Raw genomic sequence first — 56,121 nt, 5'->3', positions numbered from 1 at the left:
GAGCATTCCCTGCGTGGGCACGTAATCCTCCATCGAGCCTGGCGGAAGCACCTGCCCGCGTCCAGCGGGTGGTTGCTGCGGCGTCAAAGAGCCAGGTCTCTCGGCCGCTCGGGATGGCAACACGAGTACACCCGACCCGAGGCCGCAAACGCAAGCCCGAAAGGCCCACAATCTGGGATCGTTCGAGAAGTCACACTTCTGGACCAGCATCCACGCCTGAATCCGGTACCGAACCCACGGATCACCGGCCAATCGGCCTACTGGCCGATGATCAACCGGACCCCTTACGTCCGAACAGGTGAATCGGGTGAGCCACACCGCTCAACCCCTGGCCATTCCCGCTCAACCGGCCCACGCCGCGGAACAACCCCAGCGCGGCTCACGACAACCCACACCCTGGAACCGCACCACGCACGACCGGCCTTCGCCACCCCCTGGCCGAGACACCAACTCCTCGACCGCCAGGGCTCGGACGGCAACACCGGGCCACCGCCAGCCCTCGCCTCAAGCCAGCCGACCCCACCGCCGAGCCACCCCGCTCCCACGGACCACACCCGAGCAGCCGCCACACAGACCACATCCCGAGCAGGCCGGCTCCGACTCCACCCGAGGAAACCGGCACCCACCTCACCGACCTCACGCCGAACGAACCGGCCCCCGCCGACCCCGCCCGAACAAACCGGCACCACCTCACCCGAACAGCCAGCCCACCGACCTCACGCCCAACAAGCCAGCCCCCGCCGATCCCGCCGAACAAACCGGCACCACCTCACCGGAGCAGCCGCCCCACCGACCCCACCCCGAACAAGCCAACCCCGCGAACAAACCGGCCCCCACCTCACCCGAACAGCAGCCCCACCGACCTCAGCCCGAGCGAACCGGCCCACCAAGCCCTCGACCACCCGCGCCCCAGCCCCCGCGCCACACCCCGAGCACCCCGAACCCCTGGCTCCCGAACGCCCAGCCGCCGACCCCACCCGCCCCGAGCCGACCCCCGAAAAATGTCGGACCCCTCCCGTAGCGTGTGCGTCGGGGGGTCCTCACGACAGGAGCACCCCCGCCCCGCGCACCCCGAGCCGGCCGCCGGTCACACCGTCGCGGCGATGCGGGCGAAGTCCTCCACGCTCAACTGCTCCCCGCGGATACCGGGGTCCACACCGGCCGCGACGAGCCGCCGCTCAGCCTCCACAGCGGACCCTGCCCACCCGGACAGCGCGGCCCGCATGGTCTTCCGCCGCTGCGCGAAAGCCGCGTCCACCAACGTGAACAGCGCCCGCCGGTCCACAGTGGACATCAACTCCGGGCGACGCTTGAACGCCACCAGCGCCGAGTCCACGTTGGGCACGGGCCAGAACACCGACCGAGGCACGGGCCCCGCGCGCCGGGCGTCGGCGTACCAGGCGAGCTTCACGCTCGGCACCCCGTACACCTTGCTGCCGGGCCCGGCGGCCATCCGGTCGGCCACCTCGGCCTGCACCATCACGAGCCCCTTGGTCAACGACGGCAGCTCGGCCATCAGGTGCAGCACGACCGGCACGGCCACGTTGTACGGCAGGTTCGCGACGAGCGCGGTCGGGGCGACCGGCAGGTCGGCCGCCTGGACGCGCATGGCGTCGGCGAGCACCACGTGGAGCCGGTCGGCCAGCTCGGGTGCCCGTTCCAGCGCCGTCCGCGGCAGCCTGGCGGCCAGGACGGGGTCGATCTCCACGGCGACGAGGGCGCGGCACGCGGGCAGCAGCGCGAGCGTCAGGGAGCCGAGGCCGGGACCGACCTCCAGCACGACGTCGTCCGGGGTCAGCTCCGCCACCGTCACGATGCGCCGAACCGTGTTCGGGTCGTGCACGAAGTTCTGACCGAGCTTCTTGGTGGGGCGGATGTCCAGTTCGGCCGCTAGGCGCCGAACGTCGGCCGGGCCGAGGAGCATGCTCCCCGGCCCGGTCGACGACGGTTGTTCAGTCACGCGGCAATTGTTACGCCAAGCCCAACTTGGCGCGGCAACCGGGCCACGCGGTGTACTTGCCGCCCGCGGCGTCGCGGACCTTGGTCGCGACGGCGATCTGCTGCTCGCGGGTCGCCTGGTGGGCCATCGGGGCGTACTGGCCGCCGCCGTTGGCCGTCCACGTGGACGGGCTGAACTGGAGGCCGCCGTAGTAGCCGTTGCCGGTGTTGATGGCCCAGTTGCCGCCGGCCTCGCAGCCCGCGAGCCGGTCCCAGTCGCTGCCGTCGGAGATGACGGGGTTGGGAGCGGCCTTGGTGCCCTTGCGGACCTTCTTGGCGACGGCTTCCTTGGTGACCTTGGAGCCGATCTTCTCCCGGCCGACCTCCTGGCCGTTCTTGAGCGTGACGCGGTAGGAGTTGATCTCCTCGCCCGCGACGCCCTCCTGCTCGACCTTGGTCTCGCCCTTGGGCATCTCGGCGTCGAGGATCTCCTCGACGGGAGCCTTGATGGGCTCGGTCACGTTGATGACGGAGACGCCGGTGCGGCTGATGTGGATCTCGGCGCCGTTGGCGATCTTGAGGTCCGCTCCGCCCTCGACGGTGTCCTCGGCGCCCAGCGGCGTCATGTTCTCGGCCTGCATCAGCTCGCCGACCGTCAGCGCGGTCGTCTTGAGCTGGCGCGGCTCGTTGCCGCCGTCGTAGACGGTGACGTTCTTGAGGCTCTTGACCTGGAGCGCCATGCCGCCGAGCGGCACGTCCTTGCCGCGGTCGTCGGAGACCCAGGCGCCGTCGTCGTTGATGCCGAGCTGGTCGAGCGCCTCGCCGACGCTGACGGAGCGGACCCAGCCCTCCTTCTGCTCGCCGTCGACGGTCGCCTTCACCAGTCGGCCGCGGTCGAGGGTGATCTTGCCGCCGTCGCCGACCTTGGCGTTGGGCGACGGGCTCAGCGCGTCGTGCTCGCCGACCGCGATGCCCTCGTCGGCGAGGATGTCACCGACGGTCGAGTCGAACGTGCGGACGGTCTTCTCCTGGCCGTCCACGTCGACCGTGATCGACTTGTCCATCGCGATGGCGGTCGCGCCGCCGCCCGTGATGGTCACCAGCAGCGCGAGCACGGTCGCCTTGAGGAACTTGCGCTTCCACGTGCTCACGGCCTCCACGAGGGCCGGGGGCGGGCCGTCGGGCTGCTCGGGGGCGAACTTCGCCGCCAGGACGTCCTCGGGCAGCTCGTCGGGGATGACGATGGCCGGGAGGAGCGTGGTCTCGGCGTTGATGAGCCGGATCAGCTCGTCGACGTCGACGTTGGCCGTGGCGAGCAGTTCGTCGGCGTCAGAGCCGAGGACCTCGTACACGTCGGCCGGCGTGACGCCCAGCCCGGTGAAGCCGGGGGAGCTCGGGTGGTCGACGAGGGCCGGGGGTTCCATGACACCCGTCGCGGTGGCGGTGCCGGTCACCGGGGTGAACCAGTCGGTGTCGTCGTTGAACGAGTACACCGAGCCGTCCTCGCGGGGTCTGCCGCGTTCCATCACAGGGTCGATACCTCCTGAAGGCGGGAGCCAGCGCTCCTCGCACCATGGGTGCTACCTGACGTGCAGCGGAGAAACTCGACTGCTCCTCGGCAACTCCCGTGCGTTCGCTCGACTACTCGCTTCTGGCAGTGGTACCCGCCCCGACAACGGGTGTGCTCCCCCTCGGCAGATTTCGCCGTTCGGGGGCACGGTCACGGGACCGTAACGGAGGTCGGGAAGTTCCGCAAACACCCTGTTCGGAGTTGTGATGTGGGACACCCCAATGGCGGAGCAAACGGCTGCTCCATTCGTCGTAGAGAGCATTACGACCACTCCACGTCACGAAGGCCGAACACGCGCTCGGCATTCCGGGTGACAGCGACTCCAAACTCCGCCAGATCAACACCACGGAGCGTAGCGATTGCCCGAAGGGTGTAATTCGCGGCGTACGGCTCGTTCGGGCGTCCCCGGAACGGGTGGGGGGTCAGGAAAGGAGCGTCCGTCTCGACCAGGATCCGGTCCTCCGGCACCCACCGCGCCACCTCGCGCAGCGCCGCCGAGTTCTTGAACGTCACCGGCCCCGCGAAGGAGAGGACGAACCCGCGCTCCACGCAGGACCGCGCGAAGTCGAGGTCGCCGGAGAAGCAGTGGAAGACCACAGTGGACGGAGCACCCTCGGCGTCCAAAGTGGCCAGGACGTCAGCGTGCGCGTCCCGGTCGTGGATCATCAGAGCTTTGCCGGTGTGCTTGGAAAGCTCGATGTGCCAACGGAAAGCTGCTTGCTGGGCCGCGGGCGGCGAGTAGTCCCAGTAGTAGTCGAGCCCGGTCTCGCCGATCGCGACCACGCGCGGGTGCTCGGCGAGCTTCGCCAGCTCGTCGCGCTCGGCGTCGCCGAAGGACGCCGTGCGGGTCGGGTGCAGCGCGACCGCGCCGAACACCCTCGGGTCCCAGGTGGACGCTTCCGCGACCCACCGGGCGGACGGCAGGTCGTCGGCGACCGTGACGACCCGGTCGATCCCCGCCGCTTCGGCCCGGTCGAGCACCTCGACCACGGCCTCGCGGGTCAGCGCGCCGCACGCGTCCAGGTGCGTGTGCGAGTCGACCACCGGCGCCGGGAGCTTCTCCGGAACCGGTGGTCGCTCACCGTGTCTCTTGGACGTCACTTGACGATCGGAGCCCACTCCGGCCCGGTCTCGCCCAGTTCGGGGTCGAGCTTCGCGAACAGCGGCGCGGGCTTCTCCAGCGGCCTGCCGACCTCGATCGGCGTCGAACCCCAGGTCGCCTGCTCACCCGCGTAGTCACCGGTCAGGATCGGGTACTTGCGGTCCGTCTCGTCCAGGTCGGTGACCTCGACCACCTGCGGCTGCGCGGCCCACACGCCCGTGCCGCCCAGCGCCTCGTGCACCTTCTGCGCCGAGTGCGGCAGGAACGGTGTGAGCAGCGTGTTCGCGTCCTGCACGACCTGGAGCGCGGTGTGCAGGATCGTGTCGCGGCGGTCCGGGTCGTCCTTGACCTTCCACGGCTCCTGCTCGGACAGGTACCGGTTCGCGGCCGTGACGACCCGCATGGCCTCGCTGGAGGCGAGCTTGAACCGGGAGCGGCGCAGGTTCGCGCCGACCGTCTCGAACGCCGCGCGCGAGAGCGCCTTCAGCTCCTCGTCCGCCGCCGTCGGGGCCGACGGGCGCGGGATGGCGCCGACGTTCTTGTGCGCCATCGAGACGGACCGGTTGACCAGGTTGCCCCACTCGTTGGCCAGCTCGAAGTTGGTGCGCCGGACGAACTCGTCCCAGGTGAAGTCGGTGTCCTGGTTCTCGGGACCCGCCACCGAGATGAAGTAGCGCAGCGCGTCCGGACCGAAGTCGCGGAGGAAGTCGCGCACGTAGATCACGGTGCCGCGGGAGGTGGAGAACTTGGAGCCGCTCATCGTGAGGAACTCGCTGGAGACGACCTCGGTCGGCAGGTTCAGGTTCCCGAAGGAGCCGGCCTGACCGCCCTTGTCGCCCGCGCCGTTCTGCCCCATCAGCAGCGACGGCCAGATCAGCGAGTGGAAGACGATGTTGTCCTTGCCCATGAAGTAGTAGCCCTGTGCCGAGGGGTCGGTCCAGAACTCCTTCCAGGCGTCGTCGTTCCCGCTGCGCCGCGCCCACTCGACGCTGGCCGACAGGTAGCCGATCACCGCGTCGAACCACACGTAGAACCGCTTCATCGGCTGGTCGCGCCAGCCGTCCAGCGGCACCGGGATGCCCCAGTCGAGGTCGCGGGTGATCGCGCGCGGACGCAGGTCGCCGAGCAGGTTCTGGCTGAACTTGAGGACGTTCGGCCGCCAGTCCGCGCGGCTCTGGAGGTACGTGCCGAGCGACTCGGAGAACGCGGGCAGGTCGAGGAACAGGTGCTCGGTCTCGATGAACTTCGGGACCTCGCCGTTGATCCGCGACCGCGGGTTCTTCAGGTCGGCGGGGTCGAGCTGGTTGCCGCAGTTGTCGCACTGGTCGCCGCGCGCGCCGTCGTACCCGCAGATCGGGCAGGTGCCCTCGATGTAGCGGTCGGGCAGCGTCCGGCCGGTGGACGGGCTGATCGCGCCCATCTGCGTCTTCGGGACGATGTAGCCGTTGCGCCACATGCCGAGGAACAGCTCCTGCACCACCCTGTAGTGGTTGCCGGTGGTGGTGCGGGTGAACAGGTCGTAGGAGAGGCCGAGGCCCTGGAGGTCCTCGGCGATCACGCGGTTGTACTTGTCGGCCAGCTCGCGGGTGGTCAGGCCCTCCTGGTCGGCCTGCACCGAGATCGGTGTGCCGTGCTCGTCGGTGCCGCTGACCATGAGCACCCGGTTGCCCGACATTCGCATGTAGCGGGAGAACACGTCGGAGGGGACACCGAAACCGGAAACGTGGCCGATGTGGCGGGGGCCGTTGGCGTATGGCCAGGCCACCGCCGTCAACACGGGGGCACTCATGCGGGTAAGCCTACGGATGACCACCGACAGCCCGTGCATCGGTCGGCCGACGAGGTCTCCTCAAGCGTGATTTACCTCACATAACCCCGGTCGCTACGCCCTGACCGCGTGAAAAGTTGCACCGGACAACGCTCAACTTCGCAGGCCGTCGCACCCATCGACCTGGACATGGGCGGAAACCGGTGGTGGCTCGGCGCCGTGGTGTTCGGCGCCGTCGCGGCGATGACGATGACGTTGGCGTTCCTCGGCACCGAGCGGACGGGGCGGGAGGTGCCGGTGCTCACGGTGACCCCGGCGGCCACGGCCTACTCGTCACCGCCGACCGTCGCGGAGCCGCCCCCTGCGATCCCCGAGCCCGTGCCCGACCCCCCACCGGCGCTGGACCCCGGCCCGCGCGAGCTCGACGGGCTCGCCGAACTGGCCGAGGGCATCGACCTCGGCGTGGTCGTGCGCGACCGGCAGACCGGCGAGGACCTGTACGCGCACAACCCGGACCAGCGGTTCGACTCCGCGTCGCTGGTCAAGATCCTCATCGCGCTCGACGCCCTGGAGAACCAGGGGGAACGGGAGGCGACCGTCGCCGAGATGCTCGCGACCAGCGACGACGAGGAGGCGAGCCGGATGTGGTCGGCGGGCGGCGGCGCACGGCTCGTGGCCACGTGGGCCGAGCGGATCGGCCTGGTGGACACGCTCCCGCCGAAGGACTCCAACCGCTGGGGCGACACCCCGACCACCGCGGCGGACCTGGTGCTGCTCTACCAGTACCTGTTCGAGGACCCCAACGGCTCCGCGGTGCTCGACGGGCTCGGCGGGATGACCGACTTCGGCTCGGACGGCTTCGACCAGCGCTTCGGCGTCCCGGCGGCGGCGGGCGACCGGCACCGGGCCGCCAAGCAGGGCTGGTCGTGCTGCACCGATCACCGGACCACGCACTCCACCGGCCTCGTCGGGCCGGGCAGCCGGTACGTGGTCGTCGTCCTCACCGGTCAGCCGGTGGAGACCTCCGCGCCCGCCGCGCGGGCCAGGGTCACCGACATCGCGGCGTTCCTGCTCAGCGGGCTCTGACCGCCGCGTCGTACAGCGCCTTCTTGCTCACGCCAGCCGCCTCGGCGACCTCGGCGGCGGCGGCCTTCATCCGCTCGCCGTCCGCGACCCGCTGCCGCACCTCGACGACCAGCGCGTCGAGGTCCGCGGGCGCCTCGGCGGGCTCGGCACCGGACAGCACGACGGTGATCTCGCCGCGCACCCCGTCGACGGCCCACTCGGCCAGCTCTCCGAGACCGCCGCGCCTGACCTCCTCGTAGGTCTTGGTCAGCTCGCGGCACACCGCGGCGGCCCGGTCCGGGCCCAGCACGAACGCGGCGTCGGCGAGCGTGTCTGCGATCCGGTGCGGCGACTCGAAGAACACGACGGTGCGCGGCTCGGTCTTGAGCGCCGCGAACCACTTCCGCCGCTCGCCCTGCTTGCGCGGCGGGAACCCGTCGAAGGCGAACCGGTCGCACGGCAGCCCAGACACGGCCAGCGCCGTCGTGACCGCGGAGGGCCCCGGCAGGCACGTCACGGGCAGGTCCTCGGCCACGCACGCGGCCACCAGCCGGTAGCCGGGGTCGGACACGCTGGGCATGCCCGCGTCGGTCACCAGCAGCACCGTCGACCCGGCGTGCATGGCCTCCACCAGGCCGGGGAGCCTGCTGACCTCCACCTGGTCGTAGAAGCTCACGACCCGCCCGGAGGGCTTCACGTCCAGCGCGGACGCCAGCCAGTGCAACCGGCGGGTGTCCTCCGCCGCCACGACGTCGGCGGTCTCCAACGCCTCCACCAAGCGGGGGGAGGCGTCGCGGACGTCGCCCAGCGGCGTGGCTGCCAGAACCAAACGGCCTGATCCAGATACGGGACTCACAGCCTTCACCCTACGATCGCACTCGTGAGCCTCCTCGTGCCGCAGTCAACAGACGACGTGGTCGACGTCGGAGACGTCCCCCCGACGTCCCGCCCGGCGGGCGCCGACCGCGAGGAACGCGTCGCGGCGCTGACCCCGCGCCTGCCGTCGAACCTGGTGCGCGGCTGGCTGATGACGCTGACCCTGGCGTTCGTCGGCGGGCTGGTGCGGTTCTGGAACCTCGGGTTCCCGACCGACAAGGGCACGCCGATCTTCGACGAGAAGCACTACGTGCCGCAGGCGGCCCAGGTGGTGCGCAACGGCGGCGTCGAGGACAACCCCGGCTACGAGCTGGTGGTGCACCCGCCGCTGGGCAAGCAGCTCATCGGGCTCGGCGAGTGGATGTTCGGCTACGACGGCGTCGGCTGGCGGTTCGCCTCGGCGGTGGCGGGCACGGTCAGCATCCTGCTGATCATCCGCATCGCCCGGCGCCTGACGGGCTCCGACCTGCTCGGGGCCGTCGCGGGCATCCTGCTGATCTGCGACGGCGTCTCGCACGTCCAGTCGCGGATGGGGATGCTGGACATCTTCCTGGCCGTGTTCGTGGTGGCGGCGTTCGGCTGCCTGGTGGCCGACCGCGACCAGGTGCGCTCCCGGCTCGCCGTGGCCGTCCGCGAGGGGTGGGCCGACAGGTCGCCGTACGGGCCGTGGCTCGGTTTCCGCTGGTGGCGGTTCGGCGCGGGCGTCAGCCTCGGCCTCGCGTGCGGCGTGAAGTGGTCGGGCCTCTGGTACGTGGCCGCGTTCGGCGTCCTGTCGGTCGTGTGGAGCGCGCTGGCCCGCCGCTCGGCGGGCGTGCGCAGGCCGTGGGTCGGGTCGATCGCCAAGGACCTGGTGCCGTCGCTGGGCGGGCTGCTGCTCATCCCCGTCCTGGTCTACCTGGGCACCTGGTGGGCGTGGTTCGCCAGCGAGACCGGCGTCGACCGGCACGTGGCGGGCGTGAAGATCGGCAAGGACTCGTTCGTGCCGGAAGCCCTGCGCGCGCTCTGGTACTACAGCGGCAACGTGCTCGAGTTCCACAGCAAGCTGGTCACGCCCACCTCGAACCCGCACCCGTGGGAGTCGAAGCCGTGGACGTGGCCCATGGGCCTGCGGCCGATGCTCTACTACTACGAGGGCGCGGTGCAGGGCTGCGGCCAGGCGAGCTGCGTCGGCGCGATCATGCTGATCGGCACGCCCGCCATGTGGTGGCTGGCGTTCCCGGCCATCGCGTGGGGCCTGTGGCGCTCGATCGCGCGCCTCGACTGGCGCTACGCGGCCGTCCTCGTGGCGTACCTGGCCGGTCTGCTGCCGTGGTTCCTGAACCTGGACCGGCAGATGTACTTCTTCTACGTGACGCCGATGGCGCCGTTCCTGGTCCTGCTGATCACGCTGGCGCTCGGGCACGTGCTCGGGCCCGTGGTGGCGGGCAAGGAGAGGCGCGGCACGGGGCTGCTCGCGGTGGCCCTGTACGTGGGGCTCGTGGTGGCGAACTTCGTGTGGCTGTGGCCGATCCTGAACGGGAACCCGATCACGCCGGAGATGTGGGAGATGCAGCGCTGGCTGCCCTCGTGGAGCTAGCTCCACCCGATCGAGTGACGGGCCGACCCCCGGTTCTTGTCGGGGGTCGCCTGTTCACTGAACCCCGTGACGCGACTACAGCAGACTGCCGCTCAACCGCACGGTGTCCGGCCCGTCCTGCGAGGACGGGGCGGTCGACACGAGCGCGACGGGCACGTCCTCCGGCGGCGTGAAGTCCTCTTCGGGCCGGATCCGCGGCGGCGTGGCGGCCCAGGGCTTGAGGGTCTGCACGACCTCCTCGTAGAAGCCCGTCACGGCCCCGAGCACGGAGTCGACGAAGGAGTTCCGCCCGCTGCCGCGCTTGGTGCCCATGGGGCCGGACTGCTCGATCCGGAAGCTCCGGATCTCCTTCCGCGGGTCGACGAGCAGCACACCGGGGTTGTCGCGGACGAACGTGAGCAGCTCGGAGGCGCCCGCACCGCGCCCGTGCAGCGCGAAGGCCTCCAGGCGCAGCGAGCCGGGGGCGTCCTTGAGCTGCCGGATCAGCCAGTTGACCCGCGTGGTCAGCCTGCCCTCCTTCGGCGCGTCCAGGTCCACGTGGCAGAGCACCCGCCCGGCCCGCAGGTCGGCGACGACCTGCACCGTGCCGACGGTGCCGGGGATCTGCACGCCGCCGGAGAGCCGTCCCTCGTCCACCAGTTGCGCGACCTGCTTGGTCACGCGGCCCTGCGGGTCCGCCAGTTCCTTGCGCGACAGCGCGGGCGTCACCTCGGTGCCCAACCGCCGTCCGAGCTGGAGGCAGGCGAACCGGACCAGCGCGTCGAACCGCAGCGCGATCTCCGAGGCGCTCTTGTCGGTGGGCCGCAGCGTCCCCGCGGCGACGGCTTCCCGCACGGGCACCCACGAGGGCCCCATGTCGTCGAACTCCATGGCCCCCGACCGGGGGTGCTCCAGGTACCGGATCAGCTCCCCGAGCACCCACGCCTGATCGGGGTCGGCGACCCCGCGGTGCTCCTTCTGCATGACGGCCTCACCGAGCACCTCGGTCCAGGACCAGTGGTGCAGGGCCACCTTCCGCAACTTCCGCCGGTCGACGGCGGTCGGGTGCTGCCCCGGCATGGCCGGGATCTCGTTGGAGATGGTGATCAGCGCGTCGAACCCGAACTCCCTGGCGACGTCCAGGTAGTTCTCCAACTGCTCCTTCTGCAACGCGTTGGTCCCGGTCTTCACCTCGACCAGAGCGGTCCAGGACCGCTGCCCCCGAACGACCCGGATGAGCCCGTCCGGGATCACCTTCCGCCCGTCCAGCTCGAAGGGCACCTCGATGAACGTCCGCACAGCAGCGGCGGGCGCCCCGAGCGGCTGCGTCAGGGCCCGCCCGAACTCGCGCACGGCCGACATCACCGCCAACAGCGCCGAGGTGGCCCGTCGTTCCTGCTCATCAGCACCGTTGATGCCCGAGGTGGGAATCAGCCGAGCGGCGTGCCAGCTCTCCTCAGACGACAACGTCCACCTCGCCACCAGTCGGTTCGGCCATCACCGCATTGGTCGCGAAGGATCAAATGTTCGTTACCGAGAACCAGCACAAACCCCACCCGCTCCAACACGAGGCACACAAACCCAGCCCACCACGACCTGCGGGGGACACCTCGCAAACCAGCGCAACAAACACACCGCCAGCACCTCAAACCAAGACGCCGCCCCCGCAGCCACAGCACACCGCACAACCCACCACCACCACCGCGACCCAAGCAAGGCACCAATACCCCACCTCAAGCGGAAGCACGCACCAGTGGCGACACCCAGACTCCCCCCGCCACCCCGATCCGAAGCGCCCTCAGCTTTGATCTTGGTTTGTCAAGGCATCTTTCCCGCCTTGACAAACCAAGATCAAAGCTAGAGACAATGACGCGAACGGGGTGACGCGCACGGCCCACCAACCCACCACCACCACCAAGCCACCAACCCCACAGCCAGCGACCCGCAACCAGCACTGACGACCAAGGCCGTCCCCCACCACCCCGTGACCCACGCCTGGGACCCCACACCCAGCAGCGGACGAGGGCCGTTGGTAAGCGCGGGGATGGCCAACCGGAACGTCATCCGGGAGCCGACGCAGTAGCCGACGACCCGACCGGGACAGACGTCCTTGACCGCGCACCGGCACAGCCGCCTTCAGCGGTGCGGTGCTCGGCGCTGTCGCCGGCCACCACCGGTGAGGCGCGGTGACGGTGAGGTCGCGGCGGACGAGGCCGTCGTGGACCGGCTGACCGGCCTTGCCCGTCGCGTGCGCGTTCCTTGCCGAACGCTCCACCAGCCCATGACCGAGCAGATCCGCCATCGACCGCCCGACCCCGCGCACTTCATCGACGAGGAACCGCTAGCCGAACCCCGGAACCCCCAGGGGGCAGGGCTTGGACACAGCCACGTCCTCCCAGCTCACCGCCACGGCAAGCCGACTCAGACGTCACCGATCCGTGCGGCGGCAGAACCCGCGACCAGACACCGCCCTACCCCACCGCCCTACCCACCGCCCAGCGAGCAACCCTCACCGAACAGGCCGGGTGGGCGGATCGGGCTTGGAGATCATCCGGGTGACCGGCCCCTCCTTGCTGATCCCAGCGTTGGCCAACCACCCGCTCAACTCCCCACGAATAGCCGCCAACGAAGGCCGACGCCCCGGATCCGCGTCCAACGCCGACACCAACAAGCGGTGGTGAGCACTCCGCACCGGCAGCTTCACGTTCGGCTCCCCCTGAGCCGCGGCCATCAGAGAGGAGATCGGATTGTCCCGAGTGCCCCGAGGCGGGTGCCCGGTCAGCGCGTAGCTGACCGTCGCGGCCAGCTGCCAGGCGTCGGAAGCCGGGCTGGCGGCGTCACCGCGGGCCGTCTCCGGGGCGAGGAAGTCGGGTGTCCCGACCATCATCCCGGCAGCGGTCAGCGTGCTGTCGCCCTTGGACCGGGCGATGCCGAAGTCGATCAGGTGGGCGGTGCCCTCCGTGTCGACGATGACGTTGGACGGCTTCACGTCGCGGTGCAGCACACCGCGGTCGTGGGCGGCGGCCAGCGCGTCGGCCATGTTGACCCACAGCCGCGCGGCGAGCGTGTCCGCGAGCAGGCCGCTGTTCAGGACCACGTCGGACAGCGGGTCACCGTCGATGTACTCCATGACGATGGCGAGCCCGTCCGGGTCCTGCACGATGTCGAACACCCGCACGCAGTTCGGGTGCCGCACGGCGGCCAGTGCCCGCGCTTCGCGGAGCATGCGCTGCTCGGTGTCCGAGTCGGGCGCGTGGGCGAGCTTCACCGCGACGGTGCGGTCGAGCTGGGTGTCGACCGCGAGCCAGACGGTGCCGAACCCACCCCGTCCGAGCTGCCGCACGCGGCGGAACCGGCCGCTGGCCGGGTTCCAGACCTTGTCCTGGCCCGCGGTGGCGGGGTTCGACGTCGAGGCGGCGGCAGCCGCCGCTCCCGGTCCGAACGGCAGCGGCCCCGGCGTGTCGGCGAGCTTCGACAGCGGCTGGGGCTGGGACTGCGGGTGCTCGACGCGCGTCGGCGGCGACACCTGGGGCGTCTCCACCCTGGTGGGCCGGGGCGGCTGGGGTGGCTGCGCCTGCGGCTGCTCGACCCGAGTGGGCGCGGGGTCCTTGCGCGGCACCTCGGCGACCCGCGTGGGCGGGTACTGGCGGGGTGGCGGCTTCTGGACGGGCTGCTGCACCGGCTGCGACTGCGGCGAGGGCGACTGGTGCGGCTGGTAGGGAGGCGGCGAGCCCGCCGGTCGGTACGGCGGGAGCTGGGCGGGCTGGTACGGCGGGGGCTTCTGCGGCCCCTTCTGCGGCCCCTGGTGAGGCGGCGGGGGCACGCGGTTGGCCGCGGCCTGCGGAGCCTCGTTGTTGCCGCGATCACGTCCGGGGCGGTTCAGCATGGCCGTAGTCAACCCGAAGATGCGCACGACGAATGAGCCGATCAGCGCAATCGGGAAGAATCCGAGGAGCAGATGGCCCACCAGCGTCACCGGCAGCAACGACGTGGCCACCAGGAGCACCAGGAACGGGGGCCAGAAGACCCGGCGGGGCCAGTTCGGGCCGAGCCGGAACGCCGACCCGGCCTGCATCATCACGAACAGCAGGCACAGCAGCGCGAGCACCGCCGTGATGCCGCCCGCGACCAGGAACGCGACCCGCGTGCCACCGGGGTCGCTGATGATCGTGCCGATCGACCGCGCGCCCACCAGGTAGTCGAACTGCGTGAACGCGCCGCACGGCGTGTCGTCCAGCGACTGCGTGCCGCTGACCGTGCGGCGGCGCAGCGCGCTGTCCGCACCGGAGAACAGCAGCCACGGCAGCACCAGCGTGCTGCTCACCCCGAGCGCCGCGAACAGCGCACCGGCCACCGGGCCGTAGGAGTTGCCCACGACCCGTCGCACGGTGATCGCCAGCAGCGCGGCGATCGTCGGCAGCAGGCCCGCGACGGCACCCAGCGCCGTGACGCTCCACGCCCAGTCGCCGGGGCAGAGCGGCAGTGCCCAGCCGTGCAGCCATTCGAGCAAGGACTCGGCCAGCCCCACGACCTCCACCACCCCTCTCGACAACCCCCACCCTATGCGGGCGGCGGTTCACCAGTGGCCGCTCGGTCGGAAATTCACCAGCGGGTCGTAACGAAAGATCCGACACCGAACAGGTCCTCAATGGACGCTGCGCACCTGATCAGGCAGGCCGCGACCAGGCGCCGCACCACCCGCACCCCGGCCGACCACCGGTTTCGCCACAGCGAGAAGGCCCACACCGTGCAACCTGCACGGCCGTCCCGCTATCGGAACATTCGAAGCCCGACCCGCCAACGGGCAAAAGTCCCCCAGGGTGAAACGGATCGAGCACGAATCGACCAAGCACGAAAAGTCCGTTTCCAAACACTCCGACGGACGACTCGAACCGCGACAGGGCACTCCCCCGACCAATGCCCCGCGCCCACGGCACCACGCACCCACCGGCATCCGGTGATCCCCACCGGCCAGATCCCGCTCCGCACGCCGATCGCCGAACCACAACATCACATAACAACGTTACAGAACTAACGCGCGGCCCCGCCGACACCAACCCACCCGTTCCCCACCACCTTCGACCGAACCCCGGCCGACCCCCCACAAGCGACGTCCTGTTAGGACAACCAGCGGGCGCCTCGAAACGCAAAAGGCCCAAACCGCGCGGGTTTGGGCCTTCTTTGCGTGGAGCTGCGGGGAATCGAACCCCGGACCTTCTCGATGCGAACGAGACGCGCTACCAACTGCGCTACAGCCCCTCGTTGTCGTGCGAGAGAAGCATATCAGTAGCGCGGGGGTGGTTTCGCCACCCCCCTCTATTCGCCCGCGGCCCGGCGATACCGCAGGTACTGGGGGCCTTCGAGCTCCACGAACACCGGGTCCTCGTCGTCCGCCTCGACCACGATGGTGCCGGGTCGGGTGCGGTGCTGGAACCGCGGTCGCGGGGCCAGTCCGGTCTCCTCGTGCTCCTCCTGCGCCTCGGCTTCGGGCGCGGTCGCCTGCTCGGCGGCCCGCGACTGCTCGGCCTGGGGCCGGGCAGCCGGGGTCGGGGCCGCGCGACGACGGGCCTGGGCGAGCCGGGCCTGGCGGCGGGCGCGGATGTCCTCCTCGATGCGGACCTGGCGGCGCAGGTACACGAGGTAGCCGACGAGGGCCAGGTCGACCGCGGCGTGACCCCACCAGACAACGGGGTAGAGGATGCCCGCGACCAGGCCGGTCACCACGGCGGCGATCAGCATGGACGCGACGACCCTGCGGCGGAACGCGTAGCGGGCCTGGGCCACGATGCGCGCGGTCTCGGCGTCGAAGCCGCCCCTGCCGGGTCGGTACGGGCGGTGCACGACGTCGTCGTCGAGGTACTCGTCGTAGTCGTCGTCGAAGTCGGCCTCGAACTCGTCGATGAGTTCGTCGTCGTCGGCGTCAGGCATGGCGTGCTCCTCTTCCATGCTGCCGCGCGTGCTCCCCGCTCGCGTGTTCCGGGCGTCCGAGTCCGCGGTGCGAGCAACTTCCGTGCGCTTGCGGGCGACCATCGGGACGAGGACGACCAGCCAGGCAACTACTAGCCCGACGATGATCAACGAACTGGGCATCCCCGTCACCTCCCCCTGCCAGCAAGCGGAACGCGTCGTGCGTTCGCCACGCTAGTCACAACAGTCACACCTGTGTCGGAGGCTCGCCGGGTGCGGTACGTACGAAGGTGTGCTTTATCACCCACTTTTGGGTGAGCCCTTTACGGCAGTTGGACGCTGTGCTCAGGGGATCTGGGCGCTGCCCCCGGCGACCAATCGGCGCACCAGGCCTTCCGGGGACGCCTCTTCGCTCGTCATCGCGAAGCAGCAGTGGTCGCGCCAGGCGTGCGCGACGTCGAGGTAGCGCTGGAACAGCCCCTCCTCGCGGAACCCGGCCTTGCCGAGGACGCGCAGGCTGGCGGCGTTCTCGGGCCGCACGGTGGCTTCCAGGCGGTGCAGTCCGGCCTCGCCGAAGCAGTGGTCGACGACGAGCGCGAGCGCGGCGGTGGCCACGCCTCCCCCGGCGCGGTCCGCGGCGACCCAGTAGCCGACCCACGCCGAGCGCAGCGAGCCGCGGACGATGTTGCCGACGGTGATCTGACCAGCCAGTTCGTCGTCAACGGTGATCACGAACGGCAGCGCTTGGCCGCGCCGGGCGAGCGCTCGGAGCGAGGACCACTGCGCGGGCCACGACAGCACCGAGTTGCGCTCGTGCCAGCCGTCGGCGGCGGTGGGTTCCCAGTTCTCCAGGTAGGAGCGGTCGCGGAGCCGGATGCGGCTCCACGCGCCGCCGTCGAACAGCTTGGGCGGTCGCAGGGCGACGACGCCCGCCCGCACCCGCAGCGGGCCGAGCTTCGCAGGCCAGCCGGGGTGCCTGCTGGACTCCAGGTGGAACGAGGCGCTCATCCGCGCTGGGCGAGGAAGCTGACGAACACTTCCTGGCCTACCGCGACATCGGTGACGTCCTCTTCGAGCATGATCAGGCAGTTCGCCTCGGCCAGCGACGCGAGCAGGTGCGAGCCGGACGTGCCGAGGGGCTGGACCAGGTACTCGCCGTTCTCGGCGTCGCGCAGGAGCTGGCCGCGCAGGAAGCCGCGGCGGCCCTTGGTGGACGTCAGCGGCGACAGCAGCCGGGCCGCGACCGCGCGGCGGTACGGGTTGCGCTTGCCGAGCGCGGCCCTGATCAGGGGCCTCACCAGCACCTCGAACACGACGAGCGCGCTCATCGGGTTCGCGGGCAGCAGGAACGTCGGCACGGCGTCGGGGCCGAGCCGCCCGAACCCCTGCGCGGAGCCGGGGTGCATGGCGACGCGCGTGACGTCCAGGTCGCCGAGGTCGGCCAGCGCGGCCCGCACCTCGTCGCCCACGACGCCGCCGACGCCACCGGCCACCACGACGATCTCGGACAGCAGCAGCCTGCCCTCGACGACCTCGCGCAGCCTGCGCGGGTCGGCGGACTGGATGCCGACCCTGCTGACCTCGGCGCCCGCGTCGCGGGCGGCGGCGGCCAGCGCGTAGGAGTTCACGTCGTAGACCTGGCCCTGGCCGGGCGTGCGGTCGACGTCGACCAGCTCCTCCCCGACCGAGATCACCGAGACCCTCGGCCGGGGGTGGACGAGCACCTTGTTGCGGCCGACGGCGGCCAGCAGTCCGACCTGGGCCGAGCCGATGGACGCGCCGCGGCGGACCGCGATGTCGCCGGTCTGCACGTCCTCGCCGGTCCGCCGGACGAACGCGGCGGACGGCACCGGGCGCTGCACGGTCACCTTGGCCTGGTGGCCGTCGGTGTACCCGAGCGGCACGACGGCGTCGGCCAGCGTGGGCAGCGGCGCACCGGTCGCGACCCGGACCGCCTGGCCCGGTTGCAGCCTGCGCGGCTGCCGCGACCCGGCCGGGATCTCGCCGACCACGGGGAGCTGCACCGACTGCTCACCGGCGCCCTGCACGTCCACGCTGCGCACCGCGTAGCCGTCGACGGCGGCCTGGTCGAAACCCGGCAACGCGCGTTCCGCGACGACTTCCTCGGCGCAGAGCAACCCCTGCGACTCGGAGATCGCGACCCGCACCGGGGCCGGCCGCACCGCGGCGGCGATCACCCTGGCGAGCTGCTCGTCCACTGACCTCATCGTTGAACCCCGCTCAAGAGTTGTCGAGGCGTTCCCGCAACCACTCCCCAAGCTCGGGCCCGTAGTCGGGATGCTCGAGTGCGAAGTCAACCGCAGCTCGGAGGAATCCTCCCGGATTGCCCAAGTCGTGTCGTCCGCCGCGGTGGACGACGACGTGGACCGGATGACCCTCGGAGATGAGCAGGGCAATGGCATCCGTGAGCTGGAGCTCGCCGCCCGCGCCCGGTTCGATGCGCTTCAACGCGTCGAAGATCGCCCGATCGAGCAAGTAGCGACCGGCCGCGGCGAACGTCGACGGCGCGTCCTCGGCCTTCGGCTTCTCGACCATGCCGACGACCTCCTTCACGTCGTCGTCGCCGGTGTCGCGGACGTCGAACACGCCGTAGGCGGAGATCTGCTCGCGCGGGATGTCGAACGCGCACAGCACCGTGCCGCCGTGCTCCTGGCGGACGGCGGCCATGCGGGCCAGCACGCCGGTCGGCAGCACGAGGTCGTCCGGCAGCAGCACGGCGACGGCCTCGTCCTCGCCGGTCAGGTTGCCCTCGGCGCAGCCGACGGCGTGGCCGAGGCCCAGCGCCCGCTCCTGGATCGCCGTCTCGACGGTCTCGAACAGCTGCTCGGCGCGGCGGACCTTGGCGGCCAGCTCGTGCTTGCCCCGGCCTTCGAGCGTGGCCTCCAGCTCGGGCTGCGGGCGGAAGTACTCGGCGACGGCGTCCTTGCCGGGCGACGTCACGATGATCAGCCTGGTGGCGCCCGCCTCGGCCGCCTCGCCCGCGACGTACTCGATGCCGGGGGTGTCGACGACGGGCAGCAGCTCCTTGGGCACCGCCTTCGTCGTGGGCAGGAAGCGGGTCCCGAGACCGGCTGCGGGCACGATTGCGGTGCGGAAGGCGCGAGTCGAGCTCATGGTGGACGAGCGTAGTGCCGTACCTAGGGTTACCTCCCATGACGTCCGATCAACTCGAACGGAAGACGGCAGAACGCGGTCGCCTGCTGGCGGCCCGCCGGGCCGTGCCCGCCGCCGAACGGGCGCTCGACGCCGCCGCGCTGGCGGCGGGGGTGCTCGACGTGGTCGCGGAGTTCGACGTCGCCGCTGGTGGGACGGTGTGCGCGTACCTCGCGGTCGGGTCGGAACCCGGTTCGGTCGAGCTGCTCGACGTGCTGCGGGCGGCCGGGTTCCGGGTGCTCCTGCCGATCGTGGTCGGCGCGGCACCACTCGAGTGGGCTGAGTACACGGGTGAACACGCTCTGCGACCGGGCCCGCACGGACTGCGCGAGCCGACCGGCGAGCCGCTGGGCCCGTCCGCGCTGGCGTCGGCGGCGTTGGTGCTGGTCCCGGCGTTGGCGGTGGACCGGCGCGGGACGCGGATCGGCAAGGGCGGCGGGCACTACGACCGGTCGCTGCCGGGGGTGGACGCGCCGCTGGTCGCCGTGGTCCGGGACGCCGAGGTGGTCGACGACCTGCCCGTCGAGCCGCACGACGTGCGGATGACCGCCGTCCTCACCCCGTCGGGCCTGCTCGTCGTGTGACGTTCAACCAACTTGTTTGCGCGCCACGACCCGACAGGCGCATGATGCAGTATTGGCACTCGTTGTGTCCGAGTGCCAACTCCGGATGAAGCTCGTGGAGGGCAAGTGCCGACCTACCAGTACGCCTGCACCGAGTGCGACCACCGCTTCGACGCGGTGCAGTCGTTCACCGACTCGGCCCTGTCCGAGTGCCCGGAGTGCCACGGCAGGCTGCGCAAGCTCTACGGCAACGTGGGCGTCGTGTTCAAGGGCAGCGGTTTCTACCGCACCGACAGCCGTTCGGGCGGCAGCGCGTCGACGCCCGCCGCGGCAGGCACGCCCGCGGCGACCGAGACGAAGCCGTCCACTCCCAGCACTCCCAGCACCACTCCGGCGAGCACGCCCGCGAAGGCCGCTTCCTGAGCTGAGTTGTCCACAGGCCCCCGAGTTGTCCACAGCTCGGGGGTTCGTGCTTTTCCAAGGCCGTCACCAGCCCTAACGTCGAAGTGTGCCCCTCCACCTCCTGTCCGGACTGCGCAAGGCGGCGGCCCTCGTGCTGGCGCTGCTCGCCGTCGGGTTCGCCCTCTGGCCCTCCCGGCCACCCGCCGCCGCGGTCGTCGCCGCGCACGACCTCGCGCCCGGTGTCGTGCTCACCTCGGCCGACCTGCGGCTCGCGCCGCTGGCGGAGAGACCGTCAGGGGTCGCGGAGTCGGTCGACGCCGTGGTCGGGCAGGCGCTCACGGGCGCGGCCAGGGCCGGTGAGCCGATCACCGACGTCAGGCTGACCTCGGCCGACCCGGACGCGACCTCCGTGGCCGTGCGGCTGGCCGACGCCGGGGTCGCCGAACTGCTGAGACCGGGCGGCCGGGTCGACGTGGTCGGCGCGGACGCCGAGGTCCTGGCGGAGGGCGCGACGGTGCTGGCGGTGCGGGAGGTGAAACCGGACCGACTCGTGGTGTTGGGCTTGAGCAGGAAGAATGCGACACGCGTAGCGGCGGTGTCACTGGAACGGCCATTGGCCGTTACCCTCCGCTAACCCCTGCTCGTCCCCACATCTTCTAGGAGTTGGCTGTGCTCAAGGGTTTCAAGGACTTCCTGATGCGCGGCAACGTCATCGACCTGGCCGTGGCCGTGGTCATCGGCGCTGCGTTCACGTCCATCGTCACGGCGTTCACGTCGAACTTCATCAACCCGATCGTCGCGGCCGTCGGCGGCAGCAACGTCAACGGCTTCGCGTACAAGCTGATCGAGGCGAACGAGAAGACGCTGATCGACTTCGGCGCGATCATCACCGCGATCATCAACTTCGCGATCGTCGCCGCGGTCGTCTACTTCATCCTGGTGCTGCCCATGAACAAGATCAAGGAGCGTCGCGAGCGCGGCAAGGAGGTCGGCCCGTCCGAGCCCACGGACACCGAGCTGCTGAAGGAGATCCGCGACCTGCTGGCGGCTCAGCAGCGCCGGGGCTGAGCCGGGTCCGGGGCGGTCCGCTCGCCGGGTTCGTGGCCGGCGCAGCCGACCCCGCCGGCCAGAGCGGCCGGGAGAGCGGGCCATCTCCGCGCGGTTCGTTCGAGCGGACCGGTGGGTGCTCGACCGCGTGACGGTCGATCATCGCGCGTGGCGCACGGACCAGGGCAGGTGTCCCCGTGAGGTCCTCAAGCCGCTGCCCCGCTCGGAGCGGGCTCGGGGTGCCGGTAGTCCGTCCTGGCGCTGGAGCCGCGGATGACCGGGGCGATCCCGGCACCGGTGGCCAGGTGCCAATCCGGAGGCGTCGCCGACTTCGAGCAGGATCCGGGCGGCGGTTCAGACCCGATGCCGAGCACGGAGATCAGGATCCCGGCACGGGGTGCGCGGCGCGTGTCCTCTCGACCTCGCCGGCGATCTGCGTGCGTTGTGCCGCAACGGTTGTCACGCTGTCCGCCGGGTTGGGCAGCACGGTGCCTGCCGTGCCCGGAACCGCGACGGTCCGCTCGGCGAGAGCCAGGGCCGCCCGGTGCACCCCGCGCCCGCACGGCTGAGGAGCGTCCGCCGCGCCGTGCGGCGTCAGCCCGGTGGAGGGCGTCCTCGGGCGGGGCGCGACGCCACCCGGCTGGACCGCGATCGCCAGGCGAACAACCCCGCGCAGCATCGTGCTGGTACGCCTTCGCCGGGACCAACGCACCGCCACCACGCCGAAGCCGTCCGGCGCCTCGAACGCCGCCCGGCCCGCAAGCCCTACCGATCCGAGGGAAGCACCACACCAGACCGCTGGGCGACCACCACGGCCATCGAGACCTGCTCGGAGGTCGTCGTGTCCCTACCGGCGGTACACCGGGTCCGGTGCCCCCGGACCACGGGTTCGACCGAGGGGGTCAGCCGCCGTGGTGCGGCGGGCGGTTCTCCCGGTACCAGGACTCGCGGTCGGCGTCGCCCTGGTCGGGGCCGCGTTCGTCGGACGTGGTGTCCGGCAGGACGTCGCCGAACACCTCGGCCAGGCGACGCCGCCGCGCCGCTTCCGCGGCGACGGCGTCGTCCTCCAGGTGGTCGGTCATGCCTCGTCGAGGCCCGAGAGCTGTTCGATGACGTACGGCACGAGGGTGGAGAGCGTGGCCATGCCGTCGCGGACCGCCGCCCGTGAACCCGCGAGGTTCACGACCAGGGTGCTGCCCGAGACGCCCACGAGGCCGCGGGAGATGCCCGCGTCCACGGCGCCCGCCGCCAGGCCCGAGCCGCGGAGCGCTTCGGCGATGCCGGGGATCGGGCGGTCGAGCACGCCCTGGGTGGCGTCGGGGGTGACGTCACGCGGGGACACGCCGGTGCCGCCCACCGTGACCACGAGGTCGACGCCGCCGATGACCGCGGTGTTGAGGGCGGCGCGGATGTCGACCACCTCGCCCTCGACCGCGACTGTCGCGTCGACGATGAAACCTGCCTCTTCGAGCAGTTCGGTGACCAGTGGTCCCGTGCTGTTGTCGTGCTCACCGTGCGCCACCCGGTCGTCCACGATCACGACGAGGGCGCGGCCGAGGCGCTGCGCGCTGCGTTCCATGCGGACAACCGTAGCCAATGGCCGGATCTGACGGTTCCATGACGTGTCGCTCCGGGACCGGGTGTCGCGGCCCCCGCGGTCCTAACGTCGTCCACGTGCGAGTTCTCCTCACCGGCGGCGCCGGTTTCATCGGGTCCCACGTCGCCGACGCGCTGGCCGACGGCGGTGACGAGCCCGTGCTGCTCGACGCCCTCCTCCCGCAGGCCCACAGCGGCCCGGCACCGTCCTGGACCGACCGCCACGAGGTCGTGGTCGGCGACGTGGCGGACCCGGCCGTCGTGGCGGGTCTGCTGCGGGGTGTGGACGCGGTCTGCCACCAGTCCGCCGTGGTCGGTCACGGCCTCGACCCGTCGGACGCGCCGCTGTACTCGTTCAACAACGACCACGGCACCGCCGTGCTGCTGGCGGCCATGCACGAGGCGGGGGTCGGCACGCTCGTGCTCGCGTCGTCGATGGTCGTCTACGGCGAGGGCCGCTACCGCTGCCCCGCGCACGACGTCGTCCGCGCCGCGCCGCGCAGGCGGGAGTCGATCGACGCGGGCGACTACGAACCGCCGTGCCCGCACTGCGGCGCACCCCTGGAACCCCTCCTGGTGCCCGAGGACGCCCCGCTGGACCCGCGCAGCACCTACGCGGCGAGCAAGCTGGCCCAGGAGCACTACGCGGCGGCGTGGGCCCGCCAGACCGGCGGCGCCGTCTGGGCGTTGCGCTACCACAACGTCTACGGCCCGAGGATGCCCAGGGACACCCCGTACGCGGGCGTCGCGTCCCTCTTCCGCTCGGCCCTGGAGGACGGCCGGGCCCCCACGGTCCTGGAGGACGGCGGGCAGCGCCGCGACTTCGTCCACGTCACCGACGTCGCGAGGGCGAACGTCCTGGCCCTGCACGCCGAGGCACCCCGCGGCACCCTGACCCCGCTGAACATCTGCTCGGGCGAACCCCGCACGGTCGGCGACCTGGCCACCGAACTGGCACTGGCCACCAACGGCCCGGCACCACGCATCGTCGGCGGCGCCCGCACCGCCGACGTCCGCCACGTCGTCGCCGACCCGACCGAGGCCACCCGCCGCCTCGGCTTCCACGCCCTGACCAGCTTCGCCACCGGGGTGAAGGCCTTCGCCACCGACCCGCTGCGCTGACGGGACGCGGCTCAGCCTGCCATCGCGGTGGCCAGGGGCAGGCGGACCTCGAAGCGGCAGCCGGGGCCGTGGTTCTGGGCGTCGATGGTGCCCTTGTGGGCTTCCACCAGGCCGCGGGCGATGGCCAGGCCCAGGCCCCCGCCCACCGGTTGGCGGCTCGGGGTGCCGCGGAAGGCCACCTCGAACACCCTGGACAGGTCGGGTTCGGGGATGCCGCCGCACGCGTCGTCCACCTGGAGCCTGGCCTCCTGGCCGTCGACGTCCACGTGGATGGCGACGGTGCCGTCCGGCGGGGTGTGGCGGATGGCGTTGGAGAGCAGGTTGCGGATCACCCGTGCGAGTTCCGGGTCGCTGCCCAGGACGACCGGCCACGTGTCGGCGCTGGCCTCCAGGCGGACGCCCTTCCGCTGGGCGACCGGGCCTTCGGCGGCCACGACCTCGCTGACGACGTCGGCGAGCGGGACGTCGGAGAGGGTCAGGCGGAGTGCGCCCGCGGTGATGCGGGACAGCTCGAACAGGTCGTCGACCATCGCGGAGAGCTTGTCGGCCTCGGTGCTGATGCGGCCCGCGTAGTCGGAGACGTCGCGGGGCTGGTGGACGACGCCGTCGGCCAGGGCCTCGGCCATGGCGCGGATGCCCGCCAGCGGGGTGCGGAGGTCGTGGCTGATCCACGCCACGAGTTCGCGGCGGGAGGCTTCGGCGGCGCGCTCGCGGGCCCTGGCCTCGTGCTCCCAGACGCTGCGGCGGGCGATGCTGCGGCCGAGCACGATCGCGATCGGGACGGTCACGACCGCGACGAGCGTGCAGACCAGCACGGTCGTCGTGATGATCGGCGTGAACATGAACTGGCTGACCGCGAGGACGCCGCCGATGGTCGCGAGGACCGGCACGATCGCCAGCACGGACAGGGCCGTCGCCAGCGAGCCGTGGACGAGCCTGCGGAGCAGCAGCCAGGCCCCGAGCAGCGCCAGCGGCAGGGAGAACAGGACCGCGAACGGGGCGATGTGGGAGATCTCGACGAGCATCAGCGACCACCTCCGGCAACCGGGTCGTAGCGGTAGCCGACGCCCCACACGGTGGCGATGCGCGTGGGCCGGGCCGAGTCGGTCTCGATCTTCTCGCGCAACCGTCGCACGTGGACGGTCACGGTGGACTGGTCGCCGAACTCCCAGCCCCACACGCGTTCCAGGAGTTCGGCGCGGTTGAACGCCCTGCCGGGGTTCGACAGCAGGAACGTCAGGAGGTCGAACTCCCTGGTGGTCAACGACAGCTCGACGCCGTCGAGACGGGCCGTGCGGGCGCCGAGGTCGACGCCGAGGCCGCCGTCGACCAGGGTCCGGACGGGTGGAGGGGCCTGGACGGCGCGGGAGCGGCGGAGCACGGACGTGACGCGCAGGGCCAGTTCGCGGGGGCTGAACGGCTTCGTCACGTAGTCGTCGGCGCCGAGCTGGAGCCCGGCGATCCGGTCCTCCTCCTCACCCAGCGCGGTCAGCATGACGACGGGGACGGAGCTGTGCCGCCGCAGCCGCCTGCACACCTCCAGGCCGTCGATGCCGGGCAGCATCAGGTCGAGCACGACCAGGTCCGGCGGGGTGGCGGCGAACAGTTCGAGCGCCGTCTCGCCGTCGCCCGCGAGCTGGACCTGGTGGCCGTTCAGCTCCAGGTAGCGGCGCACCACGTCGCGGACGGTCATGTCGTCGTCCACGACGAGCACGCGTCCGACAGCCGTGCCTTCGTTCGTCATCGCCTCACCAGTTCGTCAGCAGGAGGTGGTTGACCAGCAGCGCCGTGCCCGCCTGGACCGCCAGCCACCCCGTCCGGGAGCGGGCGGGCAGGAACGCGGTCGCCGCCGTCAGCCACGCGGTGAACGGTAGCCATATCCGCTCCACCTCCGCCTTGCTGAGGCCCGACGCGTCGGCGAGCAGGATCGCCGCGAGGGCCGCGCCGACCAGCAGGAGGGCGGGTGAGCGGCGCGCGCGGGCGAGTCCGGCGACCGGTGCGAACCCCGCGGCGAGCAGGGCGGCGGCGAGGTTCGCCCACACCCAGTAGTGGTAGACCCGCTCGGACGCGATGCCCTGGTAGTACCGGCGCACCACCAGGTGGTAGCCGTCGAGCCACCAGAACCCGGCGAGCGCGAACGCCGCCACGACGACCGAGGCCGCCAGCACGGCCAGCGCCAGTGCGCGCCACCGCCGCCACGTCACCACCAGCGCGACGACACCGACCAGGACCAGGCCGTAGGACAGGAAGACCCCCAGCCCCAGCAGCAGACCCGCGAGCACCGGCCTGCCCAGGGCCAGCAGGGCGATGCCGCACGCCGTCACGCCCGCGAACAGGCCGTCGGCCGACACGCCGATCCACACCGCTCCGGGGAACAGGGCGGCGAACGGCAGCACCGCGCGAGCGGCGGCCTCGTCCCCGCCCCACGCCCGCAGGGTGACCGGCACCGCGACCGCCGTGAGCGCGCCGACCAGCACGCACAGCAGCGCGGCCCACGCCCCGCCGGACAGCCCGATCCGGTCGAGCCCGACGAACGCGAGCAGCGCGCCCGGCGGGTGCCCGGACACGTGCGTGGTCCACGAGTCCGGCTGGTGGTCGAGGATCCGCGCGGAGAAGCCGCGCAGCGCCGCCCCGACGTCGGTGACGCCGGGGACCTCGTGCAGGTACTCGTCGGACGTGGTGAGCCTGCCCGCGAACCCGCGCTCCCAGCCGTCGACCAGCGCGAGCGACACCGTCCACGCCACCGCCGCCAGGTAACCGGCGCCCAGCGCCCGGCGCCACGGCAGCCGCACGGCCAGTTCCGGTCCCCTGGCGACGACGAGCACGGCGACCAGGAGCGCGAGGGGCGTGCCGACACCGATGTGCGGCAGCCACTCCGCGAAGAGCGGGGGGAACCCGGCGAACGTGCGGCGCGCGCCGAGCAGCGCCCCGACGACGACGGCGAGGACGACCAGAACCGCGGCCCCCAGGACCGTCCACCGGACACGTGACACGGGTGGACCGTAGGGCAGGACACCCCGCGCGATCGGCCGCGGAACCGATCCGTCAGACACCCGTAAGAACTCCTCGCACGTCATGATTCGGTAAGCGGCCAAAGGCTTTCGCGGACCGCGCGACGCGCCGACCCTGTCCGGTGTGGACGAGATCGATGTGGTGCTCCCCTGCTTGGACGAAGCCGCGGCCCTGCCCGGCGTGCTGCGCGCGCTGCCTCCGGGCTTCCGCGCGCTGGTGGTCGACAACGGCTCCCGCGACGGCTCCCCCGAGGTGGCCGCCGCCCTCGGCGCACGGGTGGTGCACGAGTCGCGCAGGGGTTACGGCGCGGCCGCGCACACCGGTGTGGAACTGGCCCGGTCGGAGATCGTCTGCGTGCTCGACGCGGACGGCTCGCTCGACCCCCGACAACTGCCCGAACTGGTGGCCCTGGTGCGGGCGGGCGCGCACCTGGCGGTGGGGCGGCGGGTGCCGACGACCAGCGGGAGCTGGCCGTGGCACGCGAGAGCGGGGAACGCGGTGCTCGCGACCCTGCTGCGCGCCAAGGGGCTCCCGGTGCGCGACATCGCGCCGATGAGGGCGTTCCGCCGCCGGGACCTGCTGGACCTGGGCATCCGGGACCGCGCGTTCGGCTACCCGCTCGAACTGCTGCTGCGCGCGGGCGAGGCGGGGTGGCGGGTCGAGGAGCGGGACGTCACCTACGGCCCGCGCGCCGCGGGCACGAGGTCGAAGGTCTCCGGGTCGGTGCGCGGCACGGTCCGCGCGGTCCGCGACATGGCGGGGGTGCTGCGGTGAGCGCCCGCGCCACGGTCCTGGTGGTGGCCAAGGCCCCCGTGCCCGGTCTGGCCAAGACCCGCCTCAGCCCGGCCGTGCCGCCCGCGCAGGCGGCCGACATCGCCGCGGCGTCGCTGCTGGACACGCTCGACGCCGTGCTCGCCACGCCCGGTGTGGTGCCGGTGGTGGCGCTGACGGGTGACCTCACGAAGGCCGAGCGGTCGCGGGAGATCCGTTCCCTGCTGCGGCACGTGGTCCTGCTGCCGCAGCGGGGAGCGGACTTCCCGGCCCGGCTGGCCAACGCCCACGCCGACGCGGCCCGCCTGAACGCGGGCCTGCCCGTCCTCCAGATCGGCATGGACACCCCGCAGGTCACCGCCGAGCTGCTGGACGAGTGCGTCGGGTCGCTGCGGTACGCCGACGGCGTGCTCGGCCCGGCCACCGACGGGGGCTGGTGGGCGCTCGGCCTGCGCGACGGCCACCGGGCGGACGTGCTGCGGACCGTCCCCACGTCCCGAGACGACACCGGCGCGCTGACGGCCGCCGCGCTGGAGCGGAGCGGCCTGCGGATCGGCCTGCTGCCCGAGCTGTCCGACGTGGACGACATGACCACCGCGCGGGAGGTGGCCGCCGTGCTGCCGGGCAGCCGGTTCGCCGAGGCGCTGCTCGTGGGCGTGTTCCGGTGACGGCGTTCGACGTGGGTCTGCGCGGCTCGCGGTGCTGGCTCGACCTGGGTGCCGGGCGGCGGGTCGACCTGCCGGTCGACCGGTGGCACACCGACGCCGACCCCGCGGACCGGGTGCTGGTGGACGCGTGCGCGGGACCGACGGTCGACCTGGGCTGCGGTCCCGGTCGGCTGGTCGCCGCGCTGGTGGAGCGCGGGATCGTCGCCCTCGGCGTCGACCACTCCGAGGTCGCGGTCTCGCTGACCCGCTCGCGCGGCGGACCGGCGCTGCACCGCGACCTGTTCACGCCGCTGCCCGGCGAGGGCCGCTGGTCGCACGTGCTGCTGGCCGACGGCAACATCGGCATCGGCGGCGACCCGACGGCGCTGCTGCGCCGCGTCCGGGGGCTCCTGCACGGCAGGGGCACCGTGCTCCTGGAGGTCGACCCTCCGGGGTGCGGGCTCCGGCGGGAACGCGCCCGCGTCGGCGGCGAGGACGCCGGTGGCGTGTGGTTCGACTGGGCGTGGCTCGACCCCGCCGCGCTGGAGACCGCCGCGCACGACGCCGGGTTCCGCGTCCGCTGGCTCGTCGAGCGCGCGGGCCGCTGGTTCGCCGAACTGGAGCAGCCATGAGGTTCCGCCCGCCGGGGGAAGCCGACTTCACCAGCCCGGCGCACGGCGCGCGCGTCTCCGCGCGCATCGGGCTGTGGCTGGGGGTCGCGTTCGGCCTGTGCTTCGCCACCGGCCTGATCAGCCACGGCATCCAGCACCCGCCCGCGTGGTTCACCTGGCCGTCGCGGCCGGTAGGCCTGTACCGGATCACCCAGGGCGTCCACGTCACGTCCGGCGTCGCGGCGGTCCCGCTGCTGCTGGCCAAGCTGTGGAGCGTCTACCCGAAGCTGTTCGGCAGGCCGCTGGTCCGGTCGGTGCCGCACGCGCTGGAGCGCGGCTCGATCCTCGTGCTGATCGGCGCGTCGTTCTTCGAGCTGCTGACCGGGGTGTTCAACGTCGCCCAGAACTACCCGTGGGCGTTCTTCTTCCCCACCGCCCACCACGCCGTCGCGTGGATCGCCGCGGGCGCGCTGCTGGTGCACGTCGCCGTGAAGCTGCCGGTGATCCGCGCGGCGCTCACCCGCGCGGATCACGAGGAACCCGCCACCGGGGTGTTGAGCCGACGGGGTTTCCTGCTCACCACGGGCGCGGCGACGGGCGCGGCGGTCCTCGCGACCGTCGGCGGCACCGTGCCGTGGCTGCGGACCGCGTCGGTGCTGGCCTCGCGGTCCGCGACGGGGGTGCCGGTCAACCGCCTCGCGTCGGCCGCGGGGGTGGTCGCGGCGGACTCGTCGTGGCGGCTGCGGGTCGGTGACGTCGAGTTCTCCCTCGACGAGCTGCGGGCCATGCCCCAGACGACCGCCGACCTGCCGATCGCGTGCGTCGAGGGCTGGAGCGCGGACGCGACGTGGACCGGTGTTCCGGTGCGCGACCTGCTGGCACGGGCGGGCCTGCCCGCCGGGAGCGACCTCCGGGTCGAGTCGCTGGAGGGGGGTGGCCCGTACCGGTCGTCCACGCTGCCCGGCACGCACTCGGCGGACCCGCTGACGCTGCTGGCGCTGCGGATGAACGGCGAGGAGCTGACGCTGGACCACGGCTTCCCGTGCAGGCTGATCGCGCCCAGCAGGCCGGGCGTGCTCCAGACCAAGTGGGTCTCGCGGCTGGAGGTGCGCTGATGCGGTGGGTGCTCGGGGCGGTCGGTGTCGTCCTGCTGGGGCGGGGCGTGGTGGAGCTGCTGCCGGTGGTGGCCGACAGCCCGCTGTCGCTGGGCGGCTGGCTGCTCGGCGGACCGGTCCTGCACGACGTGCTGCTCGCGCCGCTCGTCGGCCTCGGCGGCACGGTGCTCGCCCGCGTGCTGCCCGCGCCGTGGCGGGCACCGGTCGGCGCGGGCCTCGTGGTCAGCGGGGTCCTGGTGCTGCTGGCGGTCCCCTACCTGTGGCGGGCGTTCTCCGGTCCGGTCACGCCGGGCCTGCACGACCGCCCCTACCCGGCCGGTCTGCTGGTCGCGCTGACCGTCGTGTGGACCGCCGTCGTGGTCGCGGGACTGGCCAGGAGCAGGAACACCCGGCCACGCCGTGACGGGTGAGGGGGCCTGTCACGGCGTGGCCGGGGTGTTCTCGGGTTCCTGTCGCCGGGAAGCTTCGCTCTCCCTGCGTCACCTGCTCCCGCGCCGGGAACCCGCGCCCGGCGCGAGGGGCATTCGCGCCGGGAGTCCGGACTACTTCGGTTCGACGACCTGGCTGCCGAGGGTGACCTCGACCGACTTGTCCTCGCCGACGGTGAGCTTCACCTTGTCGTTGGGGGCCTTGGAGCGGACCGCCGCGACCAGCGCGTCGGAGGTGTCGATCTTGCGGCCGTCGAACCCGGTGATCACGTCACCGGCCTTGAGGCCGGCCTTCTCGGCCGCGCCGCCCGCGGTGACCTCGCTGACCAGCGCGCCGCCGTTCTCGCCGTCCTTCACCGACACGCCGAGCACGGTCTGGGTGGCCTTGCCGGTCTCGGTGATCTCCTTGGCCGTGCGCCGGGCCTGGTCGATCGGGATGGCGAAGCCGATGCCGACCGAACCGCCCTGCGACTGCGACGTGGTGTTCGGGCTGTAGATGGCGGAGTTGATGCCGACGACCTGGCCCTGCATGTTGACCAGGGGGCCGCCGGAGTTGCCGGGGTTGATCGCCGCGTCGGTCTGGATGGCGTCCAGCACGGACGACTGGCTGCCCTGCTCGCCACCCGCCCGGACGGGCCGGTTCAGCGAGCTGACGATGCCGGACGTGACGGTGCCCTGGAGGTCGAACGGCGACCCGACGGCCACCACCTGCTGGCCGACCCTCAGGTCGCCCGAGTTGCCCAGCTCCGCCGTCGGCAGGCCGGTGACGTTCGCCGCCTTCACCACCGCGAGGTCGGACGACGGGTCGCGCCCGACGATGGTGGCGGTCGCGGTCTTGCCGTCCTGGAACACGATCTGGATCTGGCCGCCCGCCGCCGCGCCCTCGACCACGTGGTTGTTGGTGAGGATGAAGCCGTCCGAGCTGATCACGATGCCGGAGCCCTCACCGCCGGAGAGCTGGAGCTTCACCACGGAGGGCAGCACCTTCTCGGCGACGCTCTCGATGGACCCGGCGGGGGCGTTGCTGCTCTGCTGCACGGGCTTCGGCGCGCTCAGCGCGTTGGTGACCGGCTGCGCGTCCACGGCGGCCTGGTAGCCGATGTAGCCGCCGATGCCGCCGGACAGCCCGCCGACCGCGAGCACCGCCGCGGCCACCCCGGCCACGACCCGGCCGCGGCCGGGCCTGCGCTGCTGCTGCGGAACGGGGTACGACACACCCGGCTGGGCGTAGAACGCCCCGGTCGAGGTCGGCGCCCCCTGGTGGGGAGCGGCCCCGAACTGGGGAGCAGGTGTCCCCGGCTGGCCAGGCGCCCCCTGCAAAGCGCCTGGCTGGCCGGGGTCCGGCTGTCCAGCACCCTGCTGCTGGAAACCGGGGTGGGCGGGACCGGAGGTCGGCTGCCACTCCTGCTGCGGGGCAGCGGAGGCGTTGGCGGCCCACGGGCTGGGCTGCTCGCTCGGCACGGCAGTGGGGGTCTGCTGCGGCGTCTGCGGCGCCTCGGGCTGAGGCTGGTCCTCGGCGGCACCGTGGTTGTTCTCGGTCATGCCCATACTGTGCGTTGCCCGCCTGAGAGGACCCTTAAACACACCTGGGCATCAGGTGTGAGTAATCAGGAACCACGGAGGCGCTCCGCGATCTGCTCCGGCGTGACGTCGTTGATCCACACGCCCATGCCCGACTCGGACCCCGCCAGGTACTTCAGCTTGTCCTTCGTGCGGAGCACGGAGAACACCTCCAGGTGCAGCCAGGAGAGGTCTCGGCCGGTCCGCACGGGCGCCTGGTGCCAGGCCGCGATGTAGGGCAGCGGCCGGTCGTACAGCGCGTCCATCATGTGCAGGACGCGCAGGTACAGGTGCGCGAAGTCGTCGCGCTCGGCGTCGGTGAGCGCGGGCAGGTCCGGCACCTGGCGGTGCGGCACCACGTGGACCTCGACGGGCCAGCGGGCCGCGGCGGGCACGAACGCCGTCCAGTGCTCGCCCTCGGCGATGATCCGGGTGCCCGCCGCGCGCTCGGCGGCCAGGACGTCGCCCATCACGTGCGTGCCGTGCTCGGCGAAGTACTCGCCCGCCACCGACAGCATCCGCTCGGTCTTGGGCGTCACGAACGGGTAGCCGTAGATCTGCCCGTGCGGGTGGTGCAGCGTCACGCCGATCTCTTCGCCGCGGTTCTCGAACGGGAACACCTGCGCCACACCGGGGACCTCCGCGAACGCCTCGGTCCGGTCGGCCCACACGTCGACGACGGTCCGCACCCGGTGCGGGGTCAGCTCGCCGAACGAGGTGTTGTGGTCGGAGGTGAAGCAGACGACCTCGCAGCGGCCGCGACCCGCCGCGCGGTGCACCATCGGCATGCCGTCCACAGTGGACGGGACGTCGGGGACGTGCTCGGCGAGCGACGGGAAGCGGTTCTCGAACACCGCCACGTCGTAGCTCGACTCGGGGATCTCAGTCGGCTTGCCCGGCGCCGTCGGGCACAGCGGGCACAGGTCGGCCGGGGGCTTGTAGGTGCGGGTCTGGCGGTGCGCCGCCATCGCCACCCACTCACCGGTCAGGGGGTCGCGGCGGACCTCCGAGTGCGGTTGCGACTCCGGCAGGTCCCTCGTGTCCACCGCCGTGCGCGGGGGCGCGTCCGGGGTGTCGTCGAAGTAGATGATCTCCCGACCATCAGCCAGTTTCGCCGCGGTCCGCCGCAACGCTTCCTTCACGCGAGTTCCTCTCCCCTTCCGGGCACGTGCGAGAGCACGAGTTCCCCGACCTGCTCCGCGAGGATCGCCTTGGCGTCGTCCGCCAGACCCTCGTCGGTCACCAGCACATCAGCTTCGTCGAGGTCGGCGATCGTGGAGATGCCGACCGTGCCCCACTTGGTGTGGTCGGCGACGACCACCACGCGGCCCGCCGCGTCGACGAGCGCGCGGTCCGTCTCGCTCTCGTTCAGGTTGGGCGTGGTGAACCCGGACCGCTCGGCCATGCCGTGCACGCCGAGGAACACCACGTCCAGGTGCAGCGACCGCAGCGCCTGGACGGCGACCGGCCCGACCAGCGCGTCCGACGGCGTCCGCACGCCACCGGTCAGCACCACCGTGCGGTCGGTGCGCCCGCCCTGCTGGAGCACGTCCGCGACCCGGATCGAGTTCGTCACGACCGTCAGGTCCGGGATGTCCTCCAGGAACCGCGCGAGCGTCCACGTCGTCGTGCCCGCGGACAGCCCGATGGCGGTGCCGGGGCGGACCAGCGCGGCGGCCTGCCGGGCGATGGCCTCCTTCTCCGGGAGCTGCCGCACGGACTTCGCCTCGAAGCCCGGCTCGTCCGTGCTGCGCCCGACCACGGAGGTCGCGCCGCCGTAGACCTTCTCGATGACCCCGCGCGCCGCCAGCACGTCCAGGTCGCGGCGAATCGTCATGTCCGAGACGCCGAGGCGCACCACCAGGTCGCTCACCCGGACCGCCCCGGTGCGGCGGATCTCCTCGAGGATCACCGCTTGTCGTTGCCGAGCCAGCACTTCACACCATCTCCCTCAGCACGGCGACCGCCCCGGCGGGAACCACCAGCCGGCCGTCGACCAGGGAGCCGGACAGCAGTTCGACGCCGGAGGCGGGCAGTGCGACGTCCTCCGCAGCGTGGTTGATCGCAACCAGCCACGATACGGGTTCGCCGTCGTGCCGACCCCGGCGGCGAACGATCTCCAGGCCGGGGGCGGCGGTCACGCCCGCGCGCTCCAACGCCGCGTCGACCACCCGTCGCAGTCCGTCGGCGACCAGGCCGCAGGCGAGGTACCAGGCGGTTCCCGCGCCGTGCTGGTGGCGGGTCACCGCGGGGACGCCGGGCAGCGGGCCGTCGGCGTAGGACGACACCACCTCCGCGCCCCGGACGTGCAGCAGTTCGGTCCACACGCCCGCGGCGCCCCCGTCGTCCAGCCGCACGACCTCGTCCGCGCGCAGCGGGAAGAACTCCTCGGTCCACACCCCGAGCAGGTCGCGGAACGCGCCGGGGTAGCCGCCGAGCCGCACGTGGCCGCGCTCGTCGGTGAGGCCGGACATGTACGTGACCAGCACGTGCCCGCCGCCGTCGACGTAGTCGGCGATCTTCGCGGCGTCGGCGTCGGTCACCGAGTACAGCGCGGGCACCACGACGAGCCGGTAGGACGAGAGGTCGGCCGACGGCGGGACGAAGTCGACCGTGACGCCCGCGTCCCACAGCTGCCGGTACAGCCCGAACACGGTCTCCTGGTAGGAGAAGTCCTCGGTGGGGTGCGTCGGCTGGCCGGAGATCCAGCGGGACCGCCAGTCGTAGACGATCGCCACGGAGGCGTCCACAGTGGACCCCACGAGTTCACCCAGCAGGCCGTACTCGGCGCCGACCTCGCACACCTCGCGGTAGACCTTGGTCTCGGTGCCCGCGTGCGGGACCATCGCGGAGTGGTAGCGCTCGGCGCCCGCCCGCGACTGCCGCCACTGGAAGAACAGCGTGCCGTCGGCACCGCGCGCGATGTGCGCGAACGAGTTCCGCCGCAGCTCACCAGGCTGTTTGGCGATGTTGCGCGGCTGCCAGTTGACCGCCGACGTCGAGTGCTCCATCAGCAGCCACGGCCGCCCACCCGCGAGTCCGCGGGTCAGGTCGGCGGCCATCGCCAGCTCGACGTGCCGGTCGTCGTCCTCCGAGCGGGTGTAGTGGTCGTTGGACACGAAGTCGACCTCGCGCGCCCACGCCCAGTAGTCCAGCGCGTCGAAGGTCCAGCCCACCATGAAGTTCGTGGTGATCGGCACGTCCGGGGTGAGCCCGCGCAGGGCGTCGCGCTCGGCCTTGTACAGCTCCAGCAGCGCGTCCGAGCAGAACCGGTCGAAGTCCAGCAGTTGGCCGGGGTTGCCGAACGTCGGCGTCACCCTCGGCGGCAGGACCTGGTCCCACAAGGAGTAGTGCTGGCTCCAGAACGCGGTCGCCCACGCCTCGTTCAGCGTGTCCAGGTCGCCGTGGCGGTGCTGGAGCCAGGTGCGGAACGCCTCGGCGCAGCGGTCGCAGCAGCAGCGGGCGACGTGGCAGCCGTACTCGTTGCCGACGTGCCACGCGGCCAGGGCGGGGTGCTCGCGGTACCGCTCCGCCAGCGCGGTCGCGAGCGCCACGGCCTTCGCGCGGTAGACCGGTGAGCTGGGGCAGTACTCCTGGCGCGACCCGTGGGTGAAGCGGACGCCGTCGGCGCGCACCGGGAGCACGTCCGGGTACGCCGTGGTCAGCCAGGGTGGCGGGGAGGCCGTCGCGGTCGCCAGGTCGACCCGGATCCCGCCCTCGTGCAGCAGGTCGAGCACCCGGTCGAGCCAGTCGAACTCGTACTTCCCCTCGGAGGTCTCGATCAGCGCCCACGAGAAGATGCCGACGCTGACCATCGTCACGCCCGCCCGGCGCATCAGCTCGACGTCCTCGGCCCACACGTCCTCGGGCCACTGCTCGGGGTTGTAGTCCGCACCCCAAGCCAGTCCTGCCATGCCCGTGGGCCAAGTGGTCATAGCCGCAAGGGTGGCTGAAACAGGCCCGCAACGTCAACACAGTCAAACAAGATCCCTCGTTCGGGTCTGTTTGAACTTCGGAGCACCACAGGCGGCGAGGCCGGCTCACTTTTACAACGTTGTAGCAGGTAGTCGCTCTATTTTTACAACGTTGTAGCGGGTTAACGGCTTCGTAACAGGGCTTGACACCCCGTGTGTTGGACGCAACATTATGCGCAACTTTGTTTGACTCAGTGTTCAGTTGGTTTGGTCGAGTGTCCTCAGGAGCAACGATGGTCCGGTACACGCCCAGTTCCCAGTCCACGCACCCCCTCCTCGGCCGCAGGGCCGTGCTCCGCGGACTGCTCATGACCGCCGGTATCGCGGCGGTGCCGGGGCTGGCCGCGTGCGGCGGCTCCGACTCGGGTTCGTCGAACGGCACGGTCACCTTCGGCAACAACCTGTCGGACCAGGTCCCGAAGGACGCGATCACCGCCGCCCTCAAGGGTTTCGACTCCGACGCCCTGAAGGTCTCGATCAACACCAAGCAGCACGAGCAGTACCAGGAGCAGATCAACAACTACCTCCAGGGCAAGCCCGACGACGTGCTCGCCTGGTTCGCCGGCTACCGGATGCGCTTCTTCGCGGAGAAGGGCCTCACCGGCGACCTCACCGACCTGTGGGGCGGGCTCGGCGACAACTACGCGCCCTCCCTCAAGGAGGCGTCGACCGCCAAGGACGGCAAGCAGTACTTCGTGCCGTTCACCCAGTACCCGTGGGGCGTCTTCTACCTCAAGAGCGTGTGGACGCAGCGCGGCTACGCGGTCCCGAAGACGCTCGACGAGTTCGTCGCGCTCTCCACGAAGATGAAGGCCGACGGCCTGACCCCGATCGCCTTCGCGCAGAAGCAGGGCTGGCCGGGCATGGGCATGTTCGACCAGCTGAACTTCCGCACCAACGGCTACCAGTTCCACGTCGACCTCATGGCGGGCAAGGAGGACTGGCAGGGCCCGAAGGTGCGCGCGGTGTTCGACACCTGGAAGCGCCTGCTGCCGTTCCACCAGGAGAACGCGCTCGGCCGCGACTGGCAGGAGGCCGCGCAGAGCGTCCAGCAGGGCAAGTCCGGCATGTACCTGCTCGGTACGTTCGTCGGCCAGCAGTTCAAGGGCCAGGAGGACGACCTCGACTTCTTCCCGTTCCCGGAGGTCAACCCCGAGCACGGGCAGGACACGGTCGAAGCGCCCATCGACGGCTACATGATGGCGAAGAAGCCCGCCAACCCCGAGGGCGCGAAGAAGCTGCTGGAGTACCTGTCCAAGCCCGAGACGCAGCTGACGTACCTGAAGTCCGACCCGTCGTCGATCGCCACCAGCAGCAAGGCCGACACCTCGGGCTACACGGCGCTCCAGAAGAAGGCCGTCGAGGTCATCAAGAGCGCCAAGCACATCACGCAGTTCCTCGACCGCGACACCGACCCGCGCTTCGCGAGCGACGCGGCCACCAACGGCCTGAACGCCTTCATCCAGAACCCGGACGACATCGACTCCGTGCTCAAGGGAATGGCCGACCAGGCCAAGACGATCTTCACGGGGTGACGAGTTGACCGCGTTGAGCGAGAAGACCGCTCACGGGGCGCCGGATTCCCCGGCGCCCCGTGAGCGGGCCCGCCGCAAGAGGGCCACCGCGCTGGCGGGCGGCGACAAGCTGGTGCTCGGCCTGATGCTGGGCATCCCCACCCTGATCCACCTGCTCCTGGTGTGGGTGCCGACCCTCGGATCGGTGGCGCTGTCCTTCGGTTCGTGGGACGGCATCGGCGGCTTCGAGGACATCGAGTGGGTCGGGTTCCAGAACTACGTCGACATCTTCACCAGCTACCCCAGGTTCTGGCCCGCGTTCCGGCACAACGTGATCTGGCTGGTGTTCCTGATGGTCCTGCCGACCGTGGCGGGCCTGTTCCTCGCGGTGCTCCTGGACCGCAAGCTGCGGTTCGGCCGGATCTACCAGAGCGCGCTGTACCTGCCGATGGTGCTGTCGCTCGCGCTGGTCGGCTTCATCTGGCAGCTGATCTACCAGCCCGAGCAGGGTCTGCTGAACAGCGTCCTCGGCACGACGGAAGACAACCCGACCAACTGGCTGGGCGACCCGGACATCAACCTGTACGCGGTGCTGGTCGCGGCGGCGTGGCGGCACACCGGCTACATCATGCTGCTGTACCTGGCGGGCTTGAAGTCCGTCGACCCGGCGCTCAAGGAGGCCGCGTCGCTCGACGGCGCCAACGCCTTCCAGACGTTCACGAAGGTGACGTTCCCGGTCCTCAAGCCGGTCAACATCGTCGTCTTCGTCGTGACCGTCATCGAATCGCTGCGCGCGTTCGACATCGTCTACATCATCAACAAGGGCCGCAACGGCCTCGAACTGCTGTCGGTCCTGGTCACCGACAACATCATCGGCGAGTCGAGCCGCATCGGCTGGGGCTCGGCGCTGGCGGTGGTCCTGCTGCTCATCTCGCTGAGCGTGATCATCACGTACCTGTACCAGGAGTTCAGCAAGGAGAACCGGGCGTGACGACCTCAGTGAAAACCCGCAGGGCGCCGCTGCGACCGGGCCGGGTCGTGCTGCACGTCTTCCTGGTGCTGACGTGCCTGATGACGCTGGCTCCCCTGCTGTGGGCCGTGTACGCGTCGCTGCGCACCTACGACGACACCGCCCGCAACGGCTACCTCTCGCTGCCGGAGAGCCTGACGCTGGACAACTTCAGCAACGCGTGGACGACCGGCGACCTCCCGCACTACTACCTCAACACGTTCCTCATCACGCTGCCCGCGGTGATCCTGACGCTGCTGTTCAGCTCCATGGTCGCGTTCGGCGTGTCCCGCTTCAGCTTCAGGTTCAACCTGGCCCTGCTGATGCTCTTCACCGCGGGCAACCTGCTGCCGCAGCAGGTCATCGTGACCCCGCTGTGGCGCCTGTACCGGTTGATCGAGGTACCGGAGTGGATCAGCGGGAGCGGCACGCTGATCGACAGCCAACTGGGCGTGGTGATGATCCACATCGCGTTCCAGATCGGCTTCTGCACGTTCGTGCTGAGCAACTACATGAAGACCATCCCGCACGAGCTGACCGAGGCGGCACGGGTGGACGGCGCCAGCGTGTTCCGCCAGTACTGGCAGGTCATCCTCCCGCTGTGCAGGCCCGCGCTGGCAGCGCTGGCCACACTGGAGTTCACCTGGATCTACAACGACTTCCTCTGGGCCCTGGTACTGATCCAGACCGGCGACAAGATGCCGATCACCTCGGCGCTGCAAAACCTGCGCGGCTCGTTCTTCACGGACAACAACCTGGTCGCCGCGGGCTCACTACTGGTGGCCCTGCCCACCCTGGTCGTCTTCTTCGCGCTACAACGCCAGTTCGTCAGCGGCCTGACCCTGGGCTCGACAAAAGGCTAGGCAGAACAACAACCAACAGAAAGCCACCGCCTTCCCGAAAGCGGTGGCCGGTGCTGCTCGAGGGATTCGACCCCTGCGATGGTGGATCGGGCAGGTAGCCACCACCTGCCCTTCAGCCCGATCACAGGGTCGCATCGAGGGGCCCCGAGTCACATCGGCCACCGCCGACGGGACCAGCAGCCACCCGTTCCACCAGAACCGGCAACCCCTCAAGGCCTCCCGGGCAACCGAATGGCGAACAGGGCCCCACCCTCGGGCGCCCGCCCCGCGTAAGCCATTCCCCCGTGCCTCTCAGCGGCCTGCTTCACGATCGCCAACCCCAACCCCGACCCCGGCAACGTCCGAGCCTCGGAAGACCGGTAGAACCGCTCGAAGACGTGCGGCATGTCGGCATCGGCGATCCCCGGCCCGGAATCCGCCACCTCCACCACAGCGCTCCCGTCGCCCACCTGCCGCAACTCCAACCGCACCACCCCGTCGTCGGGGCTGAACTTCACCGCGTTGTCCAGCAGGTTCAACACGGCCCGCTCCAGCGAGTTGGAGTCGCCCAGCAGGGACCACGGCTGCAACCGCACGTCGAACCGCACGTGCGTCACCGTCCGCCGCCGAGCCCGGTCGAGGGCGCGTTCCACCACCTCCACCAGGTCCACCGGCTCCTGCACGACCTGCGGCGCGTCCTCCCGAGCCAGCTCCACGAGGTCGCCGATCAACGTCGTCAGCTCGTCGAGCTGGGCCCGGACGTCGTCGTTGATCTCGGCCTTGTCCTCATCGGACAGCGTGGGGGCGTCGGGCCGCTCGGACGCCAGCAGCAGCTCCAGGTTCGTGCGCATGGACGTCAGCGGCGTCCGCAGCTCGTGCCCGGCGTCGGCCACCAGCCGGCGCTGCCTCTCCTGCGACTCCGCCACGGCCCCGAGCATGGCGTTGAACCTCTGCGTCAACCGGGCCAGCTCGTCGTCCCCGGTCACGGGTATCGGGCGCAGGTCGCCCGTCATGGCCACCCGCTCGGTCGCCTCGGACAGCCGCTGCACCGGTCTCAAGCCGGTGCGGGCCACGGCGGTCCCGGCGAGCGCCGCCACCAGCACGCCCAGCCCGCTGATCACGAACAGGACCACGTTGAGCTTGCCCAGCGTCGCCCGCAGCGGCTTCATGGACTGGCCGATCACCATCGCCTGCCCGTCGGTGTACTGCTTGGAGATCACCCGGAAGCCGGTGCGGTCGTCCGTCCAGATGTTCTCCCCCAGCTCCCCCTTCGCGACCTTCAGGTCGTTGCCGTTGGTGGGCGGCGGGGTGGCGCCCTTCGCGTAGAAGATCTGGCCGAACTCGTCCAGCAGGCCGATCCGGATGTCACCCGCGACCAGGAACGCGACGGGGAACGACTGGAGGTCCTGGCCGCCCTTCACCGACGGCGTCTGGATGGCGTCCGTGACGCGCTGGCGGAGGGTTTCGTCGAGCTGGGTGTAGAGGTTCTGGCTCACCGTCATGTACGCGCCCAGCGACACCACCGCCACCACGCCCGCGACGCAGAACGCCGCGAGCAGGGTGACGCGGGCCCGCAGCGAGACCCGCTGGAACCTGCCGGTGGCGATCGGGTCGTTCGACGACGCTGCGGTGATGATCACGGAGGCGTCTCCCGCAGCACGTAGCCGACGCCACGCACCGTGTGCAGCAACCGGGACTCGCCGTCCAGCTCGGTCTTGCGCCGCAGGTAGCCGACGTAGACCTCCAGCGCGTTGCCGGAGGTCGGGAAGTCGTAGCCCCACACGTCCTCCAGGATGCGACCGCGGGTCAGCACCTGCTTCGGGTGGGTGAGGAACAGCTCCAGCAGGGCGAACTCGGTGCGCGTGAGGCTGATCGCCCGCTCGCCGCGCCGCACGTCGCGCGTGCCGGGGTCCAGCTCCAGGTCGGCGAACTTCAGCGTGGCGCGGGCCCGTTCGGTGCCGTCCTGCTCGTTCGACGCCCGCCGCAGCAGCGCGCGGAGCCTGGCGAGCAGCTCCTCCAGCGCGAACGGCTTGGGCAGGTAGTCGTCGGCCCCCGCGTCCAGTCCGGACACGCGGTCGGACACCGCGTCGCGGGCCGTGAGGACGAGGATGGGCAGGTCGTCACCGGTGCTCCGCAGCCTGCGGCACACCTCCAGCCCGTCGAGCCGGGGCATCATGACGTCCAGGACCATCGCGTCCGGGCGCGCTGTCGTCACCGCTTCGAGCGCCTGCTGGCCATCGCCCGCGGTTTCCACCTGGTAGCCGTTGAACTGCAGTGAGCGGCGTAGCGACTCACGCACGGCCCGGTCGTCGTCGACAACGAGGATGCGCATGGGGGTAAGTGTTGCCCTTCGTCCTGAGAAGCGCCTGAGAGGGAGCCCAACAAACCGTGTGAACTACGCGTCAAGTCCGTGCGCCACCGGCGCGTTCCACCTCCGCCAGAGCGCGAGCACCCGCACCGCCACGACCAGGGCGGACCCGGCCAGCGCGACCGGCTCGTCCGGGAGGCCGAGCACGCTGCCGCCCGCGACCACCACGCCCCCGAGCAGCGCGGCGACGGCGTAGATCTCGCGGCGCAGGACCAGCGGGATCTCGCGCAGGAGCACGTCGCGCAGCGCGCCGCCGCCGATGCCGGTGGTCATGCCGATCAGGCACGCCGTGTACGGCGGGGCGCCCAGCGCGAGGGCGGTCGACGTGCCGCCGGTGACGAACAGCCCGAGGCCGATCGCGTCCAGCAGCAGCACGGCCCTGCGGAGCTTCGCGACCTGCGGGTGGAACCAGAACACCAGCAGGCCCGTGACGCCGGGGACCAGCAGGTACGGCCACTTCACCAGGCTGCTCGGCGGGTGCACGCCGAGCAGCACGTCCCGGATGACGCCGCCGCCCAGCGCGGTCGTCAGCGCCAGCACGATGACGCCGAACACGTCGAGCCTGGCTCGGACCGCGGCCAGCGCGCCGGACGCCGCGAACACCGCGATGCCGACCAGTTCCAGGACGATGAGCAACACGAGGGGCCAGGGTAGGTGCGCTAGAAGAAGTCGGCGAGGCGCGGGGTGCCGGGGGCCGCGACGAGCTGGTCCAGCAGCGGCGCCTCGCCGGTCAGGAGCCCGGCGCGGCGCAGCGCGGCGGTGCTCTGCGCGCCCGCGAACCACGGCCCGAGCGCCCTGGCCCGCACCCGGACGGCTCCGGTGCCGCCGGGCTCGACCCGCACCCCGCCGTCGTCCACGACGAGCCGCTGCCTGCCCGCGTGCCACGGCGCGTGCTCGTCGACCACGTCCAGGTCGACCGCGCCCGCCCTCAGGCCCGCGGCGTTCGGCCAGCCCCGCGCGGCGACGGCGGCGGGCAGGTCCACGACCCGCAGGAACCACTGGCTCACCGCGAGTTCGACGCGCATGGCCTGCGAGGTGAGCAGCCCGGTGAACGCGGGGTCGACCACGCGCACGTCGATCCGGTCGAGGACCCCGGCCCACGACGTGAGCTCGGCCAGCAGGGTGACCTGCGCGTCCAGGTCGACGCCCACGAGGTCGTGGACCTTGAGCCCCTCGGGGACGCGGTCGGCGGTCAGGTAGCCGCGCGGCGCGCCGTCGGCGTCGGTCACGAGCGTGGCCACGTCCAGGTCGAGCAGCTTCTCGGGCTCGAACGTCGGCGCGTGGCGGTCGAGCAGCCCGTCCACGGTGGCCGCCAGTCCGGTGTAGAGGGCGTGGACGTCGGCCAGGTCGGTCCCGGTGACCCGACGGGTGGCCAGCCGGTTCACGCCCACGGGTGACATGAGCAGCCGGTCCATCGGGAACACGAGCCGCTCGAACGCACCGGAGCGCTCCCAGCCGCGAGCGCGGTAGAGCGCGGGCACGGTCGGGTACAGCGCGGACACCGCCTGGCCCCGGTCGCGCATCGTGCGCAGCGCCGTGTCGACCAGCGCCGACGCGACGCCCCGGCGGCGGGCGTGCGGGTCGACCACGACACCGCCGATGCCGCCCATGGGCACGGCGCGACCGCCGAAGAACTGGGCGAAGTCGTTGATCAGCAGCGACCCGAGCGGGTGACCGCCCTCCTCGGCGAGCAGGCCGAGCCTGCCGGGCACGACCAGCTCCTCCGGCGGCGGCGCCGTGCCCGCGAACGCGAGCTTGCGCATCCGCAGCACGGTGTCGCGGTCGTCCTCGGTGTACTCCCTGATGTCCACGGGCACCTGCTTACCAGGTGAAGAACCCCTGGCCGGCCTTCCGCCCCAGCTCACCGCGGTCGACCTTGGCGCGCAGCAGGGCGGGCGGGGTGAACCGCGGCCCCAGCTCGGCGGCCAGGTGCTCGGCGATGGCCAGCCGCACGTCGAGGCCGACGAGGTCGGTCAGCCTCAGCGGTCCCATCGGCCAGCCGTAGCCGAGGCGCATCCCGGTGTCGATGTCCTCGGCGCCGGCGACGCCCTCCTCCAGCATCCGGATGGCCTCCATGCCGACCGCGACCCCCAGCCGCGAGGTGGCGAACCCCGGCGAGTCGCGGACCTCGATGACGGTCTTGCCCAGCGCTTCGGCCCAGGTCCGGACCCTCGTCACGACGTCGGGTCCCACGCCCGCGTGGTGGACGAGCTCGACCAGCTCCTGGACCGGGACGGGGTTGAAGAAGTGCATCCCGACGAGCCGCTCGCCGGGCAGGTCCTCGGCCAGCGCGGAGATCGAGAGCGAGGAGGTGTTGGACGCCAGCACGGCCTGTGGGCAAACGCTTGCGACCTGCTGGAGCACCCGCCGCTTGAGGTCGACGTCCTCCGGCACGGCCTCGACCACCAGCTCCGCGGCGGCGGGCAGCCCGGCGAGGTCGTCCACGACGGTCAGCCCGGCCAGCAGCTCCTCCGGGGCGACGGCCAGCTTCCCGCGCTCGGCGGCCTTCGCGAGCGACGCGGCCACGGCTCTCCGCGCCGCGTCGGAGCGTTCGGGCCCGGCTTCCGCGAGCGTGACGTCATGACCGCCCGCGAGCAGCAGGTGCGCGATGCCCGCGCCCATCGTGCCGCCGCCGACCACCCCGGTGATCATTCGGCGACCACCTCGGCGGTGAACATGGCCACCAGTTCGAGCCCGCCGATCTCCGACAGGTTCGCCCCGGCCGCGTGCCACTCGGGTGATTGGAACGCCGCGTTCATGACCTCGGGCGACTCGAAGTACATCTCGGCGACGACGTGCAGGTCCGTGTCGCCCAGGAAGCCGGGGACCAGCACGCGGTCGACCTTGGCCACCTCGGCACGGAGCAGACCTGGGGTTTTCCGGACGATCGGGAGGTGGGAGGAGAAGTACTTCTCGTCGAAGTCCGCCTGGTCCGCGGGCTTCCGGTAGAGCGCGATGTACTTGATCATGTGACACTCCCTGGAGGTTTTCGACTTGGACTGTAACAGCGGATTCGGATCCGGCGGTTGCTCCGGCAGGAGTCTCCCCCAAGATGGTGGGGTGCGGATCATCCTGCTGCGACACGGCCAGAGCCTCGGGAACGTCGACGAATCGGCCTACTGCCGGGTCCCGGACCACTCCCTCCCCCTCACGGCGCTGGGCGAATCGCAGGCCCGTTCGACCGGGCCCGCGATCCGCTCGCTGATCGGCGAGGGGCCGGTGGCGGTGTACGTCAGCCCCTACCTGCGGACCCGCAAGACGTTGGCCGGGCTGGAACTGGGCCCGCTGGTGGACCGGGTGGTCGCCGAACCCCGGTTGCGGGAGCAGGACTGGGGCAACCTCCAGGACCCGGTGCAGCAGGAGGTGCTGAAGCACCAGAGGCACGCCTTCGGGCACTTCTTCTTCCGGCTGCCCAACGGGGAGTCCGGGGCGGACGTGGACGACCGGCTGGCCGCGTTCCTCGGGGAGCTGGAACTGCACATGCGCAAGGACGCCGAGCACCCGCGGACCGTGCTCGTGGTGTCGCACGGGCTGACGATCCGGTTGCTGTGCAGGCGGTTGTTCTCGTGGAGCGTGGAACTCTTCGAATCGCTGTCCAACCTGGACACCTGCGGCTACCGGGTCCTGGACCACGACGGGGACGGCTGGAGGCTGGACCGGGCCTTCGAGCAGTGGCGGGAGTCGCCGGACGGCGAGACCCAGGCCCAGGTGGGGCCGCGCGGGTAGCGCCCGGCGACCCGCGCCGCCCACCTAGCCCAGCAGCCCGCGCCGGTACGCCGCCACCAACCGCCGGGGCACGCGGAGCCTCCTGCCGTCCAGGGCGGTCACCTCCACCAGGTCCGGCGCCTGCGCCTTCCACCGCGCCCGCCGGTGCCGGGTGTTGGAGCGCGAGGTCTTCCTCTTCGGGACCGCCATTACTTCTGCCGCTTTCCGTAGCGCTGGTTGAACTTCTCGATCCGACCGGCCGTGTCGATCATCCGCTGCGTGCCCGTCCAGAACGGGTGCGAGTCGGCCGTGATGTCGACGGTCAGCAGCGGGTAGGTGTTGCCGTCCTCCCACTCGACGGTCTTGTCCGACGTGGCCGTCGAGCGGGTGAGGAACTGCTTGCCCGTCGAGCTGTCCCGGAAGACGACCGGGTGGTAGTCGGGGTGGATGTTCGGTTTCACGATGCCTCTTCCCTCGGGTGGTGGGCGAACGGGTCGTCGCTGCAGACGAGCCCGCCCGCCAGTTCGTCGTCCGTGAGCAGTGCGGCCCGCAGGGTCGCCTCGATCTCCGCCGTCGACGCCTCGTGCACGATGACGACGAGGTCCTGCGCCCGGTCGCCGTAGTAGGGGTCCCACTCCAGCGAGGCCCTCGCCCGCCGTTCCGGCTCGACGTCGGACCAGTCGTCCACCGCGGCCAGCCACGGCCCGGCGTCCCCGATCCGCAGCCCGCCGCCCGCCGACTCCAGCCACAGGGCCATGTCCGGCCGCGAGGCGACCCAGAGCCGTCCCCGCGTCCGGACCACGCCGTCGAGCAGCACGTCCAGCGCCTCGTGGAGGCGTTCCGGGTGGAACGGGCGGCGGTCGGTGAAGTGCACGGTGCCCACCGAGCCGTCCGGCTCCAGCGGGAGACCGCGCAGGAGCGGCCCGAAGGCGTCGTACGGGCGGTTCTCGGGAGCGGCCAGCAGGGCCGTGACGTCCAATGAGGACAGTTCCTGGCGCGGTGCCAGCGGTGCGACGCGGTCGAGCACGGCTACGGTGCGGACGTCCCCCGGTTCCCCCACGAGCACCAGGGCGTCGGCGAACTCGGCGTGGCCCACCACGACCTGGGCGACCGTCCGCTCGTCGTCGTCCGCCGCGCCCAGTCCGCGCTCCGCGAGGCCCACCTCGCCGGTGGCGTCGGCCAGCCAGGTCTCCCGGTCGATCACCGAGACGACCGACAGCACGTGCACCGCGTCGGCGGGCAGGGCGATGCAGACGGCCTCCGGTTCCAGCGCGGGGTCCAGCCGGAGGACCACGGTGCTGCCCGCCAGCGAGGTCAGCAGCGGGACGAGGTCTTCGCGCAGGGTGCAGGAGACGCAGCCGTGGGCGAGGTCCAGCACCGTCAGGTGGCCGTCGACCCAGCGGCTGACGACGCCCTCGGCGATGCGGCTCAGGTCGTGGCGGACGAGGACCGAGCCCTCCAGTGCGCGCCACACCTCCTCGGCCACCGGGTGCTCCGCGACTCCGGCCACCATGACGACAACGGTTTTCATGTGGGTTACTGTAGATGGAAATGGATGTCATTTCAAAGGAGGTCGTGTGTCGTCACGCCACTGCCAGCTCACGGGGCGGAAACCGGGCTTCGGCAAGCAGGTCTCGCACTCCAACCGGCGCACGTCGCGGCGCTGGCTGCCCAACACCCAGCGCCGCCGCTACTGGCTGGCGTCCGAGGGCAGGTACGTCGTGCTGACCCTGTCCGTGAAGGGGATCAAGACCGTGGACCGCCGCGGCGTCGAAGCCGTCGTGGCGGCGCTGCGCGCCAACGGGGAGAAGGTCTGATGGCCAGGAGCACGGACGTCCGGCCGATCATCAAGATGCGGTCCACCGCGGGCACGGGCTACACGTACGTGACCCGCAAGAACCGGCGCAACGACCCGGACCGGCTGGTCCTGCGCAAGTTCGACCCGGTGGTGCGCAGGCACGTCGACTTCAAGGAGGAGCGCTGATGGCGAAGAAGTCGAAGATCGCCAGGGACCGGCAGCGCCGGGAGGTCGTGGCGCGGCACGCGGAGAGGCGGGCCTCGCTCAAGGAGCAGCTCCGGTCCCCGTCGTCCACCGACGAGCAGCGGTCCGCCGCGGTGCTCGGGCTCCAGCGGCTCCCGCGTGACGCCAGCCCCACCCGGCTGCGCAACCGCGACGTCGTGGACGGGCGCCCGAGGGCGTACTTCCGCGCGTTCGGGCTGTCGCGGATCAGGCTGCGCGAGATGGCGCACCGCGGCGAGCTGCCCGGCCTCAGCAAGTCGAGCTGGTGAGCGCGGTGGCCAAGGAGCGGCGCGCGGCGCCGAAGAAGCGCGTGAACGTGCTGAAGCGCGAGGGCGTGACCGAGGTCGACTGGAAGGACACGACGCTGCTGCGGAAGTTCGTGTCCGACCGCGGCAAGATCCGCTCGCGGCGGGTGACCGGGCTGACGCCGCAGGAGCAGCGGCAGGTGGCGACCGCGATCAAGAACGCCCGCGAGATGGCGCTGCTCCCCTATCCGTCGCAGGGGAGGTAGCCGTTCGGAGTGACCACCACCGCACCGGGTCGCGGTGGTGGTCGCCCCGCACGGCGGGCACGATCGCGGCATGAGCATCGAAGAACAGGTGGCGGGCCTCTACGAGGTGCTGCACCGGCGCCGCGACACCAGGCGCGAGTTCACCGGTGCGCCGATCCCGCCGGACGCGCTGCGCCGGGTGCTGACCGCCGCGCACGCCGCACCCAGCGTCGGACTGTCCCAGCCGTGGGACTTCATCCTCGTGCGGGACGAGACGACCCGGCGGGCGTTCCGCGACCACGTGCACGCCGAGCGCAGCATGTTCACCGCGCAGCTGGACGCCGAGCGGGCGGAGGTGTTCAGCCGGATCAAGGTCGAGGGGATCCTGGAGTCGACCCTCGGCGTGGTCGTCACGTACGACCCGGACCGGGGCTCGCCCGCCGTCCTCGGCCGCCACGCCATCGCGGACGCGGGCCTCTACTCCGTTTGCCTCGCCATCCAGAACCTGTGGCTCGCCGCTACCGCCGAAGGTCTGGGAGTGGGGTGGGTGAGCTTCTACCGCGAGGACGTCCTGCGTCGATTGCTGCACATTCCACCCAGGTTGCGGCCGGTCGCGTGGCTTTGCGTCGGACCCGTGGCAGGGTTGCCCGATCAACCCGATCTGGAACGCGCGGGGTGGCGGAACCGCATACCTGTCGAAGACGTCATGCACCACGAGCGGTACAGGGAGCGCTCCTCCCGGTAACCTGTTGGGGCCGTGCCGGCAGGGGCGGAACCTCAGTGTTCCCGCTCGGCGAGTCGGAATGGAGTGTCGAGCACGAGTGGAGCAGCGCGATCCGCTGACAGCGGGGCACGTGACGCACATGGACCTGAGGGTCCGCGTGCTGCTGAACGCTGGGCGTTTACCCGAGGCCAACGCCGTGTTCGACGAGGTGGTGACCAAGGCGCCTCCGAGCGCGGACCGCTGGGTGCGCTCGGCAGTCCTGGTCCACCGGGCCGTCATGGCGTGGCGGCTGGGCCGGATCCCCCTGGCGCTGGAACTGGCCGCCGAGGGGTGGCTAGACGTCGACTCGGAGACCACCGACAGCCCCGCCGCGGCGCAGACGATGGGCACGTTGGGCTACCTGCTCGAAGGCATCGGGCACCGGCACGCCGCGCTGGACATGGTGCGCAGGGCCGTGGAGGTCGCCCGCCGGGCCAACGGCCCGGACACGCTGGCGCAGTGCCTGCAACGGCTCGGCGGCACGCTGAACTTCCGCGCGGCCTCGGGTCCCCCCGGCGACGCGCACGCGATCTTCGAGGAGGCCAGGGGCTACCTCGCCGAGGGCCTGACGCTCGACACCGTGGACGGCCACGTGCACCGCGGTCTGCTCGGGGCGTACGGCCGCGCGCTGGCGGGCGTCGGGGAACTGGACGCCGCGGAGAAGGCCGGCCGCAAGACGCTGGAGCTCGCCTCCGACATCAGGGACCACTGGGGCATGTCCGTCGGCAACTGGGTGCTGTCCACGGTCCACCGCGCCCGCGGTGAGCTGGTGGAGGCCCGCACGCTGGCGAGCCGGTCCGTCGCGTCCGCCCAGTCCATCAACGACACGTCGCTGATGCTGCGGTTCTCGCTGGACCTCGCGAACATCTGCTCCGAGATGGACGACCCCGTGGGCGAGGCCGCCGCGCTGCGGTGCAGCGTCGCCGCGGGCCAGAAGGCGTCCGAGACGCTCCAGGAGGGCCTCGGGCAGGCGTTGGAGCACCGCCAGGCGGCGCTGCGCGCCCAGCAGCTCGCCGCGGCGGCCCAGGAGGCGGCGGCGCGCGACCCGTTGACGGGGCTGGCGAACCGGCTCGGGCTGGAAGCGGCGGCCGCGAGGCTGCTGGAGGGAACGGCGTCGCGCGGCCGGGTGCCGTGGCTGGTGCTGGTCGACGTCGACTGGTTCAAGGGCGTGAACGACGACGCGGGTCATGCCGCGGGCGACGCCGCCCTGCGGGAGATCGCCCAACTGCTGCGCCGGGAGTGCCGGACGGACGACCTCGTGGCCCGCTGGGCGGGTGACGAGTTCGTGGTGCTGCTGGGCGACAACGGCAACTCCGAGCACGAGGTCGGGCCGACCGTGGCCGAGCGCATCCGCGCCGCCGTCGACGGGCACGACTGGTCGATGGTGCTGGGCACGACGCGGCGCCCGACGGTCAGCATCGGCGTGGCGGCGGGCCCGGCGAAGCTGGACCAGCTGTTCGCGGCGGCGGACATGGCTCTGTACCGGGCGAAGCGGCACGGCCGCAACCGCGTGGAAGTCGAACCGACGGTGCACGAGACCGTGAACTAGGGCGGGGGCGCGGTGCCTCGGCGCCTGCCCCCGACCCCTCGTTCGCGTTCTAGGCGATCAACCCGCCGCGGAAGGCCACGAGCGCGGCCTGCACGCGGTTCACCGCACCGATCTTGCCGAGGACCGAGGACACGTAGCCCTTCACCGTGGCCTCGGACAGGTGCAGCGTGCCACCGATCTCGGCGTTGGACATGCCCTGGCCGATCAGCACGAGCACCTCGCGCTCCCGTTCGGACAGCATGGCCAGCAGCCGCCGCGCGGGCTCCGCGGCCCGTTCACCGTCGGCCACCGCCGCGAGGACCCGTGCCGCCACACCGGGATCGAGCACCGCGCCACCCCGTGCGAGGTCGCGCACCGCCTTCACCAGCTGCTCCGGCTCGGTGTCCTTCAGCAGGAAGCCGCTGGCGCCCAGGCGCAAGGCCTCGCTGACGTACTCGTCCACGTCGAACGTGGTGAGCATCGCGATCCGCGGCGGTTCGGGCAGCGTGCGCAGCCTGCGCAACGCCACCAGCCCGTCGTTGGACCGCATGCGGATGTCCAGCAGGACCACGTGCGGACGGTGCTGGCGGGCCAGGTCGGCCACCAGGTGTCCGTCGTCGCACTCGGCCACCACTTCGATGTCACCGGCGCTGCTGAGGATCATGCGAAGCCCGGACCGGACGAGGTCCTCGTCGTCGGCCAGCATCACCTTGATCACGACGCCTCCCCGAGTTGGCGTTTCGTGTTCATACAGGCCCAGCATCGCGCACCGGTGCGCAAGCTGGCGTTAATTCGACGTTATCTCACCATGTGGTAGGACGTTTGCCCAGCGTTCGGCGGCGTGGAAAGGCTCTCACCACAGCGTTCACAGTTGCCAGGAAGAAACACGGTCAGCCCAGGACGCGCGCGACTTCCTGCCGCAGTCGGGGGAGCATGGCGTAGAGCTTGTCGCCAGGGCACTGCGTGTCCGTGTAGTGGTCGCGGTGGCCGTCGATCGCCGTCGGCGCGATGCCGTACTGCTCGCAGGTGTAGACGCAGAACGAGACGAGCGAATCCCACTGCTCGCGCCGGGGTTCCTCGGCGGTGTAGAGCCCCTCGTTCTCGATGCCGATCGCGGTGGTGTTCTGGCCGGGGCAGTGGGCGCCCTCCACGACGCGGTCGCCCGCGTGGAGCGCGTCGAGGCTGCCGTGCCGCCCCTCCATGAGGAAACCGCCGCGGCTGTTGGTGAAGTGCTGGCCCGAGTCGAGCCAGCCGTTGTCGTCCATGTGGTGGTCCTGGATCCACCGGGCGTGCTCGAAGGCGTGCTCCACCGAGTAGTCGGTGACGTTCTCGGTCGCCGTGTGGTGCACCAGGATCCGCACCGGCCGTCGCTGGACGAGCGTGACCGGGCTCGACGGGGGACGCGCGCCCCAGTCGGCGCAGGAGCGGACGGGCAGCAGGGCCGCCCTCGCGGAGGCCGAACCCAGCCCGACGAGCAGCCCCGACGCGGCCACTCCGGCCAGCAGCGTTCGACGTCGCACCATGAACAAGTTTTTCCCAGTGTCGGCGCAGTTGGGCAATAGGCAACGGTGATTACCAGCCGATCGGGTAAAAGAACGTGAAACCCTTTCAGAAAAGTTGTGGAAAAAGTAACGTGCGCCACACCAGTCCTGCATGGAAGGAGCTTCGCGTCATGCGGAGAGCCGCCCTACCGGTCGTGGTGGTCGCCCTGCTCGCCACCGCCACCGTCATCACCGCACCAGCGCAGGCGGCCCCCGAGCCGCCCGTCACCACGGCCGCGTTCGCCCCGGACGACTACTGCCTCGGCCAGTGCTCGGACATCCTCCCGCCCGGCAACAACGGCAACGCGACCCTGGCCGAGATCCTGGGCCACAAGGTCTTCGGGACCCGGCCCGCGCACTCGGCCGACCAGCTCCCGAAGTACGACGCGCTGTCCTCGGGCTACCAGGGGCTGACCAACGAGCAGCTGAGCACGTTCTTCAACGACGCCTCCTTCGGCGTCGCCCCCGACCAGGTCGAGAGCACGATCAAGCCGCGCGCGGACGTGACGATCATCCGCGACAAGGCCATCGGGATGCCGCACGTCTACGGCACCACCCGGTCCGGCACCGAGTTCGGCGCGGGCTACGCCGCCGCCCAGGACCGGCTGTGGCTGATGGACGTGTTCCGCCACCTCGGCCGCAGCCAGCTCACCGGGTTCGCGGGCGGCGCCCAGGGCAACCGCGTGCTGGAGCAGAGCTTCTACGGCCAGATCGCCTACACCGAGGCCGACCTCCAGGCCCAGATCGACCGGGTCGCCGCGAGCGGACCCCGTGGCGCGCAGGCGAACCAGGACGTCAACGACTACATCGCGGGCATCAACGCCTACCTCTCGCAGTCCGTCGCCGCGCGGAACTTCCCCGGCGAGTACGTGCTCACCGGGCACGCGGACGCGATCACCAACTGGAACGACATCCAGCCGTTCAAGCCGACCGACATGGTCGCCATCGCGGCCGTCGTCGGCGGGCTGTTCGGCGCGGGCGGCGGCGGCGAGGTGCAGTCCGCGCTGGTCCGCCTGGCGGCGCAGAACAAGTACGGCGCCGAGGTCGGCGAACAGGTGTGGAGGTCGTTCCGCGAGCAGAACGACCCCGAGGCCGTGCTGACCCTGCACGACGGCCAGCGCTTCCCGTACTCCGCGAGCCCGGCCGACCCGGTCGGCGTGGCGGTGCCGGACGCGGGCTCCGTGACGCCGGAACCGATGGTCTACGACCAGACCGGTGGAGCCGCGACCGTCGACGTCCCCGCCGGGGGCCTGGCCGCCGCCGAGGGGATCTTCGCCGACGGCGTCCTCCCTGCCGACCTGCTGAACAAGAAGCACGGCATGTCCAACGCGCTCGTCGTGTCCGGCGCGCACACCGACACCGGCAACCCGATCGCCGTGTTCGGCCCGCAGACCGGCTACTTCGCGCCCCAGCTGCTGATGCTCCAGGAGCTGAACGGTCCCGGCATCAGCGCGCGCGGCGTGTCCTTCGCCGGCGTCGGCATGTACGTGCAGCTCGGCCGCGGCCAGGACTACTCGTGGAGCGCCACCTCGGCGTCGCAGGACATCGTCGACACGTTCGCCGTCGACCTCTGCGAACCCGACGGCGAGCCCGCCACCAAGGCGTCCAACCACTACCTGCTGCGCGGCCAGTGCGTGGCGATGGAGCGGTTGGAGCGCAAGAACGCCTGGAAGCCCACGGTCGCGGACGGCACGGCCGCCGGGTCGTACACGCTCGTCGTGTACCGCACCAAGTACGGCCTGGTGCAGAGCCGAGCCCTGGTCGGCGGCAAACCCGTGGCGTACACCGCTCTGCGGTCCACCTACCTGCACGAGGTCGACCCGATCATCGGGTTCCAGGAGTTCAACGACCCGAGCGCCATCCGTTCCGCGCAGGACTTCCAGAAGGCCGCGGAGCACATCGGGTACGCGTTCAACTGGTTCTACGTCGACTCGAAGGACACGGCGTACTTCAACTCCGGCTCCAACCCGGTGCGCAAGCCGGGCGTCGACCCGAACCTGCCGATCAAGGCCGCGCAGCAGTACGAGTGGCAGGACTGGGACCCGAACACCAACTCCGCGCGCTACACGCCCGCGGCGGAGCACCCCCGGTCGATCAACCAGGACTACTACATCAGCTGGAACAACAAGCAGGCGCTGGACTTCACGTCGTCCGGCTTCGGCAACGGCTCGGTGCACCGCGGCGACCTGATCGACGACCGCGTCAAGGCCCTGATCGCCAACGGCGGCAAGGCGACCAGGGCGTCGCTCACCAAGGCCATGGCCGAGGCCGCGGGCGCCGACCTGCGGGCCGAGCAGGTGCTCCCCGACCTGCTGCGGGTCATCGAGAAGGCCCCGGTGACCGACCCGGCGCTGGCGTCGACCGTGCAGAAGCTCAAGGCGTGGCAGCAGTCCGGTTCGCTGCGCCGCGAGACCACGAAGGGCAGCAAGGTCTACAGCCACGCCGAGGCGATCCGCGTGCTCGACGCGTGGTGGCCCCGGCTCGTGCGGGCCGAGTTCGAGCCCGGCCTGGGCACCGAGCTGTACACCGAGCTGGTCAGGGCCGTCCAGGTCGACGAGGCCCCGTCCGACGCCCACGGCGCCGCACCGCACAAGGGGTCGTCGTTCCAGTACGGGTGGTGGAGCTACGTCGACAAGGACATCAGGCGCGTCCTCGGTGACCAGGTCGCGGGCCCGTTGACCGGCACCTACTGCGGTGGCGGCGACGTGACGGCGTGCCGCACCACGCTGCTGGACAGCCTGCGCGCCGCCGCGGCCGTGCCCGCCAACCAGGTCTACCCCGGTGACGCGGACTGCGCGGCGGGCGACCAGTGGTGCGCCGACTCCATCATCCACCGCGCGATGGGCGGCATCACCCACGACAAGGTGCAGTGGCAGAACCGGCCGACCTACCAGCAGGTCGTCCAGTTCCCGGCCAAGCGGGGCGCCAGCCTGACCAACGCCGCGCTCGGCAGGACCGCGACGGCCAGCAGCCACGAGCGGGGCGCGTACAACTCCCCGCCCGCCAACGCCGTCGACGGCAACCCCGCCACGAGGTGGGCGAGCGACTGGAGCGACGACCAGTGGCTCCAGGTCGACCTGGGCTCGGTGCAGCGGGTCGGTCGCGCGTTCCTGCGGTGGGAGGCGTCGTTCGGGAAGGCGTACCGGATCGAGGTGTCGACCGACGGCACCCGGTGGCGGCAGGTCTTCGCCACCGGCGAGGGCAACGGCGCCACGGACAACGTGACGTTCGCCCCGACCGACGCGCGGTTCGTACGAATGACGGGTACCCAACGCGGCACGAATTACGGATACTCGCTCTACGAGCTCGAGGTCTACCCGCAGTAGACCACTTCCGAGGAAGACCCCGGTCCACCCCCAGGGACCGGGGTCTTCCGCTTTTCGCAGGTCAGCGCGGCACGAAGAGGTAGTTGCGCACCTCGGGCACGATCCGGGTCACCGTCCGCCACCCGCCCTGGTTCCAGATCCTCATGTCGTAGTCGCGCTCGGCGAGCCACGACACCACGTCCTGCGCCGAGTAGCCGAACCGCGAGACGTGCCGCTCCTCGACCTCCAGGAGGAACTTCGGCCGGAGCGTCTCGATCACCCAGGCCCCGCCCTCCAGCACCCGCAGCTCCGCCCCCTCGACGTCGGCCTTCACGAAGTTCAGCCGCCCGATGCCCTGCTCCGCGACGAACGCGTCCAACGTCTGCGTCCGCACCACGACCTCCAGGTGCTCGTCGAACTCGACGTTCGACCCGAGCCCGTTGGCCCCCGCCGTGAGGAACGACCGCCCGGTCACCGGCACCCCGTGCCGAACCGGGACGCTCATCACCTCGCGCCCCTCGACGGCCCCCAGCGCGACCGAGTGCCGCACCACGTTCCGCCCCTCCCGCGGACGCAGCACGTAGGACAGCGCCGGGTGCGCGAACACCAGCGGCTCGACGCTGTGAACCGTCCCCTGTGGACCGACCAGCTGCGACAACGTCACCGTGTACAGACCGAGCGCGGCGCCCACGTCCAGACACACATCACCGACCCCGACCACCTCGCGCAAACCCACCAGCTCGGGCTCGACGAACGGCGTCACCTTGGCCAGGACACGAAGACCGGCAGCGACAGCGGCCCCGCGCACATCAGTAAGTTTCTGCGTCACCCACCCAAGGGTAGGCAACCCGCCACCACGACCGGGCCCCCCACCACAGTTGATCAACAGCCGGCCGCTAAACTGGCTCAAGCACCAGCCCCGCCCTCGTAGCTCAGGGGATAGAGCATCGGTTTCCTAAACCGTGTGTCGCAGGTTCGAATCCTGCCGGGGGCACTCACCTTTCGCCGGGTGAATCAGGCCCTGAGCAGCGGCAACGCGCTCGGGGCTTGATCTTTTAGTGGGTGCGCCGTATGCCACTGTCGGCCGGAATATGCCCCTCTTTGCCACCGTTTACGGACTCACCACGGACTGGATTCGCACCACGACCCGCACCACGCCTGGCAAGCGGAAGGCCCCCAGGGGGTACCTGGGGGCCGTGGTTCCGACTGTCGATCACTGGTCGAAGAGTCCTT

At 71.3% G+C, this 56,121-nt stretch carries 55 protein-coding genes, 2 tRNA genes and 1 riboswitch; of the genes, 24 read left to right on the top strand and 33 right to left on the bottom strand.

Going from position 1 to position 56,121, the window contains the following annotated elements; genetic code table 11:
• Positions 1-26 precede the first annotated feature (26 nt).
• A riboswitch (SAM riboswitch) is annotated at positions 27-120 on the bottom strand.
• 967 nt (positions 121-1,087) lie between these two features.
• The 4 genes from rsmA to metG form a co-directional block, all read right to left on the bottom strand.
• Complete coding sequence (rsmA, locus tag VFZ92_RS41615) at positions 1,088-1,924, bottom strand: 16S rRNA (adenine(1518)-N(6)/adenine(1519)-N(6))-dimethyltransferase RsmA (protein ID WP_330883616.1); 837 nt, start codon at positions 1,922-1,924, stop codon at positions 1,088-1,090.
• 46 nt (positions 1,925-1,970) lie between these two features.
• A complete protein-coding gene (locus VFZ92_RS41610) occupies positions 1,971-3,464 on the bottom strand; it encodes a transglycosylase family protein (RefSeq protein WP_330883587.1) in 1,494 nt (497 codons plus the stop codon).
• Between the two features lie 305 nt (positions 3,465-3,769).
• Positions 3,770-4,609 (bottom strand): TatD family hydrolase, encoded by an 840-nt coding sequence (locus VFZ92_RS41605; protein WP_330883585.1) that lies wholly within the window; start codon positions 4,607-4,609, stop codon positions 3,770-3,772.
• Complete coding sequence (gene metG, locus VFZ92_RS41600) at positions 4,606-6,399, bottom strand: methionine--tRNA ligase (protein ID WP_330883583.1); 1,794 nt, start codon at positions 6,397-6,399, stop codon at positions 4,606-4,608. Before metG ends, VFZ92_RS41605 begins: the two co-directional genes overlap by 4 nt.
• Before the next feature lie 168 nt (positions 6,400-6,567).
• Here metG and VFZ92_RS41595 point away from each other — a divergent pair, with 168 nt between their 5' ends.
• Complete coding sequence (locus tag VFZ92_RS41595; protein ID WP_330883581.1) at positions 6,568-7,464, top strand: serine hydrolase; 897 nt, start codon at positions 6,568-6,570, stop codon at positions 7,462-7,464.
• On the opposite strand, the gene rsmI is transcribed toward VFZ92_RS41595, so the two are convergent.
• A complete protein-coding gene (rsmI, locus tag VFZ92_RS41590; protein WP_414720123.1) occupies positions 7,451-8,272 on the bottom strand; it encodes a 16S rRNA (cytidine(1402)-2'-O)-methyltransferase in 822 nt (273 codons plus the stop codon). The two genes, VFZ92_RS41595 and rsmI, sit on opposite strands and share 14 nt — an antisense overlap.
• 51 nt (positions 8,273-8,323) lie before the next feature.
• On the opposite strand from rsmI, the gene VFZ92_RS41585 reads away from it, so the two are divergent.
• Entirely contained in the window at positions 8,324-9,895 is a 1,572-nt protein-coding gene (locus VFZ92_RS41585; RefSeq protein ID WP_414720122.1) for a dolichyl-phosphate-mannose--protein mannosyltransferase, read from the top strand.
• A 75-nt stretch (positions 9,896-9,970) separates the two neighbouring features.
• On the opposite strand, the gene VFZ92_RS41580 is transcribed toward VFZ92_RS41585, so the two are convergent.
• The 7 genes from VFZ92_RS41580 to VFZ92_RS41550 form a co-directional block, all read right to left on the bottom strand.
• Positions 9,971-11,341, bottom strand: coding sequence for a hypothetical protein (locus tag VFZ92_RS41580; protein ID WP_330883577.1), 1,371 nt, complete (start codon positions 11,339-11,341; stop codon positions 9,971-9,973).
• Between the two features lie 1,042 nt (positions 11,342-12,383).
• On the bottom strand, positions 12,384-14,414 hold the full coding sequence (locus VFZ92_RS41575) for a serine/threonine-protein kinase (RefSeq protein ID WP_330883575.1): 2,031 nt from the start codon (positions 14,412-14,414) through the stop codon (positions 12,384-12,386).
• A gap of 646 nt (positions 14,415-15,060) precedes the next feature.
• Positions 15,061-15,133, bottom strand: a tRNA-Ala gene (locus tag VFZ92_RS41570).
• A gap of 57 nt (positions 15,134-15,190) precedes the next feature.
• Positions 15,191-15,964: a gephyrin-like molybdotransferase receptor GlpR gene (gene glpR / locus VFZ92_RS41565; RefSeq protein ID WP_330883573.1), complete on the bottom strand. Its 774-nt coding sequence runs from the start codon at positions 15,962-15,964 to the stop codon at positions 15,191-15,193.
• 162 nt (positions 15,965-16,126) lie between these two features.
• The gene (locus VFZ92_RS41560; RefSeq protein WP_330883571.1) at positions 16,127-16,789 is read right to left on the bottom strand and encodes a GNAT family protein; all 663 of its coding nucleotides are present in this window, start codon (positions 16,787-16,789) and stop codon (positions 16,127-16,129) included.
• On the bottom strand, positions 16,786-18,009 hold the full coding sequence (glp, locus tag VFZ92_RS41555; RefSeq protein WP_330883569.1) for a gephyrin-like molybdotransferase Glp: 1,224 nt from the start codon (positions 18,007-18,009) through the stop codon (positions 16,786-16,788). The genes VFZ92_RS41560 and glp overlap by 4 nt, the downstream gene beginning before the upstream one ends.
• Before the next feature lie 13 nt (positions 18,010-18,022).
• A complete protein-coding gene (locus VFZ92_RS41550; protein ID WP_330883567.1) occupies positions 18,023-18,916 on the bottom strand; it encodes a UTP--glucose-1-phosphate uridylyltransferase in 894 nt (297 codons plus the stop codon).
• Between the two features lie 38 nt (positions 18,917-18,954).
• On the opposite strand from VFZ92_RS41550, the gene VFZ92_RS41545 reads away from it, so the two are divergent.
• The 4 genes from VFZ92_RS41545 to mscL all read left to right on the top strand — a co-directional run bounded on the left by VFZ92_RS41545 (position 18,955) and on the right by mscL (position 20,988).
• The gene (locus tag VFZ92_RS41545) at positions 18,955-19,539 is read left to right on the top strand and encodes a 5-formyltetrahydrofolate cyclo-ligase (protein ID WP_330883565.1); all 585 of its coding nucleotides are present in this window, start codon (positions 18,955-18,957) and stop codon (positions 19,537-19,539) included.
• A 105-nt stretch (positions 19,540-19,644) separates the two neighbouring features.
• Entirely contained in the window at positions 19,645-19,941 is a 297-nt protein-coding gene (locus VFZ92_RS41540; RefSeq protein ID WP_330883563.1) for an FmdB family zinc ribbon protein, read from the top strand.
• Between the two features lie 85 nt (positions 19,942-20,026).
• Positions 20,027-20,554: an SAF domain-containing protein gene (locus tag VFZ92_RS41535; RefSeq protein WP_330883561.1), complete on the top strand. Its 528-nt coding sequence runs from the start codon at positions 20,027-20,029 to the stop codon at positions 20,552-20,554.
• A 35-nt stretch (positions 20,555-20,589) separates the two neighbouring features.
• Positions 20,590-20,988 carry a large conductance mechanosensitive channel protein MscL gene (mscL, locus tag VFZ92_RS41530; RefSeq protein ID WP_330883559.1) on the top strand — a complete coding sequence of 133 codons (399 nt, stop codon included), beginning with the start codon at positions 20,590-20,592 and terminating at the stop codon, positions 20,986-20,988.
• An 881-nt stretch (positions 20,989-21,869) separates the two neighbouring features.
• Here the strand turns inward: mscL and VFZ92_RS41525 are convergent.
• Positions 21,870-22,049: a hypothetical protein gene (locus tag VFZ92_RS41525; RefSeq protein ID WP_330883557.1), complete on the bottom strand. Its 180-nt coding sequence runs from the start codon at positions 22,047-22,049 to the stop codon at positions 21,870-21,872.
• On the bottom strand, positions 22,046-22,546 hold the full coding sequence (locus tag VFZ92_RS41520) for a MogA/MoaB family molybdenum cofactor biosynthesis protein (protein WP_106185590.1): 501 nt from the start codon (positions 22,544-22,546) through the stop codon (positions 22,046-22,048). The genes VFZ92_RS41525 and VFZ92_RS41520 overlap by 4 nt, the downstream gene beginning before the upstream one ends.
• 95 nt (positions 22,547-22,641) lie before the next feature.
• On the opposite strand from VFZ92_RS41520, the gene VFZ92_RS41515 reads away from it, so the two are divergent.
• Positions 22,642-23,685, top strand: coding sequence for an NAD-dependent epimerase/dehydratase family protein (locus VFZ92_RS41515; RefSeq protein WP_330883553.1), 1,044 nt, complete (start codon positions 22,642-22,644; stop codon positions 23,683-23,685).
• An 11-nt stretch (positions 23,686-23,696) separates the two neighbouring features.
• On the opposite strand, the gene VFZ92_RS41510 is transcribed toward VFZ92_RS41515, so the two are convergent.
• Genes VFZ92_RS41510 through VFZ92_RS41500 form a run of 3 tightly spaced genes read right to left on the bottom strand, consistent with a single transcriptional unit; the run spans position 23,697 to position 26,678 of the window.
• Positions 23,697-24,710, bottom strand: a complete 1,014-nt coding sequence (locus VFZ92_RS41510) for a HAMP domain-containing sensor histidine kinase (RefSeq protein WP_330883551.1) — start codon at positions 24,708-24,710, stop codon at positions 23,697-23,699.
• Positions 24,710-25,429 (bottom strand): response regulator transcription factor, encoded by a 720-nt coding sequence (locus tag VFZ92_RS41505; protein ID WP_330883549.1) that lies wholly within the window; start codon positions 25,427-25,429, stop codon positions 24,710-24,712. The genes VFZ92_RS41510 and VFZ92_RS41505 overlap by 1 nt, the downstream gene beginning before the upstream one ends.
• A 4-nt stretch (positions 25,430-25,433) precedes the next feature.
• The gene (locus VFZ92_RS41500; protein WP_330883547.1) at positions 25,434-26,678 is read right to left on the bottom strand and encodes a hypothetical protein; all 1,245 of its coding nucleotides are present in this window, start codon (positions 26,676-26,678) and stop codon (positions 25,434-25,436) included.
• 151 nt (positions 26,679-26,829) lie between these two features.
• On the opposite strand from VFZ92_RS41500, the gene VFZ92_RS41495 reads away from it, so the two are divergent.
• The 5 genes from VFZ92_RS41495 to VFZ92_RS41475 are packed head-to-tail and all read left to right on the top strand — an operon-like array spanning position 26,830 to position 30,251.
• Complete coding sequence (locus VFZ92_RS41495) at positions 26,830-27,471, top strand: glycosyltransferase family 2 protein (protein WP_330883612.1); 642 nt, start codon at positions 26,830-26,832, stop codon at positions 27,469-27,471.
• Positions 27,468-28,136 (top strand): TIGR04282 family arsenosugar biosynthesis glycosyltransferase, encoded by a 669-nt coding sequence (locus VFZ92_RS41490; protein ID WP_330883546.1) that lies wholly within the window; start codon positions 27,468-27,470, stop codon positions 28,134-28,136. The genes VFZ92_RS41495 and VFZ92_RS41490 overlap by 4 nt, the downstream gene beginning before the upstream one ends.
• Positions 28,133-28,747 carry a class I SAM-dependent methyltransferase gene (locus VFZ92_RS41485; RefSeq protein WP_330883544.1) on the top strand — a complete coding sequence of 205 codons (615 nt, stop codon included), beginning with the start codon at positions 28,133-28,135 and terminating at the stop codon, positions 28,745-28,747. Before VFZ92_RS41490 ends, VFZ92_RS41485 begins: the two co-directional genes overlap by 4 nt.
• On the top strand, positions 28,744-29,841 hold the full coding sequence (locus VFZ92_RS41480) for a molybdopterin-dependent oxidoreductase (RefSeq protein WP_330883540.1): 1,098 nt from the start codon (positions 28,744-28,746) through the stop codon (positions 29,839-29,841). The genes VFZ92_RS41485 and VFZ92_RS41480 overlap by 4 nt, the downstream gene beginning before the upstream one ends.
• Positions 29,841-30,251 carry a hypothetical protein gene (locus tag VFZ92_RS41475; RefSeq protein WP_330883538.1) on the top strand — a complete coding sequence of 137 codons (411 nt, stop codon included), beginning with the start codon at positions 29,841-29,843 and terminating at the stop codon, positions 30,249-30,251. The genes VFZ92_RS41480 and VFZ92_RS41475 overlap by 1 nt, the downstream gene beginning before the upstream one ends.
• A gap of 132 nt (positions 30,252-30,383) precedes the next feature.
• Here VFZ92_RS41475 and VFZ92_RS41470 read toward each other — a convergent pair whose 3' ends face one another.
• From VFZ92_RS41470 to VFZ92_RS41455, 4 genes are all read right to left on the bottom strand, one after another.
• Positions 30,384-31,811, bottom strand: a complete 1,428-nt coding sequence (locus VFZ92_RS41470) for a S1C family serine protease (protein ID WP_330883536.1) — start codon at positions 31,809-31,811, stop codon at positions 30,384-30,386.
• Between the two features lie 65 nt (positions 31,812-31,876).
• Complete coding sequence (gene galT / locus VFZ92_RS41465; protein WP_330883610.1) at positions 31,877-32,959, bottom strand: galactose-1-phosphate uridylyltransferase; 1,083 nt, start codon at positions 32,957-32,959, stop codon at positions 31,877-31,879.
• Positions 32,960-32,967: 8 nt separating this feature from the next.
• Positions 32,968-33,765, bottom strand: a complete 798-nt coding sequence (locus VFZ92_RS41460; protein ID WP_259624585.1) for a DeoR/GlpR family DNA-binding transcription regulator — start codon at positions 33,763-33,765, stop codon at positions 32,968-32,970.
• 1 nt (position 33,766) lies between these two features.
• Positions 33,767-35,764: a beta-galactosidase gene (locus VFZ92_RS41455; RefSeq protein WP_330883533.1), complete on the bottom strand. Its 1,998-nt coding sequence runs from the start codon at positions 35,762-35,764 to the stop codon at positions 33,767-33,769.
• 272 nt (positions 35,765-36,036) lie between these two features.
• Between VFZ92_RS41455 and VFZ92_RS41450 the strand changes: the two genes are divergently transcribed.
• From VFZ92_RS41450 to VFZ92_RS41440, 3 genes are read left to right on the top strand one after another with little or no spacing between them, the layout of a single operon-like run.
• Positions 36,037-37,338 (top strand): ABC transporter substrate-binding protein, encoded by a 1,302-nt coding sequence (locus VFZ92_RS41450; protein ID WP_330883531.1) that lies wholly within the window; start codon positions 36,037-36,039, stop codon positions 37,336-37,338.
• A gap of 4 nt (positions 37,339-37,342) precedes the next feature.
• Positions 37,343-38,308 carry a sugar ABC transporter permease gene (locus tag VFZ92_RS41445; protein WP_330883529.1) on the top strand — a complete coding sequence of 322 codons (966 nt, stop codon included), beginning with the start codon at positions 37,343-37,345 and terminating at the stop codon, positions 38,306-38,308.
• Complete coding sequence (locus VFZ92_RS41440) at positions 38,305-39,189, top strand: carbohydrate ABC transporter permease (protein ID WP_330883527.1); 885 nt, start codon at positions 38,305-38,307, stop codon at positions 39,187-39,189. Before VFZ92_RS41445 ends, VFZ92_RS41440 begins: the two co-directional genes overlap by 4 nt.
• A gap of 209 nt (positions 39,190-39,398) precedes the next feature.
• Here the strand turns inward: VFZ92_RS41440 and VFZ92_RS41435 are convergent, their stop codons facing one another.
• The 6 genes from VFZ92_RS41435 to VFZ92_RS41410 form a co-directional block, all read right to left on the bottom strand.
• A complete protein-coding gene (locus VFZ92_RS41435; RefSeq protein WP_414720124.1) occupies positions 39,399-40,802 on the bottom strand; it encodes a HAMP domain-containing sensor histidine kinase in 1,404 nt (467 codons plus the stop codon).
• Between the two features lie 2 nt (positions 40,803-40,804).
• The gene (locus VFZ92_RS41430; protein WP_330883523.1) at positions 40,805-41,500 is read right to left on the bottom strand and encodes a response regulator transcription factor; all 696 of its coding nucleotides are present in this window, start codon (positions 41,498-41,500) and stop codon (positions 40,805-40,807) included.
• Positions 41,501-41,563: 63 nt separating this feature from the next.
• Positions 41,564-42,175 carry a trimeric intracellular cation channel family protein gene (locus VFZ92_RS41425; protein ID WP_330883521.1) on the bottom strand — a complete coding sequence of 204 codons (612 nt, stop codon included), beginning with the start codon at positions 42,173-42,175 and terminating at the stop codon, positions 41,564-41,566.
• A 20-nt stretch (positions 42,176-42,195) separates the two neighbouring features.
• Positions 42,196-43,347 (bottom strand): GNAT family N-acetyltransferase, encoded by a 1,152-nt coding sequence (locus VFZ92_RS41420; protein ID WP_330883519.1) that lies wholly within the window; start codon positions 43,345-43,347, stop codon positions 42,196-42,198.
• A 10-nt stretch (positions 43,348-43,357) separates the two neighbouring features.
• The gene (locus VFZ92_RS41415; RefSeq protein WP_330883517.1) at positions 43,358-44,188 is read right to left on the bottom strand and encodes a 3-hydroxyacyl-CoA dehydrogenase family protein; all 831 of its coding nucleotides are present in this window, start codon (positions 44,186-44,188) and stop codon (positions 43,358-43,360) included.
• Positions 44,185-44,505, bottom strand: coding sequence for an EthD family reductase (locus VFZ92_RS41410; protein ID WP_330883515.1), 321 nt, complete (start codon positions 44,503-44,505; stop codon positions 44,185-44,187). The genes VFZ92_RS41415 and VFZ92_RS41410 overlap by 4 nt, the downstream gene beginning before the upstream one ends.
• 91 nt (positions 44,506-44,596) lie before the next feature.
• Here VFZ92_RS41410 and VFZ92_RS41405 point away from each other — a divergent pair, with 91 nt between their 5' ends.
• Positions 44,597-45,262 carry a histidine phosphatase family protein gene (locus VFZ92_RS41405; RefSeq protein ID WP_330883513.1) on the top strand — a complete coding sequence of 222 codons (666 nt, stop codon included), beginning with the start codon at positions 44,597-44,599 and terminating at the stop codon, positions 45,260-45,262.
• Positions 45,263-45,286: 24 nt separating this feature from the next.
• Here VFZ92_RS41405 and rpmF read toward each other — a convergent pair whose 3' ends face one another.
• From rpmF to mrf, 3 genes are read right to left on the bottom strand one after another with little or no spacing between them, the layout of a single operon-like run.
• Positions 45,287-45,451, bottom strand: a complete 165-nt coding sequence (rpmF, locus tag VFZ92_RS41400) for a 50S ribosomal protein L32 (protein WP_330883511.1) — start codon at positions 45,449-45,451, stop codon at positions 45,287-45,289.
• Positions 45,451-45,702, bottom strand: coding sequence for a type B 50S ribosomal protein L31 (locus VFZ92_RS41395; RefSeq protein WP_330883509.1), 252 nt, complete (start codon positions 45,700-45,702; stop codon positions 45,451-45,453). Before VFZ92_RS41395 ends, rpmF begins: the two co-directional genes overlap by 1 nt.
• A complete protein-coding gene (gene mrf, locus VFZ92_RS41390) occupies positions 45,699-46,772 on the bottom strand; it encodes a ribosome hibernation factor-recruiting GTPase MRF (protein ID WP_330883507.1) in 1,074 nt (357 codons plus the stop codon). The genes VFZ92_RS41395 and mrf overlap by 4 nt, the downstream gene beginning before the upstream one ends.
• Positions 46,773-46,818: 46 nt before the next feature.
• Here mrf and rpmB point away from each other — a divergent pair, with 46 nt between their 5' ends.
• The 6 genes from rpmB (at position 46,819) to VFZ92_RS41360 (ending at position 50,063) form a co-directional block, all read left to right on the top strand.
• Positions 46,819-47,058, top strand: a complete 240-nt coding sequence (gene rpmB / locus VFZ92_RS41385; protein ID WP_330883505.1) for a 50S ribosomal protein L28 — start codon at positions 46,819-46,821, stop codon at positions 47,056-47,058.
• Positions 47,058-47,225, top strand: coding sequence for a 50S ribosomal protein L33 (gene rpmG / locus VFZ92_RS41380; RefSeq protein WP_106619288.1), 168 nt, complete (start codon positions 47,058-47,060; stop codon positions 47,223-47,225). The genes rpmB and rpmG overlap by 1 nt, the downstream gene beginning before the upstream one ends.
• Entirely contained in the window at positions 47,225-47,530 is a 306-nt protein-coding gene (gene rpsN, locus VFZ92_RS41375; RefSeq protein WP_330883499.1) for a 30S ribosomal protein S14, read from the top strand. The genes rpmG and rpsN overlap by 1 nt, the downstream gene beginning before the upstream one ends.
• Positions 47,527-47,772 carry a 30S ribosomal protein S18 gene (gene rpsR / locus VFZ92_RS41370; protein ID WP_330883497.1) on the top strand — a complete coding sequence of 82 codons (246 nt, stop codon included), beginning with the start codon at positions 47,527-47,529 and terminating at the stop codon, positions 47,770-47,772. Before rpsN ends, rpsR begins: the two co-directional genes overlap by 4 nt.
• Positions 47,773-47,842: 70 nt before the next feature.
• A complete protein-coding gene (bluB, locus tag VFZ92_RS41365; RefSeq protein ID WP_330883495.1) occupies positions 47,843-48,496 on the top strand; it encodes a 5,6-dimethylbenzimidazole synthase in 654 nt (217 codons plus the stop codon).
• A 118-nt stretch (positions 48,497-48,614) separates the two neighbouring features.
• Entirely contained in the window at positions 48,615-50,063 is a 1,449-nt protein-coding gene (locus VFZ92_RS41360; protein ID WP_330883493.1) for a diguanylate cyclase, read from the top strand.
• A gap of 49 nt (positions 50,064-50,112) precedes the next feature.
• On the opposite strand, the gene VFZ92_RS41355 is transcribed toward VFZ92_RS41360, so the two are convergent.
• Positions 50,113-50,760, bottom strand: a complete 648-nt coding sequence (locus VFZ92_RS41355; protein ID WP_330883491.1) for a response regulator transcription factor — start codon at positions 50,758-50,760, stop codon at positions 50,113-50,115.
• Between the two features lie 172 nt (positions 50,761-50,932).
• Positions 50,933-51,565 (bottom strand): peptidoglycan recognition family protein, encoded by a 633-nt coding sequence (locus VFZ92_RS41350; RefSeq protein WP_330883489.1) that lies wholly within the window; start codon positions 51,563-51,565, stop codon positions 50,933-50,935.
• 149 nt (positions 51,566-51,714) lie between these two features.
• On the opposite strand from VFZ92_RS41350, the gene VFZ92_RS41345 reads away from it, so the two are divergent.
• Entirely contained in the window at positions 51,715-54,909 is a 3,195-nt protein-coding gene (locus VFZ92_RS41345; protein ID WP_330883486.1) for a penicillin acylase family protein, read from the top strand.
• A 61-nt stretch (positions 54,910-54,970) separates the two neighbouring features.
• Here VFZ92_RS41345 and VFZ92_RS41340 read toward each other — a convergent pair whose 3' ends face one another.
• Positions 54,971-55,717, bottom strand: a complete 747-nt coding sequence (locus VFZ92_RS41340) for an FkbM family methyltransferase (protein WP_330883484.1) — start codon at positions 55,715-55,717, stop codon at positions 54,971-54,973.
• A 92-nt stretch (positions 55,718-55,809) separates the two neighbouring features.
• On the opposite strand from VFZ92_RS41340, the gene VFZ92_RS41335 reads away from it, so the two are divergent.
• Positions 55,810-55,882 (top strand) — tRNA-Arg (locus tag VFZ92_RS41335).
• The last annotated feature ends 239 nt before the right edge of the window (positions 55,883-56,121 follow it).

This window comes from Umezawaea sp. (assembly GCF_036375055.1).
GTDB lineage: Bacteria > Actinomycetota > Actinomycetes > Mycobacteriales > Pseudonocardiaceae > Umezawaea.
Note: the sequence above shows the minus strand (reverse complement) of the source record. Positions and strands in the feature narration are given on the sequence as shown.

What these genes read in the sequence shown, in the direction of transcription:
- VFZ92_RS41470 (WP_330883536.1), bottom strand. Translation starts at nt 31,811, where the DNA reads ATGACCGAGAACAACCACGGTGCCGCCGAGGACCAGCCTCAGCCCGAG.
- VFZ92_RS41545 (WP_330883565.1), top strand. Translation starts at nt 18,955, where the DNA reads ATGACGTCCGATCAACTCGAACGGAAGACGGCAGAACGCGGTCGCCTG.
- VFZ92_RS41475 (WP_330883538.1), top strand. Translation starts at nt 29,841, where the DNA reads ATGCGGTGGGTGCTCGGGGCGGTCGGTGTCGTCCTGCTGGGGCGGGGC.
- VFZ92_RS41505 (WP_330883549.1), bottom strand. Translation starts at nt 25,429, where the DNA reads ATGACGAACGAAGGCACGGCTGTCGGACGCGTGCTCGTCGTGGACGAC.
- rpmF (WP_330883511.1), bottom strand. Translation starts at nt 45,451, where the DNA reads ATGGCGGTCCCGAAGAGGAAGACCTCGCGCTCCAACACCCGGCACCGG.
- bluB (WP_330883495.1), top strand. Translation starts at nt 47,843, where the DNA reads ATGAGCATCGAAGAACAGGTGGCGGGCCTCTACGAGGTGCTGCACCGG.
- VFZ92_RS41430 (WP_330883523.1), bottom strand. Translation starts at nt 41,500, where the DNA reads ATGCGCATCCTCGTTGTCGACGACGACCGGGCCGTGCGTGAGTCGCTA.
- VFZ92_RS41595 (WP_330883581.1), top strand. Translation starts at nt 6,568, where the DNA reads ATGGGCGGAAACCGGTGGTGGCTCGGCGCCGTGGTGTTCGGCGCCGTC.
- rsmA (WP_330883616.1), bottom strand. Translation starts at nt 1,924, where the DNA reads ATGCTCCTCGGCCCGGCCGACGTTCGGCGCCTAGCGGCCGAACTGGAC.
- VFZ92_RS41455 (WP_330883533.1), bottom strand. Translation starts at nt 35,764, where the DNA reads ATGACCACTTGGCCCACGGGCATGGCAGGACTGGCTTGGGGTGCGGAC.
- glpR (WP_330883573.1), bottom strand. Translation starts at nt 15,964, where the DNA reads ATGCCCAGTTCGTTGATCATCGTCGGGCTAGTAGTTGCCTGGCTGGTC.
- VFZ92_RS41415 (WP_330883517.1), bottom strand. Translation starts at nt 44,188, where the DNA reads ATGATCACCGGGGTGGTCGGCGGCGGCACGATGGGCGCGGGCATCGCG.
- metG (WP_330883583.1), bottom strand. Translation starts at nt 6,399, where the DNA reads ATGAGTGCCCCCGTGTTGACGGCGGTGGCCTGGCCATACGCCAACGGC.
- mrf (WP_330883507.1), bottom strand. Translation starts at nt 46,772, where the DNA reads ATGAAAACCGTTGTCGTCATGGTGGCCGGAGTCGCGGAGCACCCGGTG.
- rpsN (WP_330883499.1), top strand. Translation starts at nt 47,225, where the DNA reads ATGGCGAAGAAGTCGAAGATCGCCAGGGACCGGCAGCGCCGGGAGGTC.
- VFZ92_RS41520 (WP_106185590.1), bottom strand. Translation starts at nt 22,546, where the DNA reads ATGGAACGCAGCGCGCAGCGCCTCGGCCGCGCCCTCGTCGTGATCGTG.
- rpmG (WP_106619288.1), top strand. Translation starts at nt 47,058, where the DNA reads ATGGCCAGGAGCACGGACGTCCGGCCGATCATCAAGATGCGGTCCACC.
- VFZ92_RS41345 (WP_330883486.1), top strand. Translation starts at nt 51,715, where the DNA reads ATGCGGAGAGCCGCCCTACCGGTCGTGGTGGTCGCCCTGCTCGCCACC.
- VFZ92_RS41510 (WP_330883551.1), bottom strand. Translation starts at nt 24,710, where the DNA reads ATGCTCGTCGAGATCTCCCACATCGCCCCGTTCGCGGTCCTGTTCTCC.
- VFZ92_RS41560 (WP_330883571.1), bottom strand. Translation starts at nt 16,789, where the DNA reads ATGAGCGCCTCGTTCCACCTGGAGTCCAGCAGGCACCCCGGCTGGCCT.
- VFZ92_RS41450 (WP_330883531.1), top strand. Translation starts at nt 36,037, where the DNA reads ATGGTCCGGTACACGCCCAGTTCCCAGTCCACGCACCCCCTCCTCGGC.
- VFZ92_RS41350 (WP_330883489.1), bottom strand. Translation starts at nt 51,565, where the DNA reads ATGGTGCGACGTCGAACGCTGCTGGCCGGAGTGGCCGCGTCGGGGCTG.
- glp (WP_330883569.1), bottom strand. Translation starts at nt 18,009, where the DNA reads ATGAGGTCAGTGGACGAGCAGCTCGCCAGGGTGATCGCCGCCGCGGTG.
- VFZ92_RS41410 (WP_330883515.1), bottom strand. Translation starts at nt 44,505, where the DNA reads ATGATCAAGTACATCGCGCTCTACCGGAAGCCCGCGGACCAGGCGGAC.
- VFZ92_RS41480 (WP_330883540.1), top strand. Translation starts at nt 28,744, where the DNA reads ATGAGGTTCCGCCCGCCGGGGGAAGCCGACTTCACCAGCCCGGCGCAC.
- VFZ92_RS41360 (WP_330883493.1), top strand. Translation starts at nt 48,615, where the DNA reads ATGGACCTGAGGGTCCGCGTGCTGCTGAACGCTGGGCGTTTACCCGAG.
- VFZ92_RS41610 (WP_330883587.1), bottom strand. Translation starts at nt 3,464, where the DNA reads ATGGAACGCGGCAGACCCCGCGAGGACGGCTCGGTGTACTCGTTCAAC.
- VFZ92_RS41550 (WP_330883567.1), bottom strand. Translation starts at nt 18,916, where the DNA reads ATGAGCTCGACTCGCGCCTTCCGCACCGCAATCGTGCCCGCAGCCGGT.
- VFZ92_RS41525 (WP_330883557.1), bottom strand. Translation starts at nt 22,049, where the DNA reads ATGACCGACCACCTGGAGGACGACGCCGTCGCCGCGGAAGCGGCGCGG.